Here is a 56257-nt window from a genome sequence, read left to right as displayed (position 1 = left end):
ATGTCATTCTCACCATCGAGACCGCGCAGACCCCGCGCATCGATCCGGCCGAGCGGGTGCGACTGGAGGCGATCAGCCCGACCTTCTCCAAGGTGACGCTGAAGTTCGGCTTCATGGAATCGCCCAACGTGCCGAAGGCCCTGGCGATCGCCCGCAAGCTCGGCTGGCAGTTCGACATCATGTCGACCTCGTTCTTCCTGTCACGGCGGGCGCTCAAGCCCGCTGTCCATTCGGGCATGCCGCGCTGGCAGGACCGGTTGTTCATCTCGCTCAGCCGCTCCGCCAACGACGCCACCGACTATTTCCAGATCCCTTCGGGACGCGTCGTCGAGGTCGGCACGCAGGTCACGATCTAGGCCTGGATTCAAAGCGCGCTTCAACTCGCTGCGATTTAGCTTTAACTTGCGCAAGGCAGCTCAAGCCTTTGTAGCGCTTGATTTTCGCATGCCGAGAGGCGAGGTTGCCGCCGCCGGGATCGCCCCGGCGCGAGCCCTGCGACGTTGGAGGATGATGTGGCAAATCAAGTACAGGATCTGACCCCCGAGGAGGTTTCCAAGGGTGTCGCAGAGGGCCGCTATCTGCTCGTCGACGTCCGTGAGCCGAACGAGGTCGAGGCCGAGGCCTACCCTCACGGCGTGGTCGTGCCGCTCTCGACCTTCGATCCCAAGGCGATCCCCGATCCCCAAGGCAAGGAGGTCGTGTTCGCGTGCCGCTCCGGCAAGCGCTCGGTGACCGCCTCACTCGCCGCCCAGGCTGCAGGCCTGCCTTACGACAAGCATCTGGCCGGCGGCATGCTCGGCTGGAAGGCGGCGGGTCTCCCCAGCAAGGTCGGTGGCTAACGTCGCGATGACCAAGAGCTCTTCGCTGAACAAGGTCTTCGCCGACCTTCCGGTCACTATCTTCGAGGCGATGTCGCAGGCCGCGCGCGACAACAATGCCATCAATCTCGGCCAGGGTTTTCCTGATGATCCCGGCCCCGAGGACATCCGCCGCGCCGCGGCCGACGCCTCCCTGAACGGCTACAACCAGTACCCGTCGATGATGGGTATCCCGGAACTGCGCCAGGCGATCGCCACCCATTACGGCCATTGGCACGGGCTGAAGCTCGATCCGATGAGCGAGGTGATGGTCACCTCTGGCGGCACCGAGGCGCTGACCTCGGCGATCCTGGCGGTGGTGCAGCCCGGCGACGAGGTGGTCTGCTTCCAGCCGGTCTATGATTCCTACCTGCCGATCATCCGCCAGGCCGGCGGCATTCCGCGGCTGGTGAGGCTCGAGCCGCCGGGCTGGCGGCTGAATGAGGACATGCTGAAAAGCGTCTTCAATTCAAAGACCAAGGCGGTACTGTTCAACAATCCCTTGAATCCGTCCGCGGTGGTCTATCCGCGCGAGGACCTCGAGCTCTTGGCGCGCTACTGCCAGGAGTTCGACGTCATCGCGATTTGCGACGAGGTCTGGGAGCACGTCACCTTCGACGAGCACAAGCACATCCCGCTGATCACCATCCCCGGCATGCGCGAGCGCACCATCAAAGTCGGCTCGGCCGGCAAGATCTTCTCGCTGACCGGCTGGAAGATCGGCTTCGTCTGCGCTGCACCGCCGCTGCTGCGGGTCGCCGCCAAGGTGCACCAGTTCCTGACCTTCACCACCGCGCCGAACTTGCAGGCCGCCGTCGCCTACGGCCTCGGCAAGCCCGACGACTACTTCCTGTCGATGCGGAAAGACCTGACGCGGAGCCGAGACCGCCTGACCAAGGGGCTGGAGAGCCTCGGCTTCCCCGTGTTGAAGTCGCAAGGGACCTACTTCCTCACCGTCGACCTGTCGCCGCTTGGGCTCAACGAGAGCGATGCCGAGTTCTGCTGGCGGATCGTCAAAGACTACAAGGTCGCCGCGATCCCGGTCTCGGCGTTCTACGAGCAGGACCCGGTGACCTCGGTGGTGCGCTTCTGCTTTGCCAAGAAGGACCAGACCCTCGACACCGCGCTGGAGCGGCTGTCGGACGCGATACGCGGACGCAAGAGGTAGACCGAGATGACGAACGTCAGCCGCTCCAGGTTTTGCCTTGGTTTCGCGATCGCCGCAGCGCTGACGTTCCTCTCGCAGGGGGCGGGCGCCGAGGAGCGCGTCGTCAACTTCTACAACTGGTCGAACTACATGGCGCCCGACGTCCTTGAGGCCTTCACCAAGGAGACAGGCATCAAGGTGGTCTACGACACCTTCGATGCCAACGAGACGCTGGAGACGCGGCTGATGGCCGGCAAGTCCGGCTACGACGTCGTGGTGCCCACCGCCTATTTCCTGCAGCGCCAGATCAAGGCGAACATCTTCCAGAAGCTCGACAAGTCGAAGCTGCCGAACCTCGACAATGCCTGGCCGATGGTGACCAAGAATCTCGCGACCTACGATCCCGGCAACGAATTCGCCGCGAACTACATGTGGGGTACGACGGGCATCGGCTACAACGTCGCCAAGGTGAAGCAGATCCTCGGGCCTGATGCCAAGATCGAAAGCTGGGAGATCGTGTTCAAGCCGGAGAACCTCGCCAAGTTCAAAGACTGTGGCGTGCACATGCTCGACTCCGCCGACGATATCTTTCCGGCGGCGCTGAGCTATCTCGGGCTCGATCCGAACTCGACCAAGCAGGCCGACCTGGAGAAGGCTGCCGACGTCGTCGCCAAGGTTCGCCCGTCCGTACGCAAGTTTCATTCGTCCGAATATCTGAGCGCGCTCGCGACCGGCGAGATCTGTTTCGTGGTCGGCTGGTCCGGCGACATCATGCAGGCGCGCGCCCGTGCAGCCGAAGCCAAGAGCGGCATCGAGATCGGCTACACGATCCCGAAAGAAGGCGCGCAGATGTTCTTCGACAATTTGGCGATCCCAGCGGATGCCAAGAACGTCAAGGAGGCCTACGAGCTGATCAACTATCTCTACCGCCCCGACGTTGCCGCCAAGAACTCGGACTTCCTATCCTACGCCAACGGCAATCTCGCTAGCCAAAAGCTGGTCGATCCAAAGATCCTCAACGACAAGAACATCTATCCCGATGAGGCGACGCTCTCAAAGCTGTTCGTCATCACGGCGCGCGATCCGGCCACCCAGCGCGTCATCAACCGGCTCTGGACCAAGGTGAAGACGGGAAGGTAAGGGAGCGTAAAGGCAGCGCCTACCGCCACCTGCGATGCAGCCAGAGCCACTGCTCGGGATGCTCGCGCACCCAGCCTTCCACGACGTTGGTGATCGCCTGCGTCGTGCCCTGGATGTCGATCTTGCCCTCGGCGTCGCGCACCGGCGGGATCTCTTCCGTCAGCTCGGTGCGGAAGCGAAAGCCGGGCAGGCGGATGACGCGCACGCCGTGGATGGGGCACTCGACCTGGCGGAGCAGGCGCGCCAGCGTCGGGTTGGCGCGGGTCTTGCGGCCGAAGAAGGTGACTTCGACGCCGCCCGTCAGATACTGGTCGATCAGCATGGCGACGTGCTTGCCGTCCCTGAGCGCCTGTCCGAGCCGCAAGGGTGCGTCGCGGCCCGCGGGAATCAGCGTGCCCATGTTGACCTGGCGCATCTCCTGGATGATGCGGTCGGCGGAGGCGATGTTCGGCCGGCGATAGAGGATCGCCGCATCGAGCCCATGTGCGGGCGCGGCGAGCGCGGGCAATTCCCAATTGGCAAGGTGCGCGGCGAAGATCAGCGCCGGCTTGCCGTCGTCCCTGATCCGGTCGTAGATCTCGATGGTGCGCTTGGGCAGCTCGATCCGGCTGCGTTCCGGATGCTCGCGATCGTAATCCCAGACATGGTCGATATGGGCGAACTCGGCGCCGACGCGGCCGAGATTGTCCCACACGCCCATCAGGATCTGTTCGATCTCTTCCGGCGATTTTTCCGGAAAGGCCGCGGTGAGGTTGGCGCGGCCGATGCGATGCTCGCGCAGGCGCGGCCCGATCAGCTTGGTGACGCGTGCGAAAAAGTCCGAGGTCTTGACCGGGTCGAAATAGCGCGTGGTGCGCAGCATGCCGACCGTGGCGGCGCCGATCAGGCCTCCGGCGATCGATTTGGCTGCATTCCGCGCGCGAATCTTCGTGCTGATAGAAATCAGCGCCATGCTGCGTCCGGTCAGGCCGGTTCGCGGGTCAGGATCAGCGAGGCGTTCTGGCCGCCGAAGCCGAACGAGTTCGACATCACAGCGGTGACGCGAGCGTCGCGCGCCTTGTTGCCGACCACGTTGAACAGGATCGTGGGATCCGGCGTCTCGTAGTTGATGGTCGGCGGAATGCGCTGATGCTCGAGCGTCAGCAGCGAGAAGATCGCCTCGACCGCACCGGCGGCCGAGATGGTGTGGCCGACCATCGACTTGTTGGAGGTGACCGGAATCTTCTGCGCGAGATCGCCGAACACGGCCGAGGTCGTGTTGAACTCCATCTTGTCGTTCTCGGGCGTCGCGGTGCCGTGCGCGTTGATGTGGTCGATCTGGTCAGGCGTCATGCCGGCATCAGCCAGCGTCTTGTTCATGCAGCCGATGATCGGCTTGCCGTCGGGCGAGGAGCGGGTGCGATGGAAGGAGTCGGTGAGCTCGCCGCAGCCGGCGATCACGCCGAGAATCTTGGCGCCGCGCGCCGTGGCCGCCTCATAGCTTTCGAGCACCAGGGCGCCGGCGCCTTCGGCCATGACAAAACCGTCGCGGTTCTTGGAGAAGGGGCGGGAGGCCGCCTGCGGCGGATCGTTCTGGGTCGACAGCGCCGAGAGCAGCGAGAAGCGCACCAAGGCTTCCGGATTCACGGTGCCGTCGGTGGCGACGCACAGCGTCGCATTCGTCTCGCCGCGGCGGATCGCCTCGACGCCGAGCTGGATCGAGGTCGCGCCGGATGCGCAGGCCGTCGACAGCGAGATCGGCGAGCCCTTGGTGCCGAAGGTCTCGGCGAGGTGAGCTGCGACCGAGCCGAACATGAAGCGGTGATGATAGGCGCTGTACTTGCCGCCGCCGGAGATGCGCAGCAAATCGTCATAGGTGAAGTCGGGCGCGCCGACGGCGCGGCCGAGCTCGCGGCGCTGCGGCCATTCGACTTCGACCGGCGCAACCGCGAGGAAGAGGGGACCCGGGAAATCAGCCTTGTTGCCGATGCCGGCCTGCTCGAGCGCTTCTTCTGTCACAAGCTCAGCCATCCGCTCGGAAAGACCGGTCGAGGAGAACGGATCGACGCTGACGAAATCGACGGTGCCGGCCATCGTGGTCTTCAGGCCATCGACCGGAAAGCGCGTGATGGTGCGGATGCCGGATTCGCCGGCGACGAGCTTGGCCCAATTGTCTGCCTTGCCGGCGCCGAGCGAGGTCATGATGCCCATGCCGGTGACGACGACGACGGGACGCCCGAGTTTGTCGCGTGGTGCAGTCATGTCGATCCCCCGCCAGAGCTAGTCAATTGCCTCGACCAGCGCCATGCCTTCGCCGCGCCAGTGTCCGGCTCCCACCACGACAATCTGGGTGGGCGCCCCCTGCATTTCAATCTCGGTCCCGGTCGAATCGTTCGGCGGGAACAGCGCGCCACGCGAGATCGAGAGCGCCGCGAGCGCAATCCCGAGCGGGAACTGCGTTTCCATGGTGTGCCCGAACATCGTACCGGTCGCGCGCACCGGGAAGTCGGCGTGCTTCTTCAGGAAGTCGCGCTCCTCTGAAGTCGCCGGCTCTGCGCCCGATGCGCCCGAGATGATCGCGCCCTTGCCGTCGCGCTTGGGCAGCTTGTCCCAGAGCTTCTCCAGCGTCGCTTCCATGTCGCCGGACTGCTTGCGCCGGGCCAGATCGGTCACGACGCTCGAAAGCTTCGCGTACGGCCTGGCGCCGCGCGCTTCTGCATGCGCTTTCGACTCCAGGACCAGGAAGGCACCGGCCGAGCCGAGCGCGAAGCCGGCGTGGTCCTTGCGCGCCCACACGGGAGCGAACTTGTCCTTCAGGTTGAAGTCGCCGAATTCGTAGAGGACCAGCAGGTCCTTGCGCTCGCCATTATGCGAGCCGCCGACCAGCGCAATGTCGCTCTCGCCCGAGGCGATGCGCGACAGCGCGATGCGCAGCGCATCGGCGCCCGCTACCTCTTCGCCCATGAAGGTGCGCGAGGTGCCGCCGAGACCGTTGACGATGGCGATGTTGCCGGCGAGCAGATTGGAGAGCTGGGCCAGAAACAGCGTCGGCCGGAGATCGCTCATCAGCCGCTCGTTGAGGAAGCCCGGCGCATTGGCGCCCTTGGCTTCGGCGTTCAGCACGCCGGTGTCGACGTTGAGATCGCGCTCGCCGCCGCCGGCGGCCACCACCATGTCGATCTTCGACAGGATGTCCTTGTTGCCCTTGATGCCGGCCGAGTCGAGCGCGAGGCCCGCCGCATAGACGCCAATGCGCTGCCAGGCTTCCATCTGGCGCTGGTCGCCCTTCTTCGGGATCTGGCTGTCGAAGCTTACAGGCAGCAACGGGTGCACGATGAAGGGCGCAAAGCCCTTCTCGTCGACATTGATGCGCTTTTCCTGGAGCGCAGCCCAGTTGGCGTCGAGCCCTTCGCCGAGCGAGGTGGCAAGACCAATGCCGGTGATCCAGACTTCGGTCTGGCCCGGCTTCGAGGCGGTGTCAGTCATGGCGAAACGGCCTGTTGCGGAAAGCCGACGCGGGCTGCGACAGCGTCCATGTATCCGCGCATATCCGAATTGGGGAACGGAATCAGCGTGAAGGTGAGCGTCGAATTCGCACGCAGCTTGCCGCCAACCCGGATCTTCGCCTCGGTCATCGCATAGCCCGAGCCCTCATGAGCGACGCTTGCTTCGAGCGTCATGAGGTCGCCTGGAAACACCGAGCCGCGCACCTTGGCTTCCTTCACGGCGGCGAGAATCGGCATGCGCTCGAACTTCAGAACGCCAAGCAGGAGAAAGCCCGAGGCCTGCGCCATCGATTCGATCAGCAGCACGCCGGGCATCAGGGGATAGCCCGGGAAGTGCCCCTCGAAGATGGTGCTCTCCTTGGGGACCTGGGCCTCGACGACGATCGTCTTCTCGTCGACCTTGAGGTCGACGATGCGATCGATCATGTGGAAGTATTCGAGTTGCATGGCCGCCCGATTAGGCGCTCGCGCCCTTGGCGGCAACCAGCTCGTCGATGCGCGCGCACAGGTTCTTCAGCACGAAATACTGCTCGGTGGTCGCCTTGCCGTCGTTGACTTCCTGGGTCCACTTTTCCAGCGGTAGCTTGATGCCGAACTGCTTGTCGATCGCGAACGCGATGTCCAGGAAATCGAGGCTGTCGATGCCGAGGTCATCGATGGCATGGCTATCCGGCGTGATCGTGTCGCGCGGGATGTCGCAGGTTTCAGCGATGATCGTAGCGACCTGATCGAATGTGGAAGACATCACTAAGCCTTTGATATATTGCGGGTATTTTTCAGATTTCCCAGAGTGGCACGGTGGGTGGGCATCGCGCCCCTGATGACGCCCTCAAACCCCCCTCTGGATGGGTCGAGAGCCCGTATATCGGAGCGCCGCCCTGAGTTCAATGGAGCCGGACAGGGCCGTGGACAGGCCTGGGGATGCCTGTCAGCAAGGCCCCAGCCGGGGATAACCCGCCGCGGGCAGGCTACGGGCGCCAGGCCCTGCCTGGACAGGCCGGGCCTAGATGTGTGGCGTCGTGATCTTGACGCAGTCGCGTCGGCCCATCAGGACGCAATCCTGGGTGCGGCGCAAATCGGCGATGCTGACCGCAAGCCAGATCCCGATCGCAGTCAAGGCGATGGTGAAGGCAAGCGCGGCGATATTGGCGAGCATGCGATGCCGGAAATCGTCGGGCTCGGCGCGGGGCTGCTCGTAGCGCGACAGGTCGAGCGGCTCGGGCGTCGCTGCATGCAGCTTCTGGACGACACCGCTGCCCCGATGAATCGCCGGAGAGGGCGTCGTGCGCGGCCTGAACTGGAGCACCCGGTGCTCGTCGTCCGAGGTTATGGGCCGCTGGGATTTCATGGGGCGGGGATTACTCCGAAGCAGCGATTTTTAGATAGCATAGGCGACATCGGGGGTGCAGAAAATCTTCTCAACGCGCACGTGTATTGCGCTTTCGCATGATCGTCCGGGACAGAAGCGCTCCATCACGGGCCCGGTTGTCATCCCGGCATCAGGGGACCTCTGGGGTTGCGCCGCAACACTGCGGGTCAGATCGCGCTTGTCGCCTCGAACGCATGTTGCCGTCGCAAGACCCATGGCATAATCGGGAACCCGGACGACAGCCTGCAACCAGACGAGGCCCTCGATCATGACGACCAATGCGCGCGAGCCGAGAGTGCACCCGGTACCGATCCTGTCGCTTCGGCCGACGCAGATGACGGTCGGCATGCGCGAGGTCAAGGAGAAGCGCAAGCGCTGGCGCGAGCACGGCAAGAAGAAGCAGGCCGACCTGCTCGGCACCCACATGATCCCCGTCGTCGCCGGACCTGACGGGCGCTACTACGTGATCGACCATCACCATCTCGGCCGCGCGCTGCACGACGAGGGCATCAAACAGGTGCGGGTGACGGTGGTAGGCGACCTTCGCATGGTCGAGAAAGAGGCGTTCTGGGGCGTGATGGACAACAAGCGCTGGGTCTATCCCTACGACTCCAAGGGCGAGCGTCGCTCGTTCCGAGATCTGCCGAAATCGGTCGCCGACCTCAAGGACGATCCGTTCCGCAGCCTCGCCGGCGAGCTCCGCCGCATGGGTGGCTTCGCCAAGGACACCACGCCGTTCTCCGAATTTCTGTGGGCCGACTTCCTGCGCCGCAAGCTGACGCGCAAGGCCGTGGACGTCAATTTCGACAAGGCACTCGAGAAGGCGCTGGCCGCGGCCAAGAGCAAGGACGCAATCTACCTGCCCGGCTGGTGCGGGCCGGCATCGGACGATTAGGCGCGCAGCGTTCGCATCAGTCGCGCTGGAATATCTTGGCGCCGGGGTAGGCACGCCTGGCGTATGTCACGACCAGCGCGCGGTCCTGGGTCTCCAGGAAGGGCGTGCGGATTCGATACGAGCCGACGACGAGGTGCCACAGTCCATTGAGCCTTTGAATGACGATTTTCATGTGAGTCTTCCTCGAAGACGCTGCACGCGAGCAGCTCCTGCTTGTCGCGGCCGTCTTGCGAGTCTCGATCGTGACCACGGGCGTAAAATTCCCGGTACCGCCCGCGCCGTCTGACGACAACGACACTGATTAGTTGGTTACGACATGCGGTCCCGTGAGCCGGATCGGATCACAGCCGCTTGAACGCAATCATTTTCCGCGCCGATGAAACCGTCCTGAAACAGAACCAGCCCACTTACGTAGGGTGGTGGAGCTCATACAGGAGGCTCACATGCGTCGTCTGATTTTCGGAATTGCTTTGGTCGTAGTCGCTTCAGCTGGTATCTCGGCGTCGTTCGCTGCGGTTCACCAGGCGAGGACTTTGACGTTTGAGGAGCGATTTGCGCCGGCGCTTCCGTTGATGGTGAAGCACTAGCAGCGTAGCGCTTCGTCGCCGCAAGCAACGTCGCGGCGGAATTACTTCAGATGTTGCTGATCCGGCGAGGAGAGCAGTCGCTCCATGTCGGCAGCGGCTTCGCCGTCGCGGGCCTTCTGCAGCAACGCGTGGCGCTCGGCGCCAGCCGGCAAGTTTCGGGCTGCGGCGCGAGCGTCTTCCGTGAACTTGTTCAGGCGCTCCTGGAGTGACAGGGCGGGGCGCGTACGGTTGCGTTTCTTGGTCATGATTTGCCCTTTCGAGGGCCAAGCAGACCATGAGGTGGCAAGTCGCGTCCTTAACTTTTGTTGGAACCGGGCAAGGCGATCGCGGGTTTCCGTTCTGACGGCGCTGCGGCGCTAACAGTTCCATCTCCATGACCGGAGCCAAACACAGTGCCCAGCGACGCGATCCGCGCGGCGCTCATCGAGCGACTGCGCCTCTCGTCCGCAATCGCGGACGAGGACATCAAGGAAATCGAGGCGCTGCCGATCTCGGTCCGGCACTATCCGGCCGAGACGGCGGTCGTGCGCGACGGTGAGCGGGCGACCGATTGTTGCCTGATTGCGGACGGATTCTGCGCGCGTTCCAAGACGATCGCGAACGGCAAGCGGCAGATCCTCTCGCTGCACATTCCCGGCGAGATCCCCGATCTCATGAGCCTGTTCCTGCACGTGATGGACCATGATCTGTCGACGCTGACGCCAGCGACGCTCGGCTTCATCAGCCATGAGACACTGCAGAAGCTGCATCGCCGCCGCCCGGGTATCGCCGAACTGTTCTGGCGCGACACGCTGATCGATGCGGCGATGTTTCGCGAATGGATCGTCAATGTCGGCCAACGCCCCGCGCCCGCGCGCCTCGCCCACGTCATGATAGAGCTGCGCGAACGTCTCAGGGTGATAGGCCGCGTCGACGGCGGCAATTTCGAGATGCCGCTGACCCAGGAGCAGATCGGCGAAGCCCTGGGGATCACCGCGGTTCACGCCAACCGGGTGATCAGGCAGCTGCGCCAGGAGGGGATCGTCGAACTCAATCGCGGCCGGGTCACCGTGCTCGATGAGCGAAAATTTCAGGAACTGGCGGATTTCGACGACCGTTACCTCCATCAGTCGCCAACCCTTTGAGGTCCGGATGCCGCGCTTTCATTTTGACATCCATGAAGATAGCCGTCTCATCCGCGACGAGGATGGGCAGAATTTCGCCAGTGTCGACGTTGCCCGCAAGGAGGCGATGCTGACCGGCGCATCCATCGCCCGCGAAGCATTCGTGGCCGGCAGCGCCGACCAGGTCGTCGTCGACGTGCGCGAGGACGAACATGCGCCGTGCCTGAAAATCTCGATCACGCTCGAGGTCGAAGAGCCGGCAGACGGCTAGTTCCGGCGCCTTCGCGCGAGACGCGGAGAGGGCACGATTGTTCCTCCGATGCGAAAACTTATAAGCCTGCGCGCTGTAACGCACCCCTTGAGCGAGAGCCGCTCTTTGCTCGAGGTCCGAGCTCGCGAGCAGTATAGAGCTCGCGGAGCAACGAACCCCGTTGTCGACCCTCAACTAGGACTGCCGCTGGCTCCAATGGTCATCCAGCGTCGGTGTCTCCATGTCGAAACGGTCGCGAATGGTGGAGCAGGTGCTGCCGCCGAGCCTGGCGATGGCATCGAGCTTCGCCGGGTCGATGTGCAGGCGCTCGGCATCCACGACGTCCGAATGGTAATGCGCTAACAGAATTTCGCCGAGGATGATCTGGCGCGACTTGCCGAGTTCGAGGGTGACATGGCGGCGACATTCGAATGCCGCCGGCGCCTCCTTGATCCAGGGTGACGCCACGGTCTTGCCGGGCATGGCGGTCAGGCCTGCAGCCTCGAGTTCATCATGATCAGGCGCGAACGGCACGGCGCAGACATGCATCGCTTCGGCAATGGCGTGCGAGACGATGTTGACGGTGAAGACCTCGGTCAGCCGGATGTTGAGGCCGGTGTCCTTGAACCGCATGTCCGGGTGGTTCTCGACGCCGAGCGCAAGGATCGGCGGATCGGCCGACAGGCAATTGAAGAAGCTGAACGGCGCGGCGTTGATCTTCCCTTGAAGATCGACCGTCGTCACCAGCGCGATCGGCCGCGGCACGACGGTGCCGATCAGCAGCTTGTATTTGTCGCGCGCCGACAGTTCGCGGAAGTCGAACGTGACGTTGCCGGGGTCGTGAGTGCTGCTATCCATGGTGTCTCTCGGGTTCGAACGGTCGCGGGATCGCCGACAACCGCGAAGTTTCGCGGTAATTATCGGTGCTTCGGACCAATAAGCGAGCGGAAGATTTGAGCAAAGGCCGCTAGGTCTGCCTGGTGTCCTCGTGCGGCTGGTCCTTGCCTCCGAGCATCCGGTGCAGGTGATGCTCAATGCGGCGACCGATCGTGAGCACCACAAAGGCGAGCCCCAGCGAGACTGCAACGATCTTCCATTGCCCGGCGCCGCAGACCACACCGAGGCAGGCGGCAAGGAAGGTGCAGGCGGCGCTGGTCAGACCGCGGACGCGAAATCGGTCGCTTTCATGGACGATCACGCCAGCGCCGAGGAAGCCGATGCCGGTGAGGATGCCCTGGATCACCCGGCTGGTGGCATCGATGACCTTGCCGGGCTCGGAGAGTTGCAGTGCCAGCAGCACCACGGTCGCGGTGGAGAGGCTGACGATGCCGAGCGTCTTCAGCCCGATCGGATTGCCGTGCAGATCGCGGTTGAGACCGATCGCGCTGCCGGCAAGCGTCGCGACGCCAAGGCGCAGCAGGATTTCGGGCCAGTCGAGCTCGGTCATTTCTTTTCAGTCTTGGGCAGGCGGCCCATCAGATAGAATTCTTCGTTCGGCCGCATGCCGGTGAAATTCGCCAAACGGTTTGACAGCGCGAAGAAGGCCGAGATCGCCGCGATGTCCCAGATGTCGTCGTTACTGAAGCCATGCGGAGCCAATGCGGCAAAATCCTCATCGGCGATCCGCTGTGCGTCGGTCGAAATCTTCATCGCGAAATCGAGCATGGCTTTCTCGCGCGGCGTGATATCGGCCTTGCGGTAGTTGATCGCGACCTGGTCGGCGATCAGCGGATTCTTGGCGCGGATGCGCAGGATCGCGCCATGGGCGATCACGCAATATTGGCACTGGTTGGCGGCCGAGGTCGCCACCACGATCATCTCGCGCTCGGCCTTGGTGAGCCCGCCGTCCTTCTCCATCAGTGCGTCGTGATAGGCGAAGAAGGCGCGGAATTCGTCGGGGCGATAGGCCAGCGTCAGGAAGACGTTGGGCACGAAGCCGCTCTTTTCCTGCACGGCGAGCAGGCGCGTGCGGATGTCGTCGGGCAGGCTGTCGATGGCGGGTGCGGCGAAGCGTTGCGCAGGCTTTGTCATGGGCATGGATTCCGGCTTGGGGCTGGCAAACATAGTCGATGCGGGCGGGCGCCTCAACATCAAGCCGGGGCATGACGGCGGAAGCTATTCTCGCCGCAAGGCCACCGCGCGGACCTCCGACGGCGTCACGCCGAAGCGGCGACGGAAGGTGCGGTTGAAATATGAGAGATCGCTGAAGCCGGCATCGAGGGCGATTGCATGGATCATCCGATCGGCGAGGCGCGGATCGGTCAGCATCCGGTGCGCCCGTGTCAGCCGCATGGCGACGACATATTCCGAGAAGGTGACGCCTTCGGTTTCGAACAACATGTGAATGTAGCGTGGCGTCAAGCCCTGGCGGGCGGCAACGCTTGCCACCGACAGCTCGGGGTTCTTCAGATTGGACAGAATATCGGCCTTGACCGTCGCCAGCCGGCCGGCGCGACCGCCACGCTGTTCGGCGAAAGCCTGAGCATCGCGCGTCGTGCCGAGCGTCAGCGCTGCCAGGTCCTGCACATGGGTTGTCACGACATGTCGCATCTCCGGGTCGTCGATCGCCTCCTCGGTTTCGAGCATGCGCAGGTAGCCGATCAAGAGCCGAATGGCCTGAGCGTCGCCGGCATGCGGCGCTTGCGTCAGTTCCGAGAAATTCGGGACAAGTGGTTCGATCAGATGGCGCCGCACTGATATCGTCATGAATTCGGCGTCCCGCCCTGTGCGAAGAAAGCTTGCTGCGTTGTCTCGTCCGATCAGGGCCTGACCCGGCTGAAGCACGAGGTTATCGTCACCCGCATGTAGCGACATCTCGCCGGCGAGGGCTACGGTGACGATGAAGTCGCCTCCCTCGGACGTGTCGACCAGCGTGCGACTACGCAGCGGCGAACACTTGCCACGGTAGAGGGAGAAGTCGGACAGGAACCGACTGGTGCCGTTCAAGCGGAGCGGGGCTTCGGCGTCAGGTTCGATATCCACCCTGAAGTGCCGGCGGCCGAACTCCTCCCGAATCCATTCCAGCGTCTTGCGATCGGACGTCTCGGGCAGATCGAATTGCAGTCTGCTGAAATTAGGTTCGCCGGACAATTTCCCTCCCAACACAATTCTGCCGACGTAGGCGCCAAGACATCGGCGCGCCTCAAAAAAGGTGCCTTCCGCGAGCGAAGGCTTCGTCCGTGTTCAACCTAGAGAGTTGGAAGTCCTGGACTCAAGTGCGTCGGCAGGCAGCGCCGCCGATTTGTCGTCTGCTGCAAGAAAATCGTCAGATATTGCAAAAGCCGTCGCGGGCGGACATCCGATCGCGTCGCCCGAAACAGTGCAGGCAAGGTTCGGTTCTGCGAACCACCTTCGCGGCGGCCATCAAATGCGGCGCATCCAGTCCCAGATCGTGCGGGAGCCATGGCGTGTGGAAACCTCGCCCTGCCAGCCGGCGCTTGCAAAGGCACGCACTGCGCGTGGACTCATGTCGAATGTGCGGCGAAAGGCACGGCTGAAATTCGTGGGGTCCGTGAACCCGTAGCCTTCCGCAATCTCAGCAATTGTCCTGTGCCGACAGGCCGGATCGATGAGCGCAGCGCGCACGCGGCGCAGCCTGACTTTCTGGATATAGGCTGCGACGCCGCCATGAATGCTCATGAGATAGTAAAGCCTCCGCTCTGACATGCTGAAGGCGGCGGCGATCTTGTCGACCGTCAGATCAGTATCGATCGCATGATCGTCGATATAGCGGCAGATTTCCGCCGTCAAAATCATCTGCGGTCCGACCGAATTCTCTTCGCGAACCGTCGCATTAATTGCCGCCGCTGCGAGCTCGAGTGTCGGGCGGTTGAGGGCGGTTGCAGCTTCCGGATGGAGCTCGGCTCCAGCCCGGTGCAACGCATGCAAATGACTGCGAAACAGCGCGACCAACGGGCTCTTCCCGGAGATGATGCGCGCGTTCTGCTCATCCGGTGCTTTCAGCAGCGGAGCCAGCATCGCGCGCGGTACGACCATATAGAGATCGTCCTGGCCATTGAGCTTGGATGAGCTTGTCTGCGCCTGGTCGAGGATCAGCAGGTCGCCGGACTGCACACGCTCATGCGATCGGTTCTCCGCCGAAGCGACGCATTCCTTGCTATGAAAGTGAAGCGTGTAGCCGTCGAGTCCGTCTCGTGCGTAGCGCGCGCGCGAGCGCGCGACGTCCTGTTTAACGCCAACCTGCAGGTCGCCGAGGATGAAACCGTCGAAGTGGTAAGCCTTGGTACGAATGCGAAGCGGCTCATCCGCCTCGTCACGGTGGAGGCGGATATTGTACATGCTGCCGAGGCCCTCCTGCCAGGCGGCGACGGCATCTTTGGCGGGCAACGTCGTCAAATCGAACACGGATTGAGGAATGTTTGGCGCAATTGTCTCCGGTTTTGCTCCATCGTCGCCGGCGATTTTCGGCACTGACGTTGCCTCCTCTGATCCGGGTTGCACGTGACAGCCGAAGCAAGGCCGTCATGTCGCGCGACAACTTGCCACACGAGGACACCCTAGTCGATCCTTCGCGCGAGCAGCCGGTTCGGGAAGGATAGTCGCCGGCGTCGACAAGTCGATCGGGCGCAGGTCCCGCGTGGTGGGATCGTAATTTCCCTCAGGTCTCACTGGACTTCTCCCGAGTCCCATTCTCCTGTGGCCCACCTGCAACACGGCTCCGAAAGCGCTCGACGCTTCTTTCCTGTCCGCGCCGCGCTTCCTTCCTGACCAAGCGCTCGGCGGAGCGTCACCCTACGGTGCTCCGATATCGGAAGCGCTGAGGAATCAATGATGTTTGCAGCAGGCCCGTCGCCAACCGGGAGTGTCATGCGCCGATGGCGCGCCGCCGCCGGCACGTTTGCCGCGGGGATGATGCTGTCGTGGTTCACGGCACCCGCGGAAGCCGCATGTGTGGTGACCGGAGGCGGGGTCCAGACCGGGCTCCAGTCCGGAGACACTGCGACCTGCGCGGGCTTAGGCAACACCGCCGTTGCAACGGCAAGCGGGGCGAGCGGCGTTACGGTCAATGTCGGAGACGGCAGCACGCCCACTGTCTTGGACGGCGCAGGTCTGCCGGGCGTCAAATTCCTTAATGCGACAAGCAGCTCGATCATTGTGAAGAATATTGCTGCGTTATCGTCCAACAATACAGGAATCCTATTGACGCTCAGCGACAACAATACGGTGGCGGTGAATGCTGGTGCGGTCCTGGGCACCGGCAACGCGTTCGGCGCTTCGTCGCTCGGGCTTGATGGCTCGAATAACAACACGGTCAACATCGGAGGCGGCGTTGGAAGCCTCTTTTTCGGAACCAATGCGATCAGCATCGTCAATGGTTCGGCCAACAATCAGGTGAACATCCTGTCGGGCGGCACCGTTCTAGCCGCCGACCAACCGGCAATCCTGCTCGGCGGGGCCGGCAATGGGAATGTCATCAACAATGCAGGCAAGATCTCGAGTGCCTCGAGCCACGCAATCCTCGGCTCGATCAATGATGACACCGTCATCAATTCGGGTGTGATCAAGGGGAATGCCTTCGGGGTGGCCGTCGACTTGAAGGGCGGCAACGACCTCTTCGAACTTCGTGCCGGATCGGACATCACGGGACAGGTCCTTGGCGGCGCCGGAATCAATACATTGCGCTTCGGTGGGGCGGTCGACCAGACGTTCGATCTTTCGAACTTTGGTCCGAGCGGGCAGTTCCGCCAGTTCGACAAGCTGGAGAAGACCGGGACGTCGACCTGGACGCTGACGGGTGTCACAGCCGATGCCTCGTCCCTGGACATCCAGGCCGGCACCGTTCTGGTCAACGGATCGATGTTCGCGAACGTCAGGGTGAACGGCGGCGTGCTCGGGGGTACCGGCACCGTCGGCGATGTGGCCGTGAAGAGCGGTGGCACACTGGCCCCGGGCCTGGGCACGCCCGGCGGCGCGCTCGCGATTTCGGGCAGCCTCGCGTTTCAATCCGGCGCGATCTATCTGGTGCATCTCGATCCCTCGACCGCCTCGATCGCCAAGGTCTTGACCACGGCGACGCTGACCGGTGGCAGCGTGCAGACGGCGTTTGCGGCTGGCAGCTATGCCGTCAGGCAGTACACGATCCTGCATGCGGCCGGCGGCCTCGGCGGCACGACGTTCAGCGGCGTCAGCGGCAACGTGCCGGCCGGCTTTGCCGAAAGCCTCAGCTATACATCGAGAGATGTGCTCCTGAACCTCACGGCAGCGCTCGGCACGCTTCCCGGAGCCGGCCTCAATCAGAACCAGCGGAACGTCGCCACGTCGCTCAACGCCTTCTTCAACAATGGCGGGACGCTGACGCCGAACTTCGTCACCGTGTTCGGTCTTACTGGAAGAGATCTCGCCACCGCATTGACGCAGCTCTCGGGCGAGGCCGCGACCGGCGCGCAGCAAGGCGCGTTGCAGTTCACGGGGCAGTTCCTCGGCCTGATGCTCGATCCGTTCGTCGACGGCCGCAGTGGTCTCGGCGGGGGAGCGGGTCAGGCGGCGTTCGGCTTCGCGCCCGAGCGTGCGAGCCTACCGGCGGATGTTGCGCTGGCCTACGACAAGGCGATGAAGGCGAGCGCGCCGGCCTTCGAGGAGCGCTGGACCGCCTGGGGCACGGCGTTCGGCGGCTACAACAAGACGAGCGGCGATGCCGTAGTCGGCAGCCAGGATCTCACAGCGCGTGCGACCGGCGTCGCGGCCGGGCTCGACTATCACTTAGGCCGCAATGTCGTGGTCGGCTTTGCGTTGTCCGGTGGCGGCACCAAGTGGGATCTGGCGAACGGGATCGGCGGTGGCAAGAGCGATGCGTTCCAGGGGGGCGTCTACACGGCGGTTCGTTCGGGGGCGGCCTATCTCGCCGCCTCGATCGCGGCCGCCAATCACTGGATGTCGACCGATCGCTTCGCGCCGCTCGGCGATCATCCCGCCGCCAAGTTCAACGCCCAGACCATCGGTGCGCGCATCGAAGGCGGCTATCGTTTCGCTACGTCGATTGTCGGTGTGACGCCGTACGCGGCGTTGCAGGGCCAGAACTTCCGCACGCCGTCCTATAGCGAGACCGATCTCACCGGCGGCGGCTTCGCTCTCGCCTATAACGGCCGCGCTGCCTATGATGCACGCAGCGAGCTCGGTGCGCGCTTCGATCGCGCCACCATGGTCGCGCCCAATGCGGCCCTGACCCTGCGGGCTCGTGCTGCCTGGGCTCATGACTGGGTAAGTGATCCGAGCCTTGCCGCGGCTTTCCAGGCGCTTCCCGGCGCGAGCTTCATCGTCAACGGTGCGACGCCCACGAAGAATGCCGCGCTCGCCTCGGCCGGCGCCGAGCTCAAGCTCGCCAACGGCGTCACGCTGTCTGCGAAGTTCGACGGCGAGTTCGCGAGCAGGGCGCAGACTTACGCTGGCACGGGGAGCCTGCGATATGCCTGGTAGTTGACGCGTGCCCTGGCGTCTAAAGCGCGATGAGATAAGGATGAATCGGCATCGCGCTTTCGGTTAATGTTTGAGCATGATCTTTTCGGAAAACCGCTTCGCACTTTTCCGGATCATGCTTTAGCGCAGCGGCTTCTTCAATAGCGAGAAGCGGTCGGGGTCGAGGCCCATCGAAGGCTGCAGCATCGGCGTTTCGGCCGGCGCGAGCGTCTTGGCGGGCGGGGCTGCGAATACCGGATCGTTCGGCACGTCGCGCTGCGAGGTCGCACCGCGCCAGCGCTCAAGCACGGCGCCGACGAAATGCATGTCGTGACCGGAGGTGACAGAGGGAACGCTCGAGATGGTGGCCTCGCCGCGCGGCAATTGATGCGGCGGCACTTCCTTGAAGCGCAGGCGCGTCGGCAGGGCGACGCCTTCGCCGAACGCCAGCACCTCGCGGGTGCCGAGCGACGGCACGAAGGACAACAGGTTCGCGGCCGCATCCGAGACGGCGGCACGCAACAGTGCCTGGTCGCGGTCGTTGGCAAGACGCATCGTGAACAGCGTGTTGCACTGGGAGATGATGGTGGCGTCGAGCTCTGCGGGGCGCTGCGTGATCAGCCCGAGATAGACGCCGTATTTGCGGCCTTCCTTGGCGATGCGCGAGACCGCCTTGCGGGTCGGCCCGAAGCCGATATTGCGGTCGGCGGAGGCGTAGCGGTGCGCTTCCTCGCAGACGAACAGCATCGGCGAGACGCCGTCGCTCCACAGGCCGAAGTCGAACGCCATACGGCACAGCACCGACACGACGGAATCGATGACCTCGGCCGGGAAGCCGGCCAGCTGCATCACGGTCATCGGCTTGCCGTTGGCGGGCAGGCGGAACAGATGGCTGATCACTTCGGCCATGGTGTCGCCGCCGACGTTGGCGTTGTCGAACATGAAGGCATAGCGCGGATCGTTGCGGACCGCTTCGATGCGCGAGATCAGCTTGTGATAGATGATGCGCGAGGAGCGGTTTTCCAGCTTGCCCATGCGCTCGTCGATCAGCGAGATCAGATCGACCAGGCGGTATGGCACCGGCGTATCGACGGTGAAGCCGATCTGCTTGGGATCGATGCGCTTCAAGCCGAGGCGATCGGTGTTCTGATATTGCGTGTAGATGCCCTTGGCGATCGGGATGACCTCGGCGAGGACGTCCAGCTCCTCCGGCACGCCGGCGCGGCCGCCGAACAGCACGTCGACGATTTCCTCGAAGTTGAACAGCCAGAACGGCAGCTTCAGGTTTCGCGGGTTGAGCACCAGCGCGCGGTCGCCGAAGCAGCGACCATATTCGTTGTGCACGTCGAGCAGGAAGATGCGCAGGTTCGGGCGCGCCTTCAGGATCTCGTTGAGCAGCAGCGACACGCCGGTCGATTTACCGACGCCGGTCGATCCCAGCACCGCAAAATGCTTGGACAGCATTTCCTCGATGTCGACATAGGCGATGACGGAGCGGTCCTGCTGGAGGAAGCCGACATTGATCTGGTCCGACCCGGTCGGCGCGTAGATCGTGCGCAGCTCCTGGCTCGTGATCAAATCGACGGCATCGCCGATGGTCGGATAATTGGTAACGCCGCGCTGGAATTTGGCCTTGTCGGCGGCGTTGAGGATTTCGCCCAGCAGGTCGACCGAGGCGATCGCGATGTAGTCGCCGGCGCCCGACAGGTTCTCGCAGGACACCTCGGTGATCATGGCGACGATGACCGAGCTGGCGCAACGGATGCTGACGAAGCGGCCGACGGTGGCCCGAGCTTCCGAGATCGACATCTGGCTCTGCGCCAGAAGCCCGACCCGGGCGAGCGATCCACGTACCGAAATCACGCGTCCAAAGGATGTCACGATGGATGAACCTGAAAAGTCAGACTGTTTCGCCAACTATGCGGGGTCGTCGCTGCACAAACGGTTAAACGGCAGAGGCGGCCGCTTTGTTAAATCCGCTACAATTCAGCGGTTAGGCTTGTTCCGAATGCATACTCGTGGACGAAATCTGTCCGAAAATGCTGGTTTTGTAGGCCTGAGAGCCTCAATTCGAGTTAAGGAAGATTTTACCATCCGGGCAGTCCGTCCCCCGTTTGAAAGAGATGGCTGCTCTCAACCGCCGAAAGGCGCCCGTCGCAGGCGGCATGCGTTGATTTGTTGACGAGACCTAATCATTTGTACATTAGTACAAATGAACCGGCAGGCCGATCGCCTGCCTCGGACGCGCCGATGATCATTGTGCCGCGCGCCCGATTGCGCGATCCCGCAAAAGGGATCGCAGCCAAGTTTTGGAGGAATTATGCAGCCCGAACCGATCCTCGATCTCGCCCATCTCGGCCACATGGAATTGCTGACACCCAAGCCCGACGAGAGCTTGAAGTTCTTCGTGGACGTCATGGGCATGACCATCAGCGGACGGAAGGGCGAGTCGGTGTATTTGCGCGGCTGGGACGATTACGAGCGCTATTCGCTCAAACTCACGGCCTCGAAGACCTCAGGCATGGAGCACATGGCGCTGCGCGCGCGCAGCCAGCAGGCGCTGGAACGTCGTGTCGCCGCGCTCAAGGGCTCGGGCTTCGACATCGGCTGGATCGACGGCGACATGGGGCAGGGGCCGACGTTTCGTTGCCGCGACCCTGACGGACACATCGTCGAGCTCTACTACGAGACCGAATGGTATCAGGCGCCGCCGGAGCTGAAGCCCGCGCTGAAGAACCAGGCGCAGCGTTTTCCCGCGCGCGGCGTCAATGTCCGCCGGCTCGACCATCTCAACTGCCTCGCCGTCGACATCAAGGCCAACCGCGAGTTCTTCGAAAACTATCTCGGCTGCCGCCTCACCGAACAGATCGTGCTCAATGACGGCCGCGAGGCTGCGATGTGGCTGACCATGTCGAACAAGAGCTACGATTTCGCCTATTCGCTCGACCATTCCGGGACGCCCGGTCGTTTCCACCACGTCACCTACGCGCTCGACAGCCGCGAGGAAATTCTTCGCGCGGCGGACATCTTCCTGGAGAACGGGGTGCATATCGAGACCGGGCCGCACAAGCACGCGATCCAGCAGACCTTCTTCCTCTATGTCTACGAGCCCGGCGGTAACCGTGTCGAAGTCGCCAATGCCGGCGCGCGCCTGATCCTCGCGCCCGACTGGAAGCCGATCGTATGGACGGAAGAGGAGCGCAAGAAGGGCCAGGCCTGGGGGCTGAAGACGATCGAGTCCTTCCACACCCACGGCACGCCACCGGTGGAGATGAAGAAACACGCTTGACTCAGTGTGCGGTTGACGCTCGTACCCGTGCGATCGTCTCGCGCACGCCGGTCCATGCCGGTTTATCCGGTGCGAACTGTCCGCGCAGGAAGGTGACAAGCTCCTCGACCTGCGCACCGCTCATGCTATTCCCAAACGCGGGCATGTAGCCGAGATCGCTCGATGCGGGTTCGGTGATGCCGTGCAAGATCACCTGCACGAGATTGTCCGCCGTCGCGCTGTGCAAATTGCTGTTGAGCGCGAGCGAGGGCCGGCTGCCGAACAGCGGCAGGCCGCCGACCTCGTGGCAGACGGCGCAGGCGCCCTGATAGAGCCGCGCGCCAGAAGATGATGTCGCGGTGACTTGTGTTGCGCTTTCGAGCTTTGCCGCGAGTGCCGGCGCATCACTCGCGGCGTCGTTGAACGAGCCGAGATACACCGCCATCGCGCGGATGTCCTGATCGGGCAGGGCTTTGAGATCCCTCACGATGGGCGCCATCGGGCCGGCCGCGACGCCGTGATAGCGCGAATGACCGGTGCGCAAGTAGGTAAACAGCTCGTCCTCGTTCCACGGGATGGGCGCATGCGAGAGCGAGGTCAGCGGCGGCGCTTCCCAACCTTCCGCAAAGCCGCCGGCGAGATAGGCCTGGCTCTGCTCGGCGCCAACAGCATTGCGCGGCGAATGGCAGGCGCTGCAATGGCCGAGGCTCTCGATCAGATAGGCGCCGCGATTCCATTGTTCGGACTTTGCCGGATCGGGCTTGAACTGCTCGGTGTCGTGGAACAACGCATTCCAGCCCGCGAGCAGCGGGCGGAAGTTGAACGGGAAGGCGAGCGTGTTGGCAGGTGCCGTTGCACGCACCGCAGGCTGCGCCATCAGGTAAGCGTAGAGCGCCTGCATGTCGGCGTCGCTGGTTCTTGAAAAGTGAGTGTAGGGGAAGGCGGGATAGAGTTGCCGGCCGTCGCGATGCAGCCCCTCGCGCATCGCGCGCTCGAAGGCGGGATAGGACCAGGCGCCAATGCCGGTCTCGACGTCGGGCGTGATGTTGGTCGAATAGATCGTGCCGAACGGCGTCTCTAGCGCGCGGCCGCCTGCGTTGACCCCGCCGCCAAGGCTGGTGTGGCATTCCGCGCAATTGCCGAGCGCCGCAAGCCGCTCGCCGCGCGCGATCGTTGCAGTGGAATAGACCGACGCATCGGGCCGGGCGACCGGCGCGATCGCACGCGCGGGCAGAAGCGCGGCGCCGATGCCGATCGCGGCGGTGCAGACGGCCGCGATCGTTGCGAAGACGCCGGCGCGTTTGGCGAACGGGTTCTTCCAGATGCGGGACCATTTGGGCGCTGCGGGCGCAGGTAGGGCTCGCGGCGCCGGCGACATTTCGCCGTGCAACCCCTTCAGGATCCGTTCGGGTGTAAACGGCGGCTCGCGAAAGCGTACGCCGGTGGCGTCGAAGATCGCATTGGCGATGGCCGCAGCGCTCGGCACTGACGCGGACTCGCCGACGCCGAGCGGCGGTTGATCCTGACGCGGTAGCATCAGGACGTCGATCTTGGGCACCTCAGGGAACGGGATGATCGGATAAGCACCCCATTCCCGCGCTGTCACCGCGCCGCGCTCGAACGAGACCTCCTCCATCAGCGCGCGGCTCGTAGACTGGATCACATTGCCGTGGATCTGGTGGCGCACGCCGTCCGGATTGATCATCAGGCCGGAGTCCTGCCCGGCCACGACGCGCGTGACGCTGACATCTCCGGTGGTCTTGTTCACGGCAACGTCTGCAACCCAGGCCGACCACGCGGCGCCATAGCCGGGAAACTTGCTGTGGACGTAGAGCGCATAAGCAAAGCCGCGCCCGTGCACGATCTCGCCGTCCTTCTCTTCGCGTATCGGACGCGGCATCCAGCCCGCGCGTTCGGCGACCGCATTGACGAGATCGACGGCGCGCTGGTCCTTGAGATAGCGCAGGCGGTATTCGATGGGATCGACGCCGGCCTCGGTCGCGGCCTCGTCGATGTAGGATTCATGCGCAAAGGTGTTCGGCAGCGCCGAGACGCCACGAAACCAGGAGGCGCGCACGATCGGCGCCATGTCGTGGGCGACGACGCGCATGTGGTCGTAATCGTAAGGTGGGATCGCGGTGCGGTCGCCCATTTGGAGCACGGCGGGCTCGGACGAGATGCGCCCCGTGAGCAGCAGCGCCAACGTCGGCGCGGCGTTCGAGGGATATCGCGTGGCGAGATCGTAACCGGCGATGCCGCCATCGGCATCGAGGCCGCCGTTGACGTCGATGAGCTGTGCCGAGCCCTTGGGCTCCCAGGCGTGCTCCTGCTCGCGCGTCAGCTGCACGCGCACGGGACGACCGACCGCGCGCGACAGCAACAGCGCATCCGCTGTGACGTCGTCGGCGCAGTTCCGGCCGTAGCAGCCGGCAGCTTCGAGACGGATGACCTCCACCTCGCTCTCGGGACGTTCAATCAGCAGTGCGAGATCGGCGCGCAGCACGTGCGGATTCTGCGTGCCGGACCAGACGCGGATGTTGCCGTCCTGGAAATCAGCGACCGCGCAGGATGGGCCGATGGATGCGTGCATCTGGTACGGCCAGACGTATGTGCGCTGCATCGGCTTGGCCGCGGCTGAGATCGCAGCATCGACATCGCCCTTGTCGATCAGCGTGCGGGGTATCGACGGATGGGCGCGAAGCGCTGTCTCGACATCGGCGAGATCGGTGAGTTTTGGCGTCGGCTTCCAGCTCACTTTAAGCTGCTCGGCCGCGCGAATCGCATTCTCCTCGCGCTCAGCGACCACGCCGACGAAATCGCCGATGCGCACGACGGCGATGAGGCCGGGGACATCACGCACGGAGGATTCGTCGACTGCGATCAAGCTTGTGCCAACGAACGGGCCGGCATCGACGCCGGAATAGGGCGGGCGGATTACACGGCCATGCAGCATGCCCGGCAAGCGGATATCATGCACGAAGGTCAATTCGCCCGTGGCCTTGGCGGGAAGATCGACGCGCGGCATCGACTGGCCGACGATGGCGTAGTCGCTGGCGGCCTTGACCCGCATGTCGTCGGCCAGTTCGAGGCGAATGTTTTCGTCACCAATCAGCTCGCCATAGCTGACGCTGCGATTATGGCCGCGCACGAGGCCGTCTTCGATCTTGAGCTCGGTTTCCGGCAGCTCCAGTCGCTCGGCCGCGCGCGCGATCAAAAATTGTCGCGCTTGTGCTGCGGCCTTGCGCAGCGGAACGGCCGTGATCTGGATGGTTTCACTGGCAATCGTCGCGCCCTGGTTCGGCACGACCGCGGTGTCGCCGAGCACCACGACGACACGCGCAAACGAGACGTCCAGTTCCTCGGCGACGATCTGGCCGAGCGCGGTGCGGATTCCCGTGCCGAGATCGACATGGCCGTTATAGGCCGTGACTGAACCATCCGCGGTGATGCGGATGAAGGTTTCCGACGTGACCTCGTCCACCGTGCGGACGACGATGAGCGAACCTCGCTCAGCTGCATTCGAAACGGGAGAGGCCATCAATCACGGGCCTCGGCGAGCTGGCTAGAGGCGCGCATCACGGCGCGCAGGATTTCCACATGCGTGCCGCAGCGGCAGAGATTGTAGCGCAGCGCGGCGAGCGCTTCCTGCTCAGTCGGCTGCGGGTTGATCGCGAGCAGCGCCTTGGTAGTCATGATCATGCCGTTGAGGCAGTAGCCGCATTGCGCGGCCTGCTCGTCGATGAAGGCCTGCTGCACTACGTCAGGCTTGTCGCTTGTGCCGAGGCCTTCGAGCGTCACGATGTCGCGCCCGGTGCAACCACTGACCGGAATGACGCAGGAGCGGGCGGCCGCGCCGTCGATCAGGACAGTGCAGGTGCCACATTCACCCAGACCGCAACCGTATTTCGGCCCGTTGAGTCCGAGATCATTGCGCAGCACGTAGAGCAGCGGCGTCTGGCGCTCCGCCGTGACGTCGTGGATCGTGCCGTTCACGGCGAGGCGGATCGGTGGCTGCATCATCCTCGTTCCCAAACCCTGCGATCGCGAAATTTCTACGTCGCGACGATACCGTTTGTACACAAACGTGCAAGCCGTCATGCCGCAGTGCAGCGTGGCTGCCCGCTTTGTGGACAAGGCAGGGAGGCAAATGAGGTTTTATTCGGCAGGCGCGCCTTTTCGCGCGCGGCGCCGCTTGACAGCTATCGGGACCGCGCGCAACATCGTTCGTATACGAATGATAACCGCACTGTCTGCTGGCTTTGACATGGTGATGGAAACAACGAGCGCGGCCACCGACAAGATCCGCTGCGATGCCTGTCCGGTGATGTGCTTCATCAAGCCGGGCGCGGCGGGCGCCTGCGACCGCTATGCCAACCACGACGGCAAGCTCGTCCGCGTCGATCCGCACGTCATTCTCGAGCGCACGGTGTCGCAGGGCGGCAAGCTGGTGCCGTTCAGCCGCAGCGAAGACTGGGACGGCAAGCTCGTCCACGAGCCCTCGACCTTCGTGACCGCGATTGGCGCGGGGACGACCTATCCCGACTACAAGCCGGCGCCTTTCATCGTCTCGTCCGAGGTCGACGGCGTCGACATGGTGACTGTCGTCACCGAGGGCATCTTCTCCTATTGCGGCGTCAAGGTGAAGATCGATACCGATCGCTATCTCGGGCCTGAGACCGCGACCGTGCGCGCGCAGGGCGAGGCGGTCGGCCATGTCACGACGAGCGAATACGGCTCGCAGATGCTGTCGCTCGGCGGCGTGCATCATCTCACGGGCGGCTCCAAAAAAGAGGGCCGCGTCACCTGCGACACGCTGATGGATCTCGCCAATTGCAAGGCGGTGGAGCTGACCATCGACGGCGGCGCCAGCGTGGTGGTGCAGGCCGGCCAGCCGCCGATCGTCAACGGCGTGAAAGAAGAGCGCATGCGCGTCGGCTGCGGCTCGGCGACCATCGGCATGTTCGCCAAGCAATGGCATGGCAAGGTCGATGAGGTCGTCGTGGTCGACGACCACATCACCGGCGTGCTCAGCGAGCATCAGGCGGGAAAACTGCTCGACATCGCCGACACCGGCATCAAGATGAAGGGCCGGCGCTCGACGCCCGGCCGCTATTTCCAGGTCGCCGATCCTGGCACCGGCTGGGGCGGCACGAATATCTCCGATCCGCTCGCCATCCTCGGTCCGTTCGACGCCAAGGAGGCCAAGCCCGGTCTCTCGATGCTGATGGTGTCCACGACCGGCGAGCATTCCTCTTACTACGTGCTCGACGAGGCCTTGAAGCCGGTCGAGACGGAGATGCCGGCCGATCTGAAATTCTCGGTCGAGCGTATCCAGGAAAATTGCGAGCCGGCGCTGTGCACGGTGCTGTTCATGGCCGGTGCGGGCGGGTCCTTGCGTGCCGGCGTCACCGACAATCCGGTGCGGCTGACGCGCTCGGTGAAGGATGCGCTGACGCGCGTCACCAGCGGCGGTGCGGCGGTTTATGTCTGGCCGGGCGGCGGCATCACCTACATGGTCGATGTGACCCAAATGCCCGCGGGCGCGTTCGGCTATGTGCCGACGCCGGCGCTGGTCGCGCCGATCGAATTCACGATGAAACTGTCCGACTATGCTGCGCTCGGCGGGCACATGGACTACGTCAAGCCGCTGTCCGAGGTGAGGGGTGGCGATGATGTCCGTCCGCTCCCCTGGCAGAACCCGATCCCGGGACTGCGGGCATGACACGCCTCCCGCAAATCGCAATGCTGTCTGATGGCCGGCGGCTGCATTTGCAGGATGGACCGATTGATCTGATCGTCGAGGCGAGGGGGCCCGAGCATCAGGTGCACGCGGCGTACGAGGCTGCGGCGCGCCGGTTCACCGGGCTTCTTGACGAACTCTGTGCGGAGCTGCCGGAATTGCGGAGGGCGGCGCTGCCGGCGGCCTGTTCGCTGACGGGCACGGTGGCCCGGCGCATGTACGCTGCGGTTACGCCTTACGCCTGGGATCGCTTCATCACGCCGATGGCAGCGGTAGCGGGCAGCGTGGCCGAGGAAATTCTCGGGGCCATGCTACATGTCGCGACGCTCGATCAGGCCTATGTCAACAATGGCGGCGATATCGCGCTGTACCTCGGCGCAGGCCAGCATTTTTCCGTCGGCCTGATGGACCGGCCTGATCGCGACGGCGTGATGCACGCCATGAGGGTCGATGCCGACGATCCGGCCCGCGGCATCGCGACCAGCGGACGTCATGGCCGCAGCTTTTCGCTGGGCATTGCCGACGCGGTGACGGTGCTGGCGGCGACGGCCTCGCAGGCCGACGCGGCCGCGACCGTGATAGCCAACTCCGTCGATCTGCCCGGACATTCCGCCATTGTCAGGCAGCCCGCCAACGAGCTCCAGCCCGACAGCGATCTCGGTGCGCGTCTTGTGACTCGCAATGTCGGTGAATTGTCGCACGAAGAGATCGCCATCGCGCTCGAATCTGGCGCGGAATGTGCACGGCAATTATTCGATCGCGGATTGATCGAGGGTGCCGTGCTCAGGCTTTGTGGTGATATGCTTGTCATCGGACCTAAGGATATAGAAGAGCAACGACCGCGCCCGCTGGTGCTTGAGAACGCGGTCAGTGCCTGAACAGGGAAGCGAAGCATGAGCGCGATCATCCGCAAGATCGTCACCGTCGTCGAAGAGACGCAGATGGAGATGGGCCGCCAGGTCTCGCCGCCGACCCGGCGCGCGGCGGCGATCGCCGTGATCGAAAATCCCTTTGCCGGAAAATATGTCGAGGATCTCTCGCCACTGATCGCGATCGGCGAGGAGCTTGGTGATTTGCTGGCAAAGCGCGCGGTGGCTGCGCTCGGCATCGACGGCGCCAAGGCGCAGAGCTATGGCAAGGCCGCGGCCGTCGGCGAGAACGGCGAGCTGGAACATGCCGCCGCGATCCTTCACCCCAAGATGGGCGCGCCGGTGCGCAAGGTGCTCAGCAAGGGCGCGGCGCTGATTCCCTCGTCGAAGAAGCGCAGCGGCCCCGGCACGACGCTGGACATTCCGCTTGGGCATAAGGACGCCGCCTTCGTGCGCAGCCATTTCGACGGCATGGAAGTGCAGATCAACGACGCGCCGCGCGCCAACGAGATCATGGTTGCGGTCGCCGTCACCGACAGCGGCCGTCCGCTGCCGCGCGTCGGCGGGCTGACGGTCGCCGAGATCAAGGGCGAAGACGGCTTGAAATAAGGGACAGTCCGGAGGGCGGGCACAGTCTCTCCGGCAGGATCGTAATCGAGAGATAAAGTTCAAAACTGGAGGTTGGGATGCGAGCAAGAAGTTATTTCGTCGGCGCGGCCTTTGCGCTTCTGGCGGCCGGCATGGGCCATTCTGCCCTGGCAGAGGACATCAAGATCGGCGAGATCAACAGCTATTCGCTGCTGCCGTCGTTCACCGAACCCTACCGCAAGGGCTGGCAGCTCGCGGTCGAAGAGATCAACGCCGCAGGCGGCATCAACGGCAAGAAGCTCGTGGTCGTCTCCAAGGATGACGGCGGCAAGCCGGCGGACGCGCAGACCGCGGCCAACGAGCTCGTCTCCAGCGAAGGCGTCGCGATGCTGACGGGCACGTTCCTGTCTAACATTGGCCTTGCGGTCTCTGACTTCGCCAACCAGAAGAAAGTGTTCTTCCTCGCGGCCGAGCCCCTGACGGACGCCGTGACCTGGGCAAAGGGCAACAAGTACACCTTCCGCCTGCGTCCCTCGAACTACATGCAGGCTGCGATGCTGGTCGAAGCCGCGTCCAAGCTGCCGGCAAAACGCTGGGCGACGATCGCGCCGAACTATGAATACGGCCAGTCGGCGGTCGCGGTGTTCAAGAAGCTGATGTCGGAGAAGCGCCCCGATATCCAGTGGGTCGACGAGCAATGGCCGCCGCAGGGCAAGATCGATGCGGGCCCGGTGGTGCAGGCGGTGGCGCAGGCCAATCCGGAAGCCATCCTCAACGTTACCTTCGGTCCTGACCTCGTCAAGCTCGTGCGAGAAGGCAACACCCGCGGCCTGTTCAAGGGACGCGAGGTCGTGTCGTTCCTGACCGGCGAGCCCGAATATCTCGATCCGCTCAAGGACGAGACGCCGGAGGGCTGGATCGTCACCGGCTATCCCTGGTACTCGATCAAGACACCTGAGCACGATGCGTTCCTGAAGGCCTACCAGGCCAAATACAACGACTATCCGCGCCTCGGCTCGATCGTCGGCTACCAGACCATCAAGGCGGCCGCGGCGATCCTGGCGAAGGCGGGCTCGACCGACACCGACAAGTTGATCGCGGCGGCCGAAGGCATTTCGATGCCGTCACCGTTCGGCGAGATCACCTTCCGCAAGATCGACCACCAGTCGACCCTCGGTGCCTTTGTCGGCAAGACCGCGCAGAAGGATGGCAAGGGCGTGATGGTGGATGCGTCTTACAAGAAGGGCTCGGACTATTTGCCCAGCGACGCCGAAGTCGAGAAGCTGCGGCCGAAAGATTGATGCCTCCTTATCTCTCCCTCTCCCCGCTCTTGGCGGGGAGAGGTGAAGTTCAGATCTAACCCGGACCGCCGATGGCCTTTTACGTCGTACAGTTTCTGACCGGTCTTGCCAGCGCGGCGTCGCTGTTCCTGGTGGCCTCGGGCCTGTCGATCATCTTTGGCGTGACGCGGATCGTGAATTTCGCGCATGGCGCCTTCTACATGATCGGCGCCTATATCGCCTTCACGCTCACCGAACGCTTCTCCGGCGCCTTCGGCTTCTGGGGCGGAGTTGTCATGGCGGCGCTGGCGGTGGCGCTGATCGGCGTGCTCGTCGAGATGGTGTTGCTGCGGCGCATCTATCACGCGCCCGAGCTGTTCCAGTTGCTCGGCACGTTCGGCCTCACCTTGATGGTCGAGGATCTCGTCGTGCTGATCTGGGGCCCCGACGATCTCGTCGGCCGCCGCGCGCCAGGCTTCAAGGGCGCAGTCGATTTCTTCGGCCAAAACATCCCGAGTTATGATCTGTTCCTGATCGTGCTTGGCCCGGTCGTGCTCGGCATTCTCTGGCTGCTGTTCCAGCGCACGCGTTGGGGCGTTTTGGTGCGCGCCGCGACGCAGGACCGTGACATGGTCGCGGCGCTTGGCGTCAATCAGAAATGGCTGTTCACATCGGTCTTCGCGGTCGGCGTCTTCCTTGCTGCGCTCGGCGGTGCGCTCCAGATCCCGCGCGATGCCGTGCATCACGCCATGGACCTGCGCATCATCGTCGAGGTCTTTGTGGTGGTGGTGATCGGCGGCCTCGGCAGCATCGTCGGCGCGTTCGTCGCGGCCGTGCTCGTCTCCGAGCTGAATGCCTTCGGCATCCTGATCTTTCCGAAGATTTCCATCATCCTGGTCTTCCTGGTGATGGCCGCGGTGCTGATCGTCCGGCCTTGGGGCCTGTTCGGCAAGCCGGAAGCGGCCGCGCGCAAGACGCCGGGGCTGTCAGTCAATCCCTGGCGGCCGCTGACGTCCAACGAGCGGCTGGCGTCGCTGGCCGCGCTGGTCATCGCCGCGCTGCTGCCGCTGTTCGCCGGCAATTACGCGCTGACTGTCGGCTCTGAGATCGCGATCTTCGTGATCTTCGCCGTCAGCCTGCATTTCCTGATGTCGGTCGGCGGGCTCGCATCCTTCGGCCACGCCGCCTATTTCGGTCTCGGCGCTTACGGCGTCGCCTTCCTCGCCAAGATGGCGGGACTGCCGATGATCGTCTGCCTCTTGCTCGGGCCGTTGCTCGGCTGCATGGGCGCTGCCGTGTTCGGCTTCTTCGCCGTGCAGCTCTCCGGCGTCTACTTCGCGATGCTGACGCTGGCCTTCGCGCAGATCGTGTGGTCGATCGCGTTCCAGTGGGTGAGCGTGACAGGCGGCGATAACGGCATCTTGGGCGTCTGGCCTGCGAGCTGGGCGGCGAGCCCGTCGCATTTTTACTGGCTGGCGCTGGGCGTCGCGGCGCTGGTGACGATTGCGCTCAGGATCGCGGTGTTCTCGCCGTTCGGCTATGCGCTCCGCGCCACGCGCGACTCTCTCCTGCGGAGTGAGGCGGTCGGCATCAATGCCAAGCGCATCCAATGGACCGCCTTCGTGATCGCAGGCACCACCGCGGGCATCGGCGGCGCGCTGTTCGCTTACCTCAAGGGCAGCGTCTTCCCCGATAATCTCGGCATCTCGCTCTCGGTCGATGCGCTGGTGATGGTGCTGCTCGGCGGCGTCGAGACCGTCTCGGGCGGGGTGATCGGCGCCATCGTCTACAAGGCCCTCAACATTTGGCTCGTGAGCCAGACTGATCTGTCAAAGCTCGTGCTTGGCGGCTTCATCGTGCTGATCGTGGTCGTCTTCCCCAAGGGCATCGTCGGCATGCTGGAAATGCTAGCGCAGCGTCGCAGGAAGTCACCACCGCCGGGATCCTCCTTGCTGGCCAAGCCGATCGAGTCCGCCGAATGAGCCTTGCACCCCCACTTCTTGCGGTCGAAGGTCTGACCAAATCCTATGGCGGCATCCACGCCGTGCGCGGCGTCTCGTTCTCGCTGCGATCAGGCGAAATTCTGGCGCTGATCGGTCCGAACGGCGCGGGCAAGAGCACCTGCTTCGACATGCTCAACGGCCAGAACAGACCTGATAGCGGCCATGTTCGCCTGCTTGGTGAGGAGACCACGGGCAAGAAGCCGCGCGAGATTTGGCGCATGGGCGTGGGACGCACCTTCCAGATCACCGCGACCTTCGCCACCATGACGGTGCGCGAGAACGTGCAGGTCGCGCTGATCTCGCATCGCAAGCAGCTGTTCGATCTCTGGGGCTCGGCGCCGAATGTCGACCGCAGCGAGGCCGGGCGGCTGCTCGAGCTGGTCGGCATGGGCGGCTATGCCGACCGTCCCTGCGGCGAACTCGCCTATGGCGACCTCAAGCGGCTCGAGCTTGCGGTCGCGCTCGCCAATGATCCAAAGCTCCTGCTGATGGATGAGCCGACCGCCGGCATGGCGCCGCGCGAGCGCGTCGAGCTGATGCGGCTGACGGCCCAGATCGCGAACGAGAAGTCGATCGGCGTGCTCTTCACCGAGCACGATATGGACGTGGTGTTCGAACATGCCGATCGTATCATCGTGCTCAATCGCGGCACGCTGATCGCCGAGGGGTCGCCGGCCGAGGTGCGCGGCAATCCGCAGGTGCAGGCGATCTATCTCGGCGAGGGCCTGCTTTATGAGGGCGGCCATCGCGAGGGAGCCTCGGCATGAAGCTTACGGTACAGGACCTCAACAGCCATTACGGCCCCGCGCATATCCTGTTCGACATCGGTTTCGAGGTCGGAGAGGGTGAGGTGGTGGCGCTGCTCGGGCGCAACGGCGCCGGCAAGTCGACCACGTTTCGCTCGATCGTCGGCCTCGTCGCGCAGCGCACCGGCCGCATCGTGTTCGAGGGCAAGAATGTCTCGGCGAAACCGACCCACGAAATCGTGCGCGAAGGGCTCGGCTATGTGCCGGAGGAGCGGCGCATCTTCACGGATTTGACGGTGGAGGAGAATCTCGAAGTCGGCCGCCAGCCGAAACGGCCCAATGCACCGCACTGGGATCGGGAAAAGCTGTTCGCGCTGTTTCCGAACTTGGGCGAGATGAAGAACCGTCCCGGCGGCCGCATGAGCGGCGGCGAGCAGCAGATGCTGACGATCGCGCGTACGCTGATGGGCAATCCGTCGCTGGTGCTGCTGGACGAGCCCTCGGAAGGCCTGTCGCCGAAGATCGTGGAGCAGATGGTCGATGCCATCCTGACCATGAAGAAGGAGGGCGTCAGCATCGTCGTCTCCGAGCAGAATTTGCACTTTGCGCGGTTGATTTCCGATCGCGCCTATATCATCGAGCGCGGCCGCATTTGTTTCGGCGGTACCATGGCTGAGCTCGACGCGCGTCCGGACATCCGTGACGCGCATCTGTCGTTGTGAGGGGCGGGGGACGGATGGCGAGAAGCGTCACGGCGAAGAAGAGCGTCAAGCAGGGCAAGCCGCCTTACGTGCTCGACGAGCAGGTCGGCTTCATCCTGCGCCAGGTCTGGCAGCGCCACAGCTCGATCTTCTCCCGCGACATCGGCACCAATCTGACGCCGACGCAGTGGGCGGCGCTGTCCAAGCTCGCCGAGACCGGGCCGTGCTCGCAGAACCAGCTCGGACGTTTGACTGCGATGGATGTCGCGACCATCAAGGGCGTGATCGACCGCCTCACGGCGCGCGGCCTGACCGAGACCAGCCAGGATCCCGAGGACGGACGGCGCCTGCTGGTGAGCCTGACGCGTGCCGGTCAGCAGCTTGCGGAGAAGCTCGCGCCCAATGCGATTGCGATCACGCGGGAGACGCTGGCGCCGCTGGATGCGAAAGAGCGCGAGTTGCTGATGGCGTTGCTCAATAAGCTGAGGTGATTTCTAGTTTCTCACCGTCACCCTGAGGTGGCCGCTTCTTTAACGGCCCTCGAAGGGCGACGGCCCGGCTGCACCATCTCGGCCTTTTCATCCTTCGAGGCCCGCCTTGCTCCGCAAGGCGTGCACCTCAGGATGACGGGTCTGGTGTTTGCGCAAAGATTACTTCGCCACCACTTCCGGCACTCTCCCTGCCGGCGGTGTATTCCGGCTGCGCTGTGTCCGCACGATGCCGTCGATGATGGTCATGCCGATGCCGGGGAGGTCGCCGAGCTGGACGCTCTCCAAAATGTTCTTGCCGGGCGAGTGCTGGGCCTTGTCCATGATGACGAAATCCGCAGCGCGGCCCACTTCAATGAGGCCGCAGTCGAGCTGGCGCATCCGCGCGGTGTTGCCGGTGGCAAGACAGAACGCGAGCTCGGCCGGCAGTTCGCCGATCGATGACAGCATCGAGACCATGCGCAAAATACCGAGCGGCTGCACCCCGGAGCCGGCCGGCCCGTCGGTGCCGAGGATGACGCGGTGCAGATCGCCCATCTCGCGTGCGATGCGCAGCGTGTAGAGCGCCGAGCGCTCATTGCCGTTGTGAACGATCTCGAGCCCGCGCTTGCAGCCCTCGCAGATGCAGCGGATCTGGTCATCGGGCAGGGCAGTGTGTCCGCCATTGATGTGGCCGACCACGTCGGTGTCGGCCTCCAGCACGACGTCCTTGTCGATCAGGCCGGAGCCAGGGATCGACGGGCCGCCGGTGTGGATCGTGCTCTGGATGCCATATTTGCGCGCCCAACCGACCATCTTGCGCGCGGTCGGGCCGTCCTTGACGCCGCCAAGGCCGACTTCGCCGAGCAGCTTGACGCCGGCGGCGGCCATCTCCTTGAAGTCTTCCTCGACCATTTCGCATTCGATCACGGGCGCGCCGGCGTGAACCTTTACGCCGCCCGGACGAAGCGTCCAGAACGCGCGCTGGGCGAAGATCGCCATCGCCTTCAGCCCGACGACGTCGCGAGGGCGGCCGGGCATGTGCACTTCACCCGCCGAGATCATGGTGGTGATGCCGCCATGGAGCGAGCTGTCGATCCAGTTGATCTGGTTCTGCCGCGGCGTCCAGTCGCCGGCCACAGGATGGACGTGGCTGTCGATCAGCCCGGGGGTCACCGTCGTGCCGTTGGCATCGACGATGGTGGTTGCACCTTCCGTGTTGAGGTCCTTGTAGCGGCCGATCGCAGTTATTTTGCCGTTCTCGGCGACGATGGTGTCGCCGTCCAGGATCGGCTTTTCCAGGGCGCCGGACAGGATCAGGCCGATATTGCGGATCACCAGCTTCGAGGGTCCGGTAGCCTGGGGTGCGTCATGCGCCATGGAAAGGGCTCCTAATTCCTAACTGCAACGCTTTCGATCTTGGGCAGCCTTGACCGCGGGATCAAGCAGGATTATTCATTAGTGTACGAATGATCGTGTACAAACGACGCATAGCTGACCGCCTCGGAACCGCAGAGAAGCGAAACGGAAGGGTGAGATGAGCAATTTCAATCAGGAAAGCGTTTTGAGCGTCCACCACTGGACCGACACGCTGTTCTCCTTCAAGACCACCCGCAGCCCGACCTTCCGTTTCCGTAACGGCGAATTCACCATGATCGGGCTCAAGGTCGGCGAGAAGCCGCTGCTGCGGGCCTACAGCGTCGCCAGTGCCAATTACGAGGACACCCTCGAATTCTTCTCGATCAAGGTGCCTGACGGTCCGCTGACCTCGCGGCTCCAGCATCTGAAGCAAGGCGACGAGATCATCGTCAGCCGCAAGGCCACCGGCACGCTTGTCATCGACAATCTGGAAGCGGGGCGCAACCTCTACCTGATCGGCACCGGCACCGGCCTTGCGCCGTTCCTGAGCGTGATCAAGGATCCTGAAACCTACGAGCGGTTCGAGAAGGTCGTGCTGCTGCACGGCTGCCGTCACGTCAAGGAACTCGCCTATGGCGAGATGATCACCGAGCATTTGCCGAAGGACGAAATGCTCGGCGAGTACATCCAGAACCAGCTGATCTACTATCCGACCGTGACCCGGGATCCCTTCCGCAACCGCGGCCGCATCACCGACCTCATCACCTCAGGGAAGCTGTTCACCGATATCGGTTTGCCGGCCATCGAGGCCGCCCATGACCGCGTCATGATTTGCGGCAGCCCGGCGCTGGTGGCGGATACCCGCGTACTGCTGGGCGAGCGCGGCTTCGTCGAGGGCAACCACGGCGAGCCTGCCCAGTTTGTGGTCGAGAAGGCGTTCGCCGAGCGCTAAACGCAGCGCTTTCTCGCAATAAGACCGTATTTTCGCCGCGGCGCGGGCGTTGCCCCGCCGATTCGGCGCTTGATACACTGTGGGAGCGAATCAGCGGAGTTCCCACATGGTTGCGGACAGCGACAGCAACATCGCCTGGCACCGGGTTCAGTTGAAGAGAAACCGCGCCGAGTTGAAGGCGCTGGAGACCGCGCGCTTCACGATGGGCGAGATCGCGTCCTCCAAGCGCAACGGCCAGACCCAGAAGACGATCGGGGACCTCAAGCGCAAGATCGCGCAGTCCGAGCGCATCATCGCAGAGCATGACAAGCGCACGCGCAGGCCGCTCGGCACTGATCTGCAAAGCCTCAGCAATGGCAGCTGGAGCCATTGGGATGCCTATACGACGCAACAGCAGCGCAAGACCGGGCCACGCTCGCCGGGGCGGGGATAGCGAAAAGCCGGTTCCGGCCCTTGCGCCATTGGCCTCGCTCACCATCTGGTTGAGGCGCCACCAACCAATTCGGTGATCCCATGGCACCGCGCCTCGATTTCACCAGCGAGGCCTTCTTTCGCGATCCGCCCACGGCCATCGCCGCGCTGCGCGCGCAAGGCCCCGTGGTCGCGACCCGCTTTCCTCTTGTTGGCGACGTCTGGATCACCACCACCCACGATGCCACCGCGCAGGTGCTGAAGGACAGCGCCATCTTCACACTGCGCAAGGAAGACGGCGAGGTGGCAGGCCTGCGCTGGTGGATGCCAGGGCTGGTCAGGACGATCGCCAACAACATGCTGACGATGGACGAGCCGGACCATACACGGCTGCGCAGCATTGTGGACGAAGCCTTTCGCCGCCGCGCCATCGTGGCGATGGAGCCACGCATCCGCGCCATTGCGGATGGTCTGGCCGATGAGCTGTTTGCGAACGGCAGCCCGGCCGATCTGGTTGAGCGCTATGCGCGTATCCTGCCGCTGTCGGTGATCTCCGAGCTGCTCGGCCTGCCAATGGCCGATCGCCCGCGCTTCATCGCCTGGGCCAATGCGATGTCCTCACTGACGAACGTCGTCAGTTTCTTTCGCCTGCTGTTCGCGTTCCGCAAGATGCGTGGCTACCTCGAAGGGCAGTTGCAGATCGCGCGCGAGCGGGGCGGCGAGGGCCTGATTGCCGAGCTGGTCCAGGTCGAACGCGAGGGAGGCGAGATCACGCCGGACGAAATGGTCTCGATGGTGTTCCTGCTGCTGGCGGCGGGCTCGGAGACCACCACGCATCTGATCAGCGGCTCGGTCTACGAGCTGCTCAGAAATCCGGGATTGCGAGACTGGATGGAACAGGACTGGAGTCGCGCCGGGCTCGCCGTCGAAGAGTTTCTGCGCTTCGTCTCGCCGGTGCAGTTTTCTAAGCCGCGCTACGTGCGGCGGGATGTCGATCTCGAAGGCGTGCGCGTGAAGAAGGGCGATCGCGTCATGGTGATGCTCGCCGCCGCGAATATGGATCCGGCGGTTCACGAGCAGCCGGAGCGCCTCGATCTCGAACGCAAGCCCAACCGCCATATCTCCTTCGGCACCGGAATCCATTTCTGCCTGGGGCATCAGCTGGCGCGGATCGAGGGCGCCTGCGCGCTTCAGGCGCTGTTCACCCGCTGGCCGCGGCTCGGTCTCGCAGTCGATCCGTCGCAGATCCATTGGCGCAAGCGGCCGGGCCTTCGCGCGATTGCAAAACTGCCGGTCATCGCGTCGGATGGTCACCCCGTCGATTTGCGCGACGCGGCGAGATCGCGCTCCCAGCCGAACACCGAGCGGCCGTCGAGATCCGGCGAGACTTCACGCTCACCGGCGATGTAGGCTTCGACCGATGGTCCGCTTGCGGTGCGCTCAAGCCGCCGTGCCTGATCGTCGAGGCGCTTGATCGCCTGCATCTCTTCCTCGCGTCCGAGTTTTGCGCTCTGGATTGCGCCCTTCAGCACGCGGATGGTCTCGTCATAGACCTTGATCGGAACGGGGTAGGGATGCCGGTCCTTGCCGCCATGGGCGAGCGAGAAGCGCGCAGGGTCCTTGAAGCGATAGGGCGCGCCGTGCACGACCTCGGCGACCATCGCCAGCGATCGCACGGTGCGCGCGCCGACACCCGGCGTCAGCAACAGCTCAGGGAAATCAACTGGTCCGCGTTCGGCTGCTGCGGCGAGCGTACCGTGCAAGCGGCGTGCGAACACATCTTTCGGCCTGACGTCGTGATGGGCGGGCATGATCAGATGCGGCAGCAGCGCTTGTGCAGGCTCGGGCGCAGTGCCCGAGAGCCGCTCGAATTCGGTGAGGATGCGATCGGGGCCGAGATCGTTGAGCAGCTCGAGCTGTGCGTTGCGCGAGGTTTCGGCGCGATGGTCGGTGAGATTGACGATTTCGCCCTGCTGCGGCCCGTCAATGGCGCTGTGGGGCGCGTCGACAAAACTCTTTAACGCTTCCGAATGCCAGTGATAGCGGCGGGCCTGGCGCTTGTCGCCGTTCATGCCCTGCTGCACCACCGTCCATTTGCCGTCAGCGGTGACGAAGAAGCCGTGCAGATAGAGATCAAAGCCATCCTGCACGGCGGCACTGTCAACCTTGGCCACGAGGCGGCTGGCGCGCGTGAGCTTTACGCCGTCGAAGCCGACGCGATTGCCGAGCTGCAACAGCTCGTCCGGCGTCTTGCGCGAATGCTGGCCGCGGCCGCCGCAGACATAGATGCCGAGCTCGTCCTGGAGCGGGCCAAGCCCTCGCTTCAGCGCGCCGATCACCGACGTCGTGATGCCTGAGGAATGCCAGTCCATCCCCATCACGGCGCCGAACGACTGGAACCAGAACGGGTGCGAGAGCCGCTGCATGAACGCATCGCGGCCATAATGCAGCACAATCGCCTGCGTGACGATGGCGCCCAACGACGCCATGCGGCTCGCAAGCCACGGCGGAACCCGTCCAGTGTGCAAGGGAAGATCGGCGCTGCCGGTTCGGCGAGTCATGATAGCCAACAAAATAGCGCAATTTGGCGACGGTTGCACCAGAGGGATGCTGCATTGCACTGAGCGTGGGAGCGAAGCCGCGGGGAGAGCGTTGGGTCGCCAACGCAATTGCGGGGACATGAATGAATCGCCAAGCCGTCATGACCGACATCGACAGGATGTTCGGGTGGGTACCGTCATGGTTTATCGGTCTCGGCCTGGTCGCCGGGGCGATGCTGATCGCGCTCTCGTTCTATCGGCTCGCGGCCTGGCTGCTCAACCGCACCTTCGGAACCCGGCTTCCGCTGCTCAGCGTGTTCATCGAACGCACGTCCGGCCCGGCGCAGCTCGCGCTGTGCCTTGCGGCCGTCGCGCTGGTTCTGCCGCTCGCGCCGTTGGACGATGCGTTCCGCACGCCGTTGACGCGCCTGTTCATCGTCGCCTTCATCGCGCTGATCGGCTGGATCTCGATCCGGATCGTCGACATGAGCGCGGCGCGCTATTTGCAGAATTTTCGCGACGTCACCGAAAACTTCGTCGCGCGAAAGCACGTGACGCAAGTGCGCGTGTTCAAGCGCGTGACCGACATCATCATCGTGATCATCACGGTGTCGACGGCGCTGATGACGTTCGACTCGGTCAGGCAATACGGCGTCAGCCTGTTCGCCTCGGCTGGCGCCGCCGGTATCATCGTCGGTCTGGCGGCGCGGCCGCTGCTCAGCAATCTGATCGCGGGCCTGCAGATCGCCATCACCCAGCCGATCCGCATCGAGGATGCCGTGATCATCGAGAACGAGTGGGGCTGGGTTGAGGACATCGCGGCGACGTATGTCGTGATCCGACTGTGGGACTGGCGCCGCATGGTGGTGCCGCTGTCCTATTTCATCGAAAAGCCGTTCCAGAACTGGACACGCGACACGGCCTCCCTGATCGGTGTCATCGCGCTCCATGTCGACTATCGCGCCGACGTGCCGCGTATCCGGCAATGGCTGAAGGGTGTGGTGAAGGACTCCAAGCTTTGGGACGGCGCAGTGGTCAATCTCCAGGTGATCGACGCGGACCATCGTACCATCGAACTGCGCGCGCTGGTTAGCGCGAGGAATGCGCCGCAATCCTGGGATCTGCGCTGCGAGGTCAGGGAGAAGCTGATCGCCTTCATCCGCGACGAGATGCCGGAGGCCCTGCCGCGCGAGCGTGCCATCCTGATCCCGTCGGGAGGAGGCGGTGATGTCGAATTCCTGCAGCACGCGACGGCGTCGGAGAAGATGCGGGCGAGCGCGCGCAACTAAGAGGGGATCCTCATTGCGCGCGGATGTCAGCGGCCTTCAGCACCGGCTCCCATTTGGTAGCCTCGGCGTGCATGTAGGCGTCAAAATCCTTGGCTGACGAGCCCACCGGAGTAGCGCCGATCTTGCTCAGCGTGGAGATCACGCTCGGGTCCTGGAGCACAGCCTTCAGATCGGCCTCGAGCTTTGCAACGATCTCGGGCGGCATTTTTGCAGGTCCCAGCATGCCCCACCAGACCGAGACGTCATAACCTGATACGCCTGATTCAGCGACTGTCGGCACATTGGGCAGTGCCTTGGAGCGCTCGGCCGAAGTCACCGCGAGCGCGCGTACGGGGCCGCCGTCGAGCTGGCCGATCGCCTCAGCGAGTGGATTGATGCTGAGCGGAATCTCGCCTGATATCACGGCGGTCAGCGCCGGCGCGCCGCCCTTGTAGGGGATCGCGACGATCCTGGTGCCGGACATGTGTTTCAGCAGCTCGCCGGCGAGATGTGCCGAGGTGCCGTTGCCGGACATGCCGTAGGAGAGCTTGTCCGGTTCTTTCTTCGCGGCGGCGAGGAGATCGCCGAGGGTTTTGTAGGGGCTGTCCTTGGCCACGACGATCGCGAGCGGTGACGAGGCGACTTCGGTGATCGCGGTAAAGTCCTTGAACGTGTCGTAGGGCACGCTCGGATAGATGAACTGGTTGAGCGGATGGCCGCTGGCGACCAGGATCAGCGTGTAGCCGTCGGGCGCGGCCTGCGTCAGCGCCTGCGAGGCGACGATGCCGCCGGCGCCGGGGCGGTTGTCGATCACGGGCTGCTGGCCCCAGTTTTTCGCGAGAGCCTGGCCGAGCGTGCGGGCGAGCACGTCGACGGCCCCGCCTGCCGCGTAGGGCACGAGGATATGGACCGGCTTGCTCGGATAGAGGTCGGCGGCACGCGCGGCGCCGCAAGCGAGCAGCAGACCGGCGCCGAGCATCAGGCGGCCGATCGTCGTATTCAACCCCAGCATATTTCAGCACTCCCTGAGAGCATTCGTGCCCGCGGAGCTCTTCGAGGCGCTCCGGGCGTTGCTCGTGGTTTTTGTTGACGAGACCTGATCTTTTGTACGATAGTACAAATCAGATGGCACGCAAGCCCACCAGCAAGGAAACGACCCGCAAGCCGAATATGCGCGAGGCGATCCTCGCCGCGGCCGAGGAGCTGTTCGCCACCAACGGCTTCAACGCCGTCTCGGTGCGCGATATCGCGCATGCGGCCGGGGCCAATCCCGGCAGCGTCACCTATCATTTCAAGACCAAGGACGGCCTGCTGCTGGAGATCTACCGGCGGCATTGCGGCCCGATGAACCTGCGCCGCTCCGAGCTGCTCGCCGCCGCCAAGCGCGTGCGCGATCTCCAGGACCGGCTGGAAGCGATCGTGCGGGCCTATGTGGTGCCGGCCTTTACCTCGGGTAGCGATCTCGCCGGCGGTGGGGCGCGCTTCACGCGTCTGCGCGCGGTGATGTCGGCCGAGGGCAACGAGGTCGCGCGAAAAATCATCGCGCAGACGTTTGACGACACCAGTCACGCCTTCATCGACGCGATCCACGAAAGCCTGCCGCACATTCCGCGCACCGACATCGTCTGGCGCAGCCACTTCCTGCTCGGCGCGCTCTATTACTCGCTGGTGACGCCGGACCGTGTCTCGCGCCTGTCGCGTGGCGAGGCCGATGGCAGCGATGCCGCCAGCGCCATCGAGCAATTGGTGCAGGCCACTGTCGCGGCGTTCCAGGCGCCCGCACTGGATCAGGCCGCGCCCGCAAGGCGACGGACTGTCGCAAGCAGCAAGACTTGAAAGAAACCGCCAGAGGGTGAGGCGCGTCACAGCGCATTCGCTCGCAAGCGGACAAGTAACGGGGTGTTTGAGGAAATGAACAGGCGAGAGTGCTTGCATCTCTTGACCGGGCTGGCCGGAGCCGCGCTCGGGAGCGAAGCGCGTGCGGAAGAGCCGAAGGCGATTCCGACGATCGCGCCGCCGGATCCCAATCCCAAGACACCGTCGTTCAAGCTGCCGCCGAAATCATGCGACAGCCACACGCATATCTTCGGGCCCGCGTCCCGCTATCCCTTCTCGGAAAAGCGCCCCTACAATACGGCCGACGCGCCGCTGGAGATGTTCCGCAGCGTGCACGAGAAGATCGGCGTCGAGCGCTGCGTGATCGTGAACGCGACCGTGCATGGTACCGACAACCGCGTTGTCACCAATGCCATCGCGCAGAGCGAGGGCGCCTACAAGGGCATCGCCAATGTCAGCGACGAGATGACCGAGAAGGAGCTTGCCGCGCTCGACAAGGCCGGCATCTGCGGCTGTCGCTTCGCCTTCCTCAAGCGCCTCGGCGGCGTCGGCGACATGACCAAGTTCCAGCGTATCGTGCATCGCGTTGCCGAACTGGGCTGGCACATCGATGTCTATTTCGAGCCCGGCACGATTGCCGAATTTGCGCCGATCCTGACTGCGCTGCCGACGCCCTACGTGATCGATCACATGGGGACCGTTCAAGCCGCGAAGGGTCTCGGCGATCCCGGTTTTACCGCGCTGCTCGAACTCCAGAGGAGGGACGAGAAGTGCTGGGTCAAGATCACCGGTCTCGAGCGCGCCTCCGCGGGCGGTAAGCCGTTCCATGATGCCGTGCCGTTCGCGAAGGCGCTGATCGACAACGCGCCGGAGCGCGTCATCTGGGGTACCGACTGGCCGCATCCCAACGTCAAGGTCATGCCCAATGACGGCGAGATCGTCGATCTGATTCCACTCTTCGCCCCGGACAAGGCCACCCAGCAGAAACTGCTGGTCGACAATCCCGCGCGGCTGTTCAAATTCAGCTGATGAAGATGACGTACACGCCCACCATTCCGCCGCCGGATCCCAACACGCGCACGCCAAAATTCAAGCTGCCGAAGCTATCCTGCGATGCGCATTGCCACATCTTCGGCCCCGGCGCGAAATACCCTTACGCGCCCGACCGATCCTACACGCCGCCGGATGCGCCGCTGGAAGATTTCAAGATCCTGCACGCCAAGCTCGGCGTGGAGCGCGCAATCATCGTCAATGCCAGCGTCCACGGCACCGACAACACGGTCGCACTCGACGCGATCGCGCAAAGCAACGGCGCCTACCGCGCCGTCGCCAATATCGACGATACCATCACCGAGCGTGGCTTGCGCGTGCTGCACGAAGGCGGCTTCCGCGGCTGCCGTTTCAATTTCGTCCGCCATCTCGGCGGTGTGCCCGACAAGCGCGTGTTCGACCGCATCGTCGCGATGGTGACGCCGCTCGGCTGGCACATCGATCTGCATTTCGACGCGATCGACCTGCCTGACTATGCCGACATGCTGACAAGGCTGCCGGTGAGCTACACCATCGACCATATGGGCCGGGCGAAGGCCTCCGAGGGGCTCGACCAGCTTCCGTTCAAGATCCTGATCGAGCTGATGCAGCGCGATGAAAAATGCTGGGTCAAGATCTGCGGCTCGGAGCGGGTGTCCTCGGCTGGCCCGCCCTTCACTGACGCCGTGCCGTTCGCGCGAAAGATCGTCGAAACCGCGCCGGACCGGGTCATTTGGGGCACCGACTGGCCGCATCCCAACGTCAAGGTGATGCCGAATGACGGCGACCTCGTCGACCTGATTCCGCTGTTCGCGCCCGAGCCGGAGTTCCAGCAGAAGATCCTCGTCGACAATCCCGCGCGTCTGTTCGAGTTCGACCGATGACCGCGATGGCGATCGACAAGCCGCGCCGGCGCGCCTGGTGGAAGGAGCTCTGGATCCAGGTGCTCATCGCCATGGCGGCCGGCATCGCACTCGGGATCGTCAACCCCGAGGCGGGCGCCAAGATGCAGCCGCTCGGCGACGCCTTCATCAAGGCGATCCGGATGCTGATCGCGCCGATCATCTTCTGCACCGTGGTGCATGGCATCGCCCACATGGCCGACATGGCGCGGGTCGGGCGCGTCGCGGTCAAGGCCATCATCTATTTCGAGATCATGACCACGATCGCGCTGATCATCGGTCTGATCGCGGTGAACGTGCTCAAGCCCGGCGCCGGCATGAACATCGATCCCGCCAGCATCAATGCCAGCGCGATCGAGCCTTACGTCAAGCAGACCGCCGTGATCGGCTTCGTTCCGTTCCTGATGAACATCGTGCCCGCGACCTTCATCGGCGCTTTTGCCGAGGGCAACATTCTCCAGGTCCTCTTCATCTCCGTGCTGTGCGGCTTTGCGCTGGTGCAGCTCGGCGAGCGCGCCGCGCCGCTGGTCCATCTGATCGACATCGCCGCCAAGATGGTGTTCGCCGTCGTTGGTTTCGTGATGTGGGCGGCGCCGATCGGGGCGTTCGGCGCGATTGCCTTCACCGTCGGCAAGTTCGGCGTGGGATCGCTGGCCTCGCTCGGCAAGCTGCTCGGCGGCTTCTATCTCACTTGCGTGATCTTCATCATCGTAGCGCTCGGCCCGGTCGCGCGGCTCTGCGGCTTCTCGCTGCTCAAGCTGATCCGCTACATCTGGGAAGAGCTGCTGATCTGCATCGCCACGACATCGTCCGAGACGGTGCTGCCACGGATGCTGACGAAGCTGGAGAAGGCGGGCTGCGAGCAGAGCGTCGTCGGGCTGGTGATCCCGACCGGCTATTCCTTCAATCTGGACGGTACATGCCTCTATCTCGCTGCCGCCTCGGTGTTCCTGGCGCAGGCGACCAATACGCCGCTCGGGCTCGCTGAGCAGATCGAGCTGCTGCTGATCCTGCTGGTGACGTCAAAGGGCGCGGCAGGGATCGCAGGGGCCGCCTTTGTCGTGCTGGCGGCGACACTGTCGGCCACCGGCACGATTCCGGTGACGAGCGTCGCGCTGGTGCTCGGCATCCATCGCCTGATGTCGCAGGGGCTGACGCCGACCAATCTGATCGGGAACGCGGTTGCGACCATTGCGATTGCCAAATGGGAAGGCGCGCTCGACGGCGAGCGCCTGAAGCGCGTGCTCGACGGTGAGGAACCTGCGGCCGTCGCCGCCTGATGAACCTGCTGCCGGCATGACGCGAGCAGCCTATGATGTTGATGAACGAAAGAGGAGAGTTCTCCCATGAAAACAGGTCTCGTGATCACCGCCCATCCTGGCGATTTCGTCTGGCGCGCCGGCGGCGCCATCGCTCTGCATGCGAAGAAGGGCTATCGCATGAAGATCGTCTGCATGTCCTTTGGCGAGCGCGGCGAGAGCCAGTTTGCCTGGAAGGAAAAGGGCGCGACGCTGGAATCGGTCAAGGCTGGCCGCAAGGACGAGGCGGAGCGGGCGGCCAGACTGCTGGGTGCCGAGATCGAGTTCTTCGATTGTGGCGATTATCCGCTCAAGCTCACCGAGGCGCATTTCGACCGCATGGTCGACATCTACCGCGAGCTCAATCCGAGCTTCGTGCTGACGCACGCGCTGGAAGATCCCTATAATTTCGACCATCCGAACGCAGCGCATTTCGCGCAGGAGACCCGCGTGGTCGCGCAGGCCATGGGCCACAAGCCCGGCGCGCAGTACAAATACTCTGCGCCGCCCGTTTTCCTGTTTGAGCCGCACCAGCCCGAGCAGTGCAATTACAAGCCGGATCTGCTGCTCAAGATCGACGAGGTCTGGAAAGAGAAGTACGAGGCTTTCCAGATTCTCGCCGCGCAAAAGCATCTCTGGGGCTATTACGAGCGCGTCGCGCTCAACCGCGGCATCCAGGGTAGCCGCAACACCGGTGTGCCCATGACCTATGGTGAGGCCTATCAGCGCCTGTTCCCGACGGTCGCGGAGGAGTTGGCATGAAGCGGGTCTTCATTCGCAATAGTGTCTGACCTGAAGGGAGTGGCGCGGATGGATCGTCTCAAGCTGAAAGCCGTGCTCGGCAGTCACCCTCATGTCAAGGCGGTGAAGAGTGGCGAGCTCCGCTCCGACCTGTTCGAGCTCGACTTCATCGAGTACACGCCGACCAACACGGCATTCAAGCCGATGGTGCGTGAGCAGGCCTTTGACGTCTGCGAAATGGCGATCGTGACCTATCTGATGGCGAAGGCCCACGGCAAGCCGCTGGTGCTGCTGCCGGCGACCATGCTCGGCCGTTTCCAGCATGCCTATGCGCTCTACAATCCGGCGCACGGGACGCTCGGGCCCGGCGATCTCGAAGGCAAGCGTGTCGGCATCCGCTCGTTCACGACGACGACCGGGGCCTGGATCAGAGGTATCCTTGCCAACGATTACGGCGTCAATCTCGACAAGATCCGCTGGGTCACCTTCGAGGATCCGCACGTCGCCGAATATGTCGACACCACCGAGCGTGCGCCAAAGGACAAGAAGGTGTTGCAGATGCTGCTCGATGGCGAGGTCGATGCCGTGCTCGGCGAGACCTCTGATAATCCCAGGCTAAAGCCGCTATTTCCCGATCCGGCGGCGGAGGCGGCCAAATGGTATGCGCGCCGCGGCGTCGTGCCGGTCAATCATCTCGTGGTCGTGACCGAAAGCCTTGCGGGATCGCGTCCCGATGTGGTCATGGGTGTCTATGATCTGCTCAAGCGGAACAAGGAACAGACGGGGCCGGCGGCGACGCCCGACCTCTTGCCCTTCGGGATCGAGGCGAACAGGAAACCGTTGGAGCTGATCGTCGACTACGCATTCCAGCAGGCGCTGATCCCGCGCCGCTATGCGGTCGAGGAGTTGTTCGACGCGACGACACGAGGACTGAACTGATGGCGGATCCGAAACGCTGGCAGATCGGGCTGGTTGGCTATGGCGAGGTTGGCCGTATCCTGGCCGAGGATCTGCGCCAGCAGGACATCAAGGTCGTAGCTTACGACATCAAGCTCGAAGGCGAGCAGGGCGCTGCATTGAAGGAGCACGCTGCGAAATTCGGCGTGATGCTTGCGGCTTCTCATGCGGAACTGACCGCGAAATCCGACTTCATCATCTCGGCCGTCACCGCCAGTCAGGCCGTGCCGGTCGCAAAAGCCTGCGCTGATGCTATCAACCAGGGCACCTGGTTTCTCGATTTCAATTCGGCCTCTCCAGGCGCCAAACAGCGTGCGGCAGCGCTGATCGATGGCGCTGCCGGACGTTATGTCGAGGGCGCGGTGATGACCTCGGTGCCGCCTTATCGGATCAAGGTGCCGCTGCTGCTTGGTGGCCCCGGCGCAAGAGAGCTGGAGCCGCTACTGAACGCGATCGGCTTCGCGGCGAAAGTCGCGAGCGACAAGCTCGGCGTATCCTCGGCCGTCAAGATGTGCCGCAGCATCATGATCAAGGGCCTGGAGGCCATGGTGATCGAAAGTTTCACCACGGCACGTGCCTATGGCGTCGAGGATGCGGTGCTGGCTTCACTCACGGAAACCTTTCCCGCGATCAACTGGGAGAAGCAGGGCGCCTATTTCTTCCAGCGCGTGATCGAGCACGGCCGTCGCCGTGCCGAAGAGGTGCGCGAGGTCGCCGAGACGGTGCGTGAGGCCGGGCTGACGCCTTGGTCTGCGCAAGGCACGGCCGAGCGTCAGGCCTGGGTCGCAGATCTCGCAGATGAGGGTCTGTTCGGCTCGAAGGGGACGAAGGAATTCGCTCGCAGCGCCGATTGGCGCATTGAGGCGGATCGCATTCTGGCGAAGATCAAGCGTTAGCGCTGAGGAACCGCTCAGCTCAGGACGCCGCTGGCGTGGTGCAGGCCCGATATTTCATCGCGGGCGAGTTCGATCAAGTCGATCAGGCGATTGGCTTCGCGGACGACGTCCTTGGTGCGCGAGCTCTTGAACTCGGTCAGGATCATGCGAATGCATTTGTCGGCTGTATCGAGCGTGCGCAGCCCGCGGGCCATGTCGTCCTGCGAGCGGATCGTGGCGATGTCGAGCCCCGACAACACTTCGCCGATGCCACTCAATCGCTTGACGGCCGTCTCGGCGGGCGTCTTGGCCCGGATGGATTGATAATCAATGCTGCTGAATGCGCTGAACGTATCCATAACTTCCCCAGAGAACGCAGATGGTCAGTGCGCATGCCCAATTATGGTTAGGGCCACCTTTCTAGCAACGCGGGGAGCTACGGTCCGGGATTCTACCGGACTCGGATTTCGGGGCGAATTGACGGTGAATCGGGCCAGAAAAGGCTGGTGATCAGCGCTGTTTCCCGACAATCCTACCGTCGCGCGCAACGAGCATACCTGCCTTGTACACAGCGCGGCCTTGTGGCACGGCGACCACGGCCTCCGGAACGTGCTCGGCGTCCAGCGCCACGAAATCGGCCTTGGCGCCGACATGCAGGCCGTAACCTTCAAGCCGGAGCGCCTTGGCACCTGATGTAGTGACGATTTCGAACGCGACGCGCAGTTCCTCATCGACGTTGAAACCCGAGCGATAGCCGAGCGTCGTTGCCCGCCGCAGCATGTCGCCGTCGCCATAGGGCCACCAGGAATCCCTGATGTTGTCGTTGCCGCTGAACACGGTGACGCCGGCGCTGCGTAGCGCCAGGATCGGCGGGAAGGCCCGGGCGCCCGGCGCATTGGTCATGATCGCGACGCCGGAGCGGGCGAGGATGTCGGCGATGCCCTTGAGCTGATCCGCTATGATATCGCCGAGCCCGTAAGCGTGGCTGATGGCGACATGGCCTTCCATACCGAGCGCACGCGTGCGCGCCGCGATCTGCTCGATCTCGAAAGCGCCGAGCGTGCCCATGTCGTGCAGGTGGATGTCGACATCGACGCCGTGCTTCTCGGCGACGCCGAACACGACGTCGAGATGCTTCTCGACATCGCGATCAAAGCTCGCGGGATCGAGCCCGCCGACGAGGTTCGCACCGAGGCCGATGGCCTCGTCGAGCAATTGCGGCGTGCCCGGGCTCGTCAAGATGCCGCTCTGGGGAAAGGCGACGAGCTGGATGTCGATCAAGCTCCTGTATTCCTCGCGTACGCGCAAGATCGTCTCCAGCGACTTCAGGCCGACCGAGCCATCGACCATGACGTGGCTGCGCATCTGCGTGGAGCCGTTGATGATGCAGAGATCGAGCTGGTTGCGCGCCCGCACGTCCATCGGCGCCGCCTCGGCCATGTTCTCGGCCTGGAAGGCCACGCGTTCGTGCACGTTGAAGCCGGCGGTGCACGGCTTGTGCGGCCGCCAGGCGTCGCCATAGAAGCTGGTGTCGAGATGGATGTGGCCCTCGACGAAGCCGGGAACGATCAGGGCATTGCCGAGGTCGACAGTCTCGGCACCGCTTGCGGGGGCGTCCGCCGGCAGCAGTGCGGCGATCAGGCCGTCCTTGACCGCGATGTGGTGCCGCGCCCCGCCGTCGAAGCGTGCGTTCAGGAAGATCTTGTCGAAGGCCATCCGGTTGCTCCCGTCGGGTCGATGTGTCGCGCGGTTCAGGTTCGCGGGTGAAGCAGCGCGGCCGGCGACCGCTCAAACGTCTGTCGCCCGGCCTTGAAGCCCATAAGGATATCCGGCAGCTCCGCAATGGCGAAGCGGCTGTCCTTGATATCGAGCACGACGAGATCGGCGGCGTTGCCGACCGCGATTCCGTAGTCTTTGAGATTCATCAGCCGCGCCGGCAGCTCGGTGACGAGATCGAGGCAGGTGTCGAAATCGCCGACTGAAGCGTGGGCGACATTGGCGTAAAAATTCGCCATCCGCAGCAGCGAAGCATCGCCGAACGGCGTGAAGGGGTTGAGCACATTGTTGGTCGCGACCGAGCAGACGATGCCGTCGCCCGCAAGCTTGTGTGCGAGCGTCAGTCCGCGCGGTGCGTTGTGGGTGGCCTCGCGCCCCATCAGGTAGAGATCGGTTGCGGGCAGCACGGTGACGGCGACGCCGGCGTTCGCAAGCTGGACGGTGGCTGCCTTCAGCCGTTCCGGCGGCAGGGCCGAGAGTTTGGTTGCATGCCCGATCGCGACACGCCCCCCGTAATTGCGTTGCTCGGTCTGCCTGATGACCTCGTCGAGATGTGACCAGGAGGGATCGAGATCGAAGTCGAGATGAAGGTCGACATCGAGATCGAACTCCTGGGCGAGATCGAAGATGCGCGCGAGATGCGCGTTCGGATCGGTGTCGGTATAGGGGCAGCCGCCGATCGCATCGGCGCCGTCGCGCAAAGCCTGAACCAGCAGCTCGTCGCTGCCGGGGTCGTTGGTCAGGCCTTCTTGCGGGAACACGCACAGCTCAAGATCGATCGCCCAGGCGTAGTCGCGCTTGAGCGCCTTGACCGCCTCGAAGCTGCGCAGGCCGATGCGCGGGTCAATCTCGACATGGGTGCGCATCCGCGTCGTGCCGTGCACGACGGCGCGTTCGAGCACCTTGGCGCCGCGCGCATAGACGTCGTCGGTGCTGAAATCCCGCTTCATCGCTGAGACGGCCCGGATGGCATCGCCGAGTGTGCCGTGAATGTGTCCGCAGCGCTCGAGCAGGCAGGCCTTGTCGAGATGAATGTGGGTGTCGACGAATCCGGGCAGCGCCAGCCGTCCCCCGAGATCGACCTCGACGGCTTCGCATGCCAGCCTGGGTGCGATCGCCGTGATGCGTCCGCCCGTCACGCCGATATCGACGGGCGTCGGGGATGATCGCGTCAGGGCGTTGCGGAAGATCAGGTCGAAGGCGGTCTGGGCTGTCATGGAGAGCGTCTGGCTTGATAAAGGCGGCGAGTCCTGGATGGTGGCAATGTAGCGGAGACGAAGGGCCTGCCGCCATATCGAAAGCCGCGATAGCTGGTAGACGCAGGCTGGTCTGGTGGCTGGGGCGTGGCTGGGCTATCAACCGCTCGATTGCGCCCGGCATGGCGGCGCAAGCGATTCTGGGAGCTCTCGATGCGTCTACTCGCCGTTCTCTTGGCCGTCACTTGTCTTGCCGGCGCAGCGTCAGCCGAGGAGCTCTCCGGTACGCTCCAGAAGGTCAAGGAGACCAGGAAGATCGCGTTGGGCTATCAGGAAGCCTCGGTGCCCTTCAGCTATCTCGACGGCAACCAGAAGCCTGTCGGCCTTGCCATGGATATCTGCCTCAGGATCGTGGACGCCGTGAAGAAGCAGCTCGGCATGCCCGACATCGCCGTCGACTACGTCGCCGTGACCTCGTCGAATCGCATCCCGCTGATGGTGAACGGCACGCTCGACCTGCACTGCTCGGCGACCACCAACAATGCGGACCGGCAGAAGCAGGTCGCCTTCACCAACACGCATTTCCTCAGCGCGACGCGATTTGCCGCCAAGAAGGCCGCGAAGATCAACACCATTGACGACCTCAAGGGCAAGGCGGTGACGGCAGTGGCGGGTTCGGTCAATTTGAACCAGCTCGCCAAGGTCAATACCGAGCGCAATCTCGGCATCAAGATCATGCCGGCCGTCGACCAGGCCGAAGCCTTCCTGCTGCTCGAGACCGACCGCGCGCAGGCCTATGCACTCGACGACATTCAGCTCGCGGTCGCCATTGCGCGCTCGAAGGAGCCGGCGCAGTTCATGATCAGCGACGAGACCTTCTCAAAGCCAGAGCCCTACGGGATCATGCTGCGGCGGGAGGATGCTCCGTTCAAGGCGTTGGCCGATCGCGCGACCGCCGATCTTTACGCGAGCCCGGAGATCGAGGTGCTTTACAGGAAGTGGCTGGAATCGCCGACTCCGCCGAACGGCATCAATTACAATGTTCCGATGTCGCCGGCCCTGCGCAGCGCCTTCAAGACCCCGAGCTCGAGCGCCGATCCGGACGTGTACGTCGTAAAGTGAGGCGAGGGCGGCTTCCACCTCTCACCGCCGGAGAGGAACCGCCGTGCCAAAACGTTACATTTGACAAAGGCGGGCGAGGCCAGGGTCGAGGAGACCAACCCACCCGCTGCGGCGCATTCGGGTGAGCCTGCTGAAGGATATCGGCGCGGACGAACTTGCGATAACCTTCGAGACGCTCCAGCGCATCGAGCAGCAAGTCAGCCGCCTGCTTGAGGCGAAGACGTTTCCAGAGGCGAAATAGTCATGCGCGAAAGTGAGCCGTTCCTGGTCCGCCACGCGGATCTGATTTTCGCCTTGAAGACGTTTGCCGCGTCGATGCTGGCGCTCGTCATTGCGCTCGCCATGGACCTGCCGCGGCCCTATTGGGCGATGGCGACCGTTTACATCACCTCGCAGCCGCTCGCCGGCGCCACCAGTTCGAAGGCCTTCTTCCGCGTGATGGGCACGCTGGTCGGCGCGATCATGACGGTGGCGCTGGTGCCGAACCTGATCAACGCGCCGGAGCTCCTGTGCCTCGCGATCGCGCTGTGGGTCGGGTTCTGCCTCTATCTGTCGCTGCTCGACGGCACGCCGCGCAGTTATGTCTTCATGCTGGCCGGTTACACGGTCGCGCTGATCGGCTTCCCCTCGGTGTCCCAGCCCGGAGCGATCTTCGACACCGCGGTGGCGCGGCTGGAGGAGATTTCGCTCGGGATCATTTGCGCGAGCCTGATCTCCACCATCGTGTTCCCCCGCAGCGTCGCACCGGCCGTGGCCCATCGCGTGGACACTTGGCTTTCCGATGCACGCCGGCTGAGCGAGGTTGTCCTGCTGCGCGAAGGCACCAACGAGACGCGCCGCGGCAAGCGCCTCAAGCTCGCGACCGACATCGTCGAGATCGACACGCTTTCCACTCATCTTGCCTATGATCGCCTGACCGACCGCAATGCCGTGACCGGCCTCGGCGAGATCCGGCTGCGGATGTTGACGTTGCTGCCGGTGATTGCCTCGATCGAGGACCGTCTGGCTGCGCTCGGCGAGGAGGCCCTGCGGCGCCAGCCGGAGCTGAAGCGCTTGCTGGAGGATCTTGCGCAATGGATCGCGAGTGACGTCAGCGCGCGGCAGCCGGCCGACCGTCTCCGTGGCGCGATAGCGGAGCAGCAGGCGGGCCTGAACGACGGTGCGTCCTGGGAGCGAATCATCACCACCAGCCTGCTGTCGCGGTTGCGCGATCTGGTCGACCTCTCGCGCGACTGCCGCGCGTTGACCGAGGCCATCGGCGAAGGCCGCAGCATCTCGACGATCGATCTTGCCTTCCATTCCGAAGCCGGCGCAGCGCCGGTGCGCCACAGGGATCGCGGCCTGGCGCTATGGTCGGCGGCAGGTGCTGCGACCGCTATCCTGATCTGCTGCGCGTTCTGGATCGGCACGGGCTGGCCGGACGGCGCCTCGGCTCCGATGATGGCGGCCGTAGCCTGCTCGTTCTTCGCCGCGCAGGATGAGCCGGCGCGATTCATCCGCAGCTTCGGCCTGTGGTCGCTGGTCGCCATCGTCATGGTCGCGATCTATCTGTTCGCGCTGGTGCCCGCGATCTCTCATATCGAGGTTCTCATCGTCGCGCTGGCGCCGACGTTCCTGCTCTACGGATTCCTGATCGGCCGGCCCGCCACGGCGGGCACCGGCATGGCGCTCGCCGCTAACACCGCGACGCTGCTCGCGCTGCAATCGACCTACATCGCGGATTTCGCGTCCTACGCCAATTCCGCCGTCGCGTTCTTCGTCGGCGTCATCATCGCCGAGATCGTGACGCGGATCGCGCGCGGGGTGGGGGCGGAGTGGATCGCCAACCGCCTGGTGCTGTCGAGCTGGACCACGATCGCAGTCGCTGCCGAACGGCGCGGAAAGCGGGATCGTGCCGAGTTTGCCGGGCTCATGCTGCACCGTCTCGGGCTGCTGGTGCAGCGTATCGCGTTCCTGTCGGAGAGCGATCGCCGCGACGCCGATAGTCTCGTGCAGCTCCGCATCGGCATCAACATCATCGATTTGCGCCGCGCGCGCTACGGCCTTGCGGCGTCGACCATCGCCGTCATCGACGACATGCTCGACCAGCTCGCTGTCGCCTGCCGCAATTATGCCGGCGGAGGCATGCCGCGCGAGCTTCTGGTCAGCGTCGACCGGGCGCTAGGTCAGGCGGTGAAGGATCCCAATGACAGCGCGCGCGAAGATGCCCTGATCGGCCTCGTCGGCATCCGCCGCGGCCTGTTCCCGGCCGCGCCGGCCTATCGGCCGCGCGAGGATGCGAGTGTGGCGGCATGAGATATGTGATCGACATCTACGGCGTGCTGGTGCCGGCGCTCTTACTCTGGATCATCATCGCCTATGTGCTGAGTGCGCTGCTGCGCCGGATCATGCAGCGCTTCGACCTTTACCGCTTGGTCTGGCACCGCGCGTTGTTCGATTTCGCAGTCTTCGTCTGCCTGCTCGGCGGCGTCGTCTATCTCTCGGAGTATCTCTCATGAAAGGAAATTTCGCCTGGCTCGGCCGGATTGCCGTGACCATCATCGCTGTGATCGCGGCGATCGGTGTCGGCCGCGAGCTCTGGGGCTACTACATGGAGCAGCCCTGGACACGTGACGGCCGTGTGCGTGCCGACGTGGTGCAGGTCGCACCTGACGTCTCCGGCTTCGTCACCGACGTCCTGGTCAAGGACAACCAGAAGGTCCATCGCGGCGACGTGCTGTTCAGGATCGATCGTGAGCGCTTTGCGCTGGCGCTGCGGCAGGCCGATGCGTCTGTCGCCGGGCATCAGGCGACGCTCGATCAGGCCAATGCCGATCTGAAGCGCTATACCGCGCTGACGACGGACGCAGTATCGCAGCAGAAGCAGGAGCAAGTGCTCGCGACCCAGCTTCAGGCCAAGGCCGCCTTCGATGCCGCGGTCGCCGATCGCGCGGTCGCCCAGCTCAATCTCAATCGCAGCGAGGTGCGGGCATCTGTAAATGGCGTGATCACCAATATGGACCTGCGCCCCGGCGTTTACGTCTCCGCGGGCAGGGGCGTGATGGCGCTCGTCGACAGCGACACGCTGCACGTCGAGGGCTATTTCGAGGAGACGAAGCTTGCGCGCATCCGCGTCGGTGACAGGGTTCAGGTCCGTCTGATGGGCGAGAAGGGTACGCTGTCAGGTCGTGTCGAGAGCATCGCCGCGGGCATCGAGGACCGCGACCGTGCCGAGGGGGCGAGCCTGCTTGCCAACGTCAATCCGACCTTCAGCTGGGTGCGTCTCGCCCAGCGCGTGCCCGTGCGCATCGCGCTGGATCCGGTGCCCGAGGCAATCTCGCTGGTCGCCGGCCGCTCTGCGACGGTCGAGGTGCTGAATCACCCCTAACCGATTTCCAGATAGTCCGGGCCGGGCAGCTCGGGGAATGATGCGGTCGGCAGCGTCTGGTACCAGAACGCGACCGAGGCAACGTCGTCTTGCAGCGGGAGATATTTCGATTCCTTGACGCCGGGCAGCCAGCCGAGGGCCTGGATGGTCACGCGCAAGTCGCTCTGGAAGCGGATCGGATCGGGGATGTGCCAACGGTACAGGCCGAAGCGCTGCTGCGACTTGTAGACGCCGTCGGGCCGGATCACCTGCGGCAGGCCGGCATAGGGCGTGGTGAACTCCACATAGCGGGATTGTCCCTGGCCGGCATGCGCGACATGGGGATCGAAATTGTAGGCGCCGCAGAAATAGTCCTCGGTGCCGGTGCCGCAGATCGTCGGGAATTCGCCGTCGCCGTCGATGAAGAACTTGATCTCGCCTTCGCCCCACCAGCCGTTGTTATTGACGCCCCAGGCCATGTAGGTGCCGACATAGTGACCGCGGCCATCGATGCCGTCGAGGATGGTGTAGACGTCCTTGTAGGGCAGCGGATTGGTGCGGCGGAACTGCGCATGGAAATAGGCGCAGTCCGCGGGCACCTCGGTCAGGGCGTAGTTGATCTGGTAGTAGACGGTCAGCGCCTCTTCGCTGCGGTTCTCCAGCGTGAAGCGGGCGCGCTTGCGGAACGGCATCTCCCAATAGCAGTTGAAGGCCCGTCCCGGATTGACGCAGACCGCGAGC

55 protein-coding genes (2 of these 55 cut by a window edge) are annotated in these 56257 nt (G+C 64.0%); 32 read left to right on the top strand and 23 right to left on the bottom strand.

What is annotated here, in order from left to right; genetic code table 11:
• The 4 genes from L6637_RS06035 to L6637_RS06020 form a co-directional block, all read left to right on the top strand.
• Positions 1–356: the 3' portion of a potassium transporter Kup gene (locus tag L6637_RS06035; RefSeq protein ID WP_237869605.1), read on the top strand. The gene continues 1573 nt to the left of window position 1, outside the view; only the last 356 of its 1929 coding nucleotides appear in the window; its start codon lies beyond the left edge, outside the window; it ends in the stop codon at positions 354–356.
• Positions 357–512: 156 nt separating this feature from the next.
• On the top strand, positions 513–839 hold the full coding sequence (locus L6637_RS06030) for a rhodanese-like domain-containing protein (RefSeq protein ID WP_237869604.1): 327 nt from the start codon (positions 513–515) through the stop codon (positions 837–839).
• Positions 840–846: 7 nt separating this feature from the next.
• The gene (locus L6637_RS06025) at positions 847–2025 is read left to right on the top strand and encodes an aminotransferase (protein WP_237858736.1); all 1179 of its coding nucleotides are present in this window, start codon (positions 847–849) and stop codon (positions 2023–2025) included.
• A 6-nt stretch (positions 2026–2031) separates the two neighbouring features.
• Positions 2032–3144, top strand: coding sequence for a polyamine ABC transporter substrate-binding protein (locus L6637_RS06020; protein WP_237869603.1), 1113 nt, complete (start codon positions 2032–2034; stop codon positions 3142–3144).
• Between the two features lie 19 nt (positions 3145–3163).
• Here the strand turns inward: L6637_RS06020 and L6637_RS06015 are convergent, their stop codons facing one another.
• The 6 genes from L6637_RS06015 to L6637_RS05990 all read right to left on the bottom strand — a co-directional run bounded on the left by L6637_RS06015 (position 3164) and on the right by L6637_RS05990 (position 7977).
• Positions 3164–4096: a lipid A biosynthesis lauroyl acyltransferase gene (locus L6637_RS06015; RefSeq protein WP_237869602.1), complete on the bottom strand. Its 933-nt coding sequence runs from the start codon at positions 4094–4096 to the stop codon at positions 3164–3166.
• Between the two features lie 11 nt (positions 4097–4107).
• A complete protein-coding gene (locus L6637_RS06010) occupies positions 4108–5385 on the bottom strand; it encodes a beta-ketoacyl-ACP synthase (protein ID WP_237869601.1) in 1278 nt (425 codons plus the stop codon).
• Positions 5386–5403: 18 nt separating this feature from the next.
• Positions 5404–6609, bottom strand: coding sequence for a beta-ketoacyl-ACP synthase (locus L6637_RS06005; protein WP_237869600.1), 1206 nt, complete (start codon positions 6607–6609; stop codon positions 5404–5406).
• Positions 6606–7076: a 3-hydroxyacyl-ACP dehydratase FabZ family protein gene (locus tag L6637_RS06000; RefSeq protein ID WP_237858726.1), complete on the bottom strand. Its 471-nt coding sequence runs from the start codon at positions 7074–7076 to the stop codon at positions 6606–6608. The genes L6637_RS06005 and L6637_RS06000 overlap by 4 nt, the downstream gene beginning before the upstream one ends.
• Before the next feature lie 10 nt (positions 7077–7086).
• Positions 7087–7374 (bottom strand): acyl carrier protein, encoded by a 288-nt coding sequence (locus L6637_RS05995; RefSeq protein ID WP_007592476.1) that lies wholly within the window; start codon positions 7372–7374, stop codon positions 7087–7089.
• A gap of 258 nt (positions 7375–7632) precedes the next feature.
• Positions 7633–7977 carry a hypothetical protein gene (locus L6637_RS05990; protein ID WP_237858724.1) on the bottom strand — a complete coding sequence of 115 codons (345 nt, stop codon included), beginning with the start codon at positions 7975–7977 and terminating at the stop codon, positions 7633–7635.
• A gap of 289 nt (positions 7978–8266) precedes the next feature.
• Between L6637_RS05990 and L6637_RS05985 the strand changes: the two genes are divergently transcribed.
• Positions 8267–8893, top strand: a complete 627-nt coding sequence (locus tag L6637_RS05985) for a ParB-like protein (RefSeq protein WP_237869599.1) — start codon at positions 8267–8269, stop codon at positions 8891–8893.
• 16 nt (positions 8894–8909) lie between these two features.
• Here L6637_RS05985 and L6637_RS05980 read toward each other — a convergent pair whose 3' ends face one another.
• On the bottom strand, positions 8910–9065 hold the full coding sequence (locus tag L6637_RS05980; protein WP_237858720.1) for a hypothetical protein: 156 nt from the start codon (positions 9063–9065) through the stop codon (positions 8910–8912).
• A gap of 456 nt (positions 9066–9521) precedes the next feature.
• The gene (locus L6637_RS05975) at positions 9522–9725 is read right to left on the bottom strand and encodes a hypothetical protein (protein WP_237869598.1); all 204 of its coding nucleotides are present in this window, start codon (positions 9723–9725) and stop codon (positions 9522–9524) included.
• Between the two features lie 147 nt (positions 9726–9872).
• Here L6637_RS05975 and L6637_RS05970 point away from each other — a divergent pair, with 147 nt between their 5' ends.
• Positions 9873–10604, top strand: a complete 732-nt coding sequence (locus tag L6637_RS05970; RefSeq protein ID WP_237858717.1) for a Crp/Fnr family transcriptional regulator — start codon at positions 9873–9875, stop codon at positions 10602–10604.
• 7 nt (positions 10605–10611) lie between these two features.
• On the top strand, positions 10612–10854 hold the full coding sequence (locus L6637_RS05965) for a DUF6894 family protein (protein WP_237858714.1): 243 nt from the start codon (positions 10612–10614) through the stop codon (positions 10852–10854).
• A gap of 174 nt (positions 10855–11028) precedes the next feature.
• Here the strand turns inward: L6637_RS05965 and L6637_RS05960 are convergent, their stop codons facing one another.
• The 5 genes from L6637_RS05960 to L6637_RS05940 all read right to left on the bottom strand — a co-directional run bounded on the left by L6637_RS05960 (position 11029) and on the right by L6637_RS05940 (position 15264).
• Positions 11029–11691 (bottom strand): flavin reductase family protein, encoded by a 663-nt coding sequence (locus L6637_RS05960; protein ID WP_237869597.1) that lies wholly within the window; start codon positions 11689–11691, stop codon positions 11029–11031.
• A gap of 109 nt (positions 11692–11800) precedes the next feature.
• Positions 11801–12280 carry an MgtC/SapB family protein gene (locus L6637_RS05955; protein ID WP_237869595.1) on the bottom strand — a complete coding sequence of 160 codons (480 nt, stop codon included), beginning with the start codon at positions 12278–12280 and terminating at the stop codon, positions 11801–11803.
• Complete coding sequence (locus L6637_RS05950; protein ID WP_237858708.1) at positions 12277–12864, bottom strand: peroxidase-related enzyme; 588 nt, start codon at positions 12862–12864, stop codon at positions 12277–12279. Before L6637_RS05950 ends, L6637_RS05955 begins: the two co-directional genes overlap by 4 nt.
• Before the next feature lie 84 nt (positions 12865–12948).
• Positions 12949–13923, bottom strand: a complete 975-nt coding sequence (locus tag L6637_RS05945) for an AraC family transcriptional regulator (RefSeq protein ID WP_237869593.1) — start codon at positions 13921–13923, stop codon at positions 12949–12951.
• Between the two features lie 273 nt (positions 13924–14196).
• Positions 14197–15264 carry an AraC family transcriptional regulator gene (locus L6637_RS05940; RefSeq protein WP_237869591.1) on the bottom strand — a complete coding sequence of 356 codons (1068 nt, stop codon included), beginning with the start codon at positions 15262–15264 and terminating at the stop codon, positions 14197–14199.
• A gap of 396 nt (positions 15265–15660) precedes the next feature.
• Here L6637_RS05940 and L6637_RS05935 point away from each other — a divergent pair, with 396 nt between their 5' ends.
• A complete protein-coding gene (locus L6637_RS05935) occupies positions 15661–18267 on the top strand; it encodes an autotransporter outer membrane beta-barrel domain-containing protein (protein ID WP_237869589.1) in 2607 nt (868 codons plus the stop codon).
• Positions 18268–18387: 120 nt separating this feature from the next.
• On the opposite strand, the gene L6637_RS05930 is transcribed toward L6637_RS05935, so the two are convergent.
• Positions 18388–20127: an ATP-binding protein gene (locus tag L6637_RS05930; RefSeq protein ID WP_237858700.1), complete on the bottom strand. Its 1740-nt coding sequence runs from the start codon at positions 20125–20127 to the stop codon at positions 18388–18390.
• A 439-nt stretch (positions 20128–20566) separates the two neighbouring features.
• Here L6637_RS05930 and L6637_RS05925 point away from each other — a divergent pair, with 439 nt between their 5' ends.
• Positions 20567–21535 (top strand): catechol 2,3-dioxygenase, encoded by a 969-nt coding sequence (locus L6637_RS05925; RefSeq protein ID WP_212233398.1) that lies wholly within the window; start codon positions 20567–20569, stop codon positions 21533–21535.
• A gap of 1 nt (position 21536) precedes the next feature.
• On the opposite strand, the gene L6637_RS05920 is transcribed toward L6637_RS05925, so the two are convergent.
• Positions 21537–25052 carry a molybdopterin cofactor-binding domain-containing protein gene (locus L6637_RS05920; RefSeq protein ID WP_237869587.1) on the bottom strand — a complete coding sequence of 1172 codons (3516 nt, stop codon included), beginning with the start codon at positions 25050–25052 and terminating at the stop codon, positions 21537–21539.
• The gene (locus tag L6637_RS05915) at positions 25052–25534 is read right to left on the bottom strand and encodes a (2Fe-2S)-binding protein (RefSeq protein WP_237869585.1); all 483 of its coding nucleotides are present in this window, start codon (positions 25532–25534) and stop codon (positions 25052–25054) included. Before L6637_RS05915 ends, L6637_RS05920 begins: the two co-directional genes overlap by 1 nt.
• Before the next feature lie 244 nt (positions 25535–25778).
• On the opposite strand from L6637_RS05915, the gene L6637_RS05910 reads away from it, so the two are divergent.
• The 8 genes from L6637_RS05910 to L6637_RS05875 all read left to right on the top strand — a co-directional run bounded on the left by L6637_RS05910 (position 25779) and on the right by L6637_RS05875 (position 33932).
• Positions 25779–27236 carry a 6-hydroxynicotinate reductase gene (locus L6637_RS05910; RefSeq protein WP_237869583.1) on the top strand — a complete coding sequence of 486 codons (1458 nt, stop codon included), beginning with the start codon at positions 25779–25781 and terminating at the stop codon, positions 27234–27236.
• Positions 27233–28132 carry a UPF0280 family protein gene (locus L6637_RS05905; protein ID WP_237869581.1) on the top strand — a complete coding sequence of 300 codons (900 nt, stop codon included), beginning with the start codon at positions 27233–27235 and terminating at the stop codon, positions 28130–28132. The genes L6637_RS05910 and L6637_RS05905 overlap by 4 nt, the downstream gene beginning before the upstream one ends.
• A gap of 15 nt (positions 28133–28147) precedes the next feature.
• Positions 28148–28732 (top strand): amino acid synthesis family protein, encoded by a 585-nt coding sequence (locus L6637_RS05900; RefSeq protein WP_237858693.1) that lies wholly within the window; start codon positions 28148–28150, stop codon positions 28730–28732.
• A gap of 77 nt (positions 28733–28809) precedes the next feature.
• Positions 28810–30012, top strand: a complete 1203-nt coding sequence (locus L6637_RS05895; protein WP_237869579.1) for an ABC transporter substrate-binding protein — start codon at positions 28810–28812, stop codon at positions 30010–30012.
• Positions 30013–30083: 71 nt separating this feature from the next.
• The gene (locus tag L6637_RS05890) at positions 30084–31973 is read left to right on the top strand and encodes an ABC transporter permease (protein ID WP_237858691.1); all 1890 of its coding nucleotides are present in this window, start codon (positions 30084–30086) and stop codon (positions 31971–31973) included.
• The gene (locus tag L6637_RS05885) at positions 31970–32761 is read left to right on the top strand and encodes an ABC transporter ATP-binding protein (protein ID WP_237869577.1); all 792 of its coding nucleotides are present in this window, start codon (positions 31970–31972) and stop codon (positions 32759–32761) included. The genes L6637_RS05890 and L6637_RS05885 overlap by 4 nt, the downstream gene beginning before the upstream one ends.
• Positions 32758–33462 carry an ABC transporter ATP-binding protein gene (locus L6637_RS05880; RefSeq protein ID WP_237858688.1) on the top strand — a complete coding sequence of 235 codons (705 nt, stop codon included), beginning with the start codon at positions 32758–32760 and terminating at the stop codon, positions 33460–33462. Before L6637_RS05885 ends, L6637_RS05880 begins: the two co-directional genes overlap by 4 nt.
• 14 nt (positions 33463–33476) lie before the next feature.
• Positions 33477–33932 carry a MarR family winged helix-turn-helix transcriptional regulator gene (locus L6637_RS05875; protein ID WP_128952390.1) on the top strand — a complete coding sequence of 152 codons (456 nt, stop codon included), beginning with the start codon at positions 33477–33479 and terminating at the stop codon, positions 33930–33932.
• A gap of 159 nt (positions 33933–34091) precedes the next feature.
• On the opposite strand, the gene L6637_RS05870 is transcribed toward L6637_RS05875, so the two are convergent.
• The gene (locus L6637_RS05870) at positions 34092–35288 is read right to left on the bottom strand and encodes an amidohydrolase family protein (protein WP_128952389.1); all 1197 of its coding nucleotides are present in this window, start codon (positions 35286–35288) and stop codon (positions 34092–34094) included.
• Between the two features lie 157 nt (positions 35289–35445).
• Here L6637_RS05870 and L6637_RS05865 point away from each other — a divergent pair, with 157 nt between their 5' ends.
• The 3 genes from L6637_RS05865 (at position 35446) to L6637_RS05855 (ending at position 38040) form a co-directional block, all read left to right on the top strand.
• Positions 35446–36219 carry a ferredoxin--NADP reductase gene (locus L6637_RS05865; RefSeq protein ID WP_237858686.1) on the top strand — a complete coding sequence of 258 codons (774 nt, stop codon included), beginning with the start codon at positions 35446–35448 and terminating at the stop codon, positions 36217–36219.
• 106 nt (positions 36220–36325) lie between these two features.
• Entirely contained in the window at positions 36326–36652 is a 327-nt protein-coding gene (locus tag L6637_RS05860; RefSeq protein WP_237858684.1) for a hypothetical protein, read from the top strand.
• Between the two features lie 80 nt (positions 36653–36732).
• The gene (locus tag L6637_RS05855) at positions 36733–38040 is read left to right on the top strand and encodes a cytochrome P450 family protein (RefSeq protein ID WP_237869575.1); all 1308 of its coding nucleotides are present in this window, start codon (positions 36733–36735) and stop codon (positions 38038–38040) included.
• Here L6637_RS05855 and L6637_RS05850 read toward each other — a convergent pair.
• A complete protein-coding gene (locus L6637_RS05850) occupies positions 37941–39191 on the bottom strand; it encodes a DUF763 domain-containing protein (protein WP_237858679.1) in 1251 nt (416 codons plus the stop codon). The two genes, L6637_RS05855 and L6637_RS05850, sit on opposite strands and share 100 nt — an antisense overlap.
• A 122-nt stretch (positions 39192–39313) precedes the next feature.
• On the opposite strand from L6637_RS05850, the gene L6637_RS05845 reads away from it, so the two are divergent.
• Complete coding sequence (locus L6637_RS05845) at positions 39314–40459, top strand: mechanosensitive ion channel family protein (RefSeq protein WP_237858678.1); 1146 nt, start codon at positions 39314–39316, stop codon at positions 40457–40459.
• Between the two features lie 10 nt (positions 40460–40469).
• On the opposite strand, the gene L6637_RS05840 is transcribed toward L6637_RS05845, so the two are convergent.
• Positions 40470–41450, bottom strand: coding sequence for a tripartite tricarboxylate transporter substrate binding protein (locus L6637_RS05840; protein ID WP_237858677.1), 981 nt, complete (start codon positions 41448–41450; stop codon positions 40470–40472).
• Positions 41451–41563: 113 nt separating this feature from the next.
• Between L6637_RS05840 and L6637_RS05835 the strand changes: the two genes are divergently transcribed.
• The 7 genes from L6637_RS05835 (at position 41564) to L6637_RS05805 (ending at position 48097) form a co-directional block, all read left to right on the top strand.
• Positions 41564–42274 carry a TetR/AcrR family transcriptional regulator gene (locus L6637_RS05835; RefSeq protein ID WP_237858676.1) on the top strand — a complete coding sequence of 237 codons (711 nt, stop codon included), beginning with the start codon at positions 41564–41566 and terminating at the stop codon, positions 42272–42274.
• A 75-nt stretch (positions 42275–42349) separates the two neighbouring features.
• Positions 42350–43303: an amidohydrolase family protein gene (locus tag L6637_RS05830; protein ID WP_237858675.1), complete on the top strand. Its 954-nt coding sequence runs from the start codon at positions 42350–42352 to the stop codon at positions 43301–43303.
• On the top strand, positions 43303–44187 hold the full coding sequence (locus tag L6637_RS05825) for an amidohydrolase family protein (RefSeq protein ID WP_237858674.1): 885 nt from the start codon (positions 43303–43305) through the stop codon (positions 44185–44187). Before L6637_RS05830 ends, L6637_RS05825 begins: the two co-directional genes overlap by 1 nt.
• Positions 44184–45485, top strand: a complete 1302-nt coding sequence (gene dctA / locus L6637_RS05820; RefSeq protein ID WP_237858672.1) for a C4-dicarboxylate transporter DctA — start codon at positions 44184–44186, stop codon at positions 45483–45485. The genes L6637_RS05825 and dctA overlap by 4 nt, the downstream gene beginning before the upstream one ends.
• Before the next feature lie 66 nt (positions 45486–45551).
• Complete coding sequence (locus L6637_RS05815) at positions 45552–46265, top strand: PIG-L deacetylase family protein (protein WP_212086993.1); 714 nt, start codon at positions 45552–45554, stop codon at positions 46263–46265.
• A gap of 48 nt (positions 46266–46313) precedes the next feature.
• Positions 46314–47183: a substrate-binding domain-containing protein gene (locus L6637_RS05810; RefSeq protein ID WP_237858671.1), complete on the top strand. Its 870-nt coding sequence runs from the start codon at positions 46314–46316 to the stop codon at positions 47181–47183.
• Positions 47183–48097 carry a DUF1932 domain-containing protein gene (locus L6637_RS05805; protein ID WP_377802672.1) on the top strand — a complete coding sequence of 305 codons (915 nt, stop codon included), beginning with the start codon at positions 47183–47185 and terminating at the stop codon, positions 48095–48097. The genes L6637_RS05810 and L6637_RS05805 overlap by 1 nt, the downstream gene beginning before the upstream one ends.
• A gap of 14 nt (positions 48098–48111) precedes the next feature.
• Here L6637_RS05805 and L6637_RS05800 read toward each other — a convergent pair whose 3' ends face one another.
• From L6637_RS05800 to L6637_RS05790, 3 genes are all read right to left on the bottom strand, one after another.
• Positions 48112–48435 (bottom strand): hypothetical protein, encoded by a 324-nt coding sequence (locus L6637_RS05800; RefSeq protein WP_237858670.1) that lies wholly within the window; start codon positions 48433–48435, stop codon positions 48112–48114.
• Positions 48436–48586: 151 nt separating this feature from the next.
• Positions 48587–49792, bottom strand: a complete 1206-nt coding sequence (locus L6637_RS05795; RefSeq protein ID WP_237858669.1) for an amidohydrolase family protein — start codon at positions 49790–49792, stop codon at positions 48587–48589.
• 35 nt (positions 49793–49827) lie between these two features.
• Positions 49828–51069 (bottom strand): amidohydrolase family protein, encoded by a 1242-nt coding sequence (locus tag L6637_RS05790; protein ID WP_237858668.1) that lies wholly within the window; start codon positions 51067–51069, stop codon positions 49828–49830.
• Positions 51070–51261: 192 nt separating this feature from the next.
• Here L6637_RS05790 and L6637_RS05785 point away from each other — a divergent pair, with 192 nt between their 5' ends.
• The 4 genes from L6637_RS05785 to L6637_RS05765 all read left to right on the top strand — a co-directional run bounded on the left by L6637_RS05785 (position 51262) and on the right by L6637_RS05765 (position 55537).
• On the top strand, positions 51262–52170 hold the full coding sequence (locus tag L6637_RS05785; RefSeq protein ID WP_237858667.1) for an amino acid ABC transporter substrate-binding protein: 909 nt from the start codon (positions 51262–51264) through the stop codon (positions 52168–52170).
• 243 nt (positions 52171–52413) lie between these two features.
• Positions 52414–54465, top strand: coding sequence for an FUSC family protein (locus tag L6637_RS05775; RefSeq protein WP_237869573.1), 2052 nt, complete (start codon positions 52414–52416; stop codon positions 54463–54465).
• Positions 54462–54668: a DUF1656 domain-containing protein gene (locus L6637_RS05770; protein ID WP_237858660.1), complete on the top strand. Its 207-nt coding sequence runs from the start codon at positions 54462–54464 to the stop codon at positions 54666–54668. The genes L6637_RS05775 and L6637_RS05770 overlap by 4 nt, the downstream gene beginning before the upstream one ends.
• The gene (locus L6637_RS05765; RefSeq protein WP_237869571.1) at positions 54665–55537 is read left to right on the top strand and encodes an efflux RND transporter periplasmic adaptor subunit; all 873 of its coding nucleotides are present in this window, start codon (positions 54665–54667) and stop codon (positions 55535–55537) included. Before L6637_RS05770 ends, L6637_RS05765 begins: the two co-directional genes overlap by 4 nt.
• Here the strand turns inward: L6637_RS05765 and L6637_RS05760 are convergent.
• Positions 55534–56257: the 3' portion of a glycoside hydrolase family 172 protein gene (locus tag L6637_RS05760; protein ID WP_237858656.1), read on the bottom strand. Its footprint extends 386 nt past the window's final position; the window shows 724 of its 1110 coding nt (coding positions 387–1110); its start codon lies off the right edge, out of view; it ends in the stop codon at positions 55534–55536. The two genes, L6637_RS05765 and L6637_RS05760, sit on opposite strands and share 4 nt — an antisense overlap.

Origin of the sequence: Bradyrhizobium zhengyangense (genome assembly GCF_022012435.1) — a bacterium.
GTDB lineage: Bacteria > Pseudomonadota > Alphaproteobacteria > Rhizobiales > Xanthobacteraceae > Bradyrhizobium > Bradyrhizobium zhengyangense.
This window is presented reverse-complemented; position numbering and strand designations above follow the sequence as displayed.

Coding starts and splice junctions, on each gene's coding strand:
- L6637_RS05880 (WP_237858688.1), top strand. CDS start 32,758: ATGAAGCTTACGGTACAGGACCTCAACAGCCATTACGGCCCCGCGCAT.
- L6637_RS05955 (WP_237869595.1), bottom strand. CDS start 12,280: ATGACCGAGCTCGACTGGCCCGAAATCCTGCTGCGCCTTGGCGTCGCG.
- L6637_RS05795 (WP_237858669.1), bottom strand. CDS start 49,792: ATGGCCTTCGACAAGATCTTCCTGAACGCACGCTTCGACGGCGGGGCG.
- L6637_RS05985 (WP_237869599.1), top strand. CDS start 8,267: ATGACGACCAATGCGCGCGAGCCGAGAGTGCACCCGGTACCGATCCTG.
- L6637_RS05810 (WP_237858671.1), top strand. CDS start 46,314: ATGGATCGTCTCAAGCTGAAAGCCGTGCTCGGCAGTCACCCTCATGTC.
- L6637_RS06000 (WP_237858726.1), bottom strand. CDS start 7,076: ATGCAACTCGAATACTTCCACATGATCGATCGCATCGTCGACCTCAAG.
- L6637_RS05830 (WP_237858675.1), top strand. CDS start 42,350: ATGAACAGGCGAGAGTGCTTGCATCTCTTGACCGGGCTGGCCGGAGCC.
- L6637_RS05885 (WP_237869577.1), top strand. CDS start 31,970: ATGAGCCTTGCACCCCCACTTCTTGCGGTCGAAGGTCTGACCAAATCC.
- L6637_RS05890 (WP_237858691.1), top strand. CDS start 30,084: ATGGCCTTTTACGTCGTACAGTTTCTGACCGGTCTTGCCAGCGCGGCG.
- L6637_RS05835 (WP_237858676.1), top strand. CDS start 41,564: ATGGCACGCAAGCCCACCAGCAAGGAAACGACCCGCAAGCCGAATATG.
- L6637_RS05995 (WP_007592476.1), bottom strand. CDS start 7,374: ATGTCTTCCACATTCGATCAGGTCGCTACGATCATCGCTGAAACCTGC.
- L6637_RS05980 (WP_237858720.1), bottom strand. CDS start 9,065: ATGAAAATCGTCATTCAAAGGCTCAATGGACTGTGGCACCTCGTCGTC.
- L6637_RS05925 (WP_212233398.1), top strand. CDS start 20,567: ATGCAGCCCGAACCGATCCTCGATCTCGCCCATCTCGGCCACATGGAA.
- L6637_RS05815 (WP_212086993.1), top strand. CDS start 45,552: ATGAAAACAGGTCTCGTGATCACCGCCCATCCTGGCGATTTCGTCTGG.
- L6637_RS05850 (WP_237858679.1), bottom strand. CDS start 39,191: ATGACTCGCCGAACCGGCAGCGCCGATCTTCCCTTGCACACTGGACGG.
- L6637_RS05920 (WP_237869587.1), bottom strand. CDS start 25,052: ATGGCCTCTCCCGTTTCGAATGCAGCTGAGCGAGGTTCGCTCATCGTC.
- L6637_RS05905 (WP_237869581.1), top strand. CDS start 27,233: ATGACACGCCTCCCGCAAATCGCAATGCTGTCTGATGGCCGGCGGCTG.
- L6637_RS05805 (WP_377802672.1), top strand. CDS start 47,183: ATGGCGGATCCGAAACGCTGGCAGATCGGGCTGGTTGGCTATGGCGAG.
- L6637_RS05790 (WP_237858668.1), bottom strand. CDS start 51,069: ATGACAGCCCAGACCGCCTTCGACCTGATCTTCCGCAACGCCCTGACG.
- dctA (WP_237858672.1), top strand. CDS start 44,184: ATGACCGCGATGGCGATCGACAAGCCGCGCCGGCGCGCCTGGTGGAAG.
- L6637_RS05950 (WP_237858708.1), bottom strand. CDS start 12,864: ATGACAAAGCCTGCGCAACGCTTCGCCGCACCCGCCATCGACAGCCTG.
- L6637_RS05840 (WP_237858677.1), bottom strand. CDS start 41,450: ATGCTGGGGTTGAATACGACGATCGGCCGCCTGATGCTCGGCGCCGGT.
- L6637_RS05825 (WP_237858674.1), top strand. CDS start 43,303: ATGAAGATGACGTACACGCCCACCATTCCGCCGCCGGATCCCAACACG.
- L6637_RS05785 (WP_237858667.1), top strand. CDS start 51,262: ATGCGTCTACTCGCCGTTCTCTTGGCCGTCACTTGTCTTGCCGGCGCA.
- L6637_RS05800 (WP_237858670.1), bottom strand. CDS start 48,435: ATGGATACGTTCAGCGCATTCAGCAGCATTGATTATCAATCCATCCGG.
- L6637_RS05770 (WP_237858660.1), top strand. CDS start 54,462: ATGAGATATGTGATCGACATCTACGGCGTGCTGGTGCCGGCGCTCTTA.
- L6637_RS05915 (WP_237869585.1), bottom strand. CDS start 25,534: ATGATGCAGCCACCGATCCGCCTCGCCGTGAACGGCACGATCCACGAC.
- L6637_RS05895 (WP_237869579.1), top strand. CDS start 28,810: ATGCGAGCAAGAAGTTATTTCGTCGGCGCGGCCTTTGCGCTTCTGGCG.
- L6637_RS05860 (WP_237858684.1), top strand. CDS start 36,326: ATGGTTGCGGACAGCGACAGCAACATCGCCTGGCACCGGGTTCAGTTG.
- L6637_RS06020 (WP_237869603.1), top strand. CDS start 2,032: ATGACGAACGTCAGCCGCTCCAGGTTTTGCCTTGGTTTCGCGATCGCC.
- L6637_RS05845 (WP_237858678.1), top strand. CDS start 39,314: ATGAATCGCCAAGCCGTCATGACCGACATCGACAGGATGTTCGGGTGG.
- L6637_RS05875 (WP_128952390.1), top strand. CDS start 33,477: ATGGCGAGAAGCGTCACGGCGAAGAAGAGCGTCAAGCAGGGCAAGCCG.
- L6637_RS05870 (WP_128952389.1), bottom strand. CDS start 35,288: ATGGCGCATGACGCACCCCAGGCTACCGGACCCTCGAAGCTGGTGATC.
- L6637_RS06010 (WP_237869601.1), bottom strand. CDS start 5,385: ATGACTGCACCACGCGACAAACTCGGGCGTCCCGTCGTCGTCGTCACC.
- L6637_RS06025 (WP_237858736.1), top strand. CDS start 847: ATGACCAAGAGCTCTTCGCTGAACAAGGTCTTCGCCGACCTTCCGGTC.
- L6637_RS05990 (WP_237858724.1), bottom strand. CDS start 7,977: ATGAAATCCCAGCGGCCCATAACCTCGGACGACGAGCACCGGGTGCTC.
- L6637_RS05910 (WP_237869583.1), top strand. CDS start 25,779: ATGGTGATGGAAACAACGAGCGCGGCCACCGACAAGATCCGCTGCGAT.
- L6637_RS05960 (WP_237869597.1), bottom strand. CDS start 11,691: ATGGATAGCAGCACTCACGACCCCGGCAACGTCACGTTCGACTTCCGC.
- L6637_RS05855 (WP_237869575.1), top strand. CDS start 36,733: ATGGCACCGCGCCTCGATTTCACCAGCGAGGCCTTCTTTCGCGATCCG.
- L6637_RS05775 (WP_237869573.1), top strand. CDS start 52,414: ATGCGCGAAAGTGAGCCGTTCCTGGTCCGCCACGCGGATCTGATTTTC.
- L6637_RS05935 (WP_237869589.1), top strand. CDS start 15,661: ATGCGCCGATGGCGCGCCGCCGCCGGCACGTTTGCCGCGGGGATGATG.
- L6637_RS05900 (WP_237858693.1), top strand. CDS start 28,148: ATGAGCGCGATCATCCGCAAGATCGTCACCGTCGTCGAAGAGACGCAG.
- L6637_RS05975 (WP_237869598.1), bottom strand. CDS start 9,725: ATGACCAAGAAACGCAACCGTACGCGCCCCGCCCTGTCACTCCAGGAG.
- L6637_RS06015 (WP_237869602.1), bottom strand. CDS start 4,096: ATGGCGCTGATTTCTATCAGCACGAAGATTCGCGCGCGGAATGCAGCC.
- L6637_RS05865 (WP_237858686.1), top strand. CDS start 35,446: ATGAGCAATTTCAATCAGGAAAGCGTTTTGAGCGTCCACCACTGGACC.
- L6637_RS06005 (WP_237869600.1), bottom strand. CDS start 6,609: ATGACTGACACCGCCTCGAAGCCGGGCCAGACCGAAGTCTGGATCACC.
- L6637_RS05965 (WP_237858714.1), top strand. CDS start 10,612: ATGCCGCGCTTTCATTTTGACATCCATGAAGATAGCCGTCTCATCCGC.
- L6637_RS05765 (WP_237869571.1), top strand. CDS start 54,665: ATGAAAGGAAATTTCGCCTGGCTCGGCCGGATTGCCGTGACCATCATC.